The following is a 57306-nucleotide window of genomic DNA, read 5'->3' as shown; positions in this document are numbered from 1 at the left end:
TCGGCCTTGGTGGCGTCCGTGATGATCCGCGGGCCGGTGACGTAGTCGCCCCACTCGGCGGTCTCCGAGATCGACCAGCGCATCTTCTCCAGGCCGCCCTCGTACATCAGGTCGACGATGAGCTTCAGCTCGTGGAGGCACTCGAAGTAGGCAATCTCCGGCTGGTAGCCGGCCTCGGTCAGGGTCTCGAAACCGGCCTTGACCAGAGCGGCGGTGCCGCCGCAGAGGACGGCCTGCTCGCCGAAGAGGTCGGTCTCGGTCTCCTCGGTGAAGGTCGTCTTGATGACGCCGGCACGGGTGCCGCCGATGCCCTTGGCGTACGACAGGGCCAGCGCCAGGCCGTTGCCCGAGGCGTCCTGCTCGACGGCCACGATGCACGGAACGCCGCGGCCCTCCTCGTACTGACGGCGGACGAGGTGGCCCGGGCCCTTCGGGGCGACCATGCAGACGTCGACGTTGGCCGGCGGCTTGATGAAGTCGAACCGGATGTTCAGGCCGTGGCCGAAGAACAGCGCGTCGCCGTCCTTGAGGTTGTCCTTGATGGACTCCTCGTAGACCTGGGCCTGGAGCGGGTCCGGGACGAGGATCATGATGACGTCGGCCTCGGCGGCGGCCTCCGCCGGAGTCACCACGCGCAGGCCCTGCTCCTCGGCCTTGGCCTTGGACTTGGAGCCCTCGTGCAGACCGACACGGACGTCGACACCCGAGTCACGCAGCGACAGCGCGTGGGCGTGGCCCTGGCTGCCGTATCCGATGACCGCGACCTTGCGGCCCTGGATGATGGACAGGTCGGCATCGTCGTCGTAGAACAGCTCGGCCACTGGGTCTCTCCTTGGTGTGCAGGTGTTGCGTCCCACCGTACGGCGGGGTGCGCCAGTTTCGTTTTCCGGTCTCGCCATACGAGCGGCGAGGGGGTGGTGCCTTAAGCCGTACGGTCGAGGGCGCGCAGCGAACGGTCGGTGATCGAGCGCGCGCCGCGCCCTATGGCGATGGTGCCGGACTGGACGAGCTCCTTGATGCCGTACTGCTCCAGCATCTTGAGCATGGCCTCCAGCTTGTCGGCGCCGCCGGTCGCCTCGATCGTGACGGCCTCGGGGGAGACGTCCACGGTCTTGGCGCGGAACAGCTGGACGATCTCGACGATCTGGGAGCGGGTCTCGTTGTCGGCGCGGACCTTCACCAGGACGAGCTCACGCTGGATCGCAGCGGACGGCTCGAGTTCGACGATCTTCAGTACGTTGACCAGCTTGTTGAGCTGCTTGGTCACCTGCTCCAGCGGCAGGTCCTCGACATTCACGACGATGGTGATGCGCGAGATGTCGGGGTGCTCGGTGGTACCGACGGCGAGGGAGTCGATGTTGAAGCCGCGTCGGGAGAACAGGGCCGTGATCCGGGCGAGGACACCGGGCTTGTTCTCGACCAGGACGGAGAGCGTGTGCTTGGTGGACATGGAGTCGGTCTCTCTCAGTCGTCTTCGTTGTCGCCGAAGTCGGGGCGGACACCGCGCGCGGCCATGACCTCGTCGTTGGAGGTGCCGGCGGCGACCATCGGCCACACCATGGCGTCCTCGTGGACGATGAAGTCGATGACGACCGGGCGGTCGTTGATCGCGTTGGCCTCGGCGATGACCTTGTCCAGATCGGCCGGGTCCTCGCAGCGGATCGCGTGGCAGCCCATGGCCTCGGACAGCTTGACGAAGTCCGGCACCCGGGTGCCCTTCGCCGGTGCGCCCTCGCTGTCGGCTCCGGAGTGCAGCACGGTGTTGGAGTACCGCTGGTTGTAGAAGAGGGTCTGCCACTGGCGGACCATCCCGAGCGCGCCGTTGTTGATGATCGCGACCTTGATCGGGATGTTGTTGAGGGCGCAGGTGGTCAGTTCCTGATTGGTCATCTGGAAGCAGCCGTCGCCGTCGATCGCCCAGACCGTACGGTCCGGCATGCCGGCCTTGGCGCCCATCGCGGCCGGGACCGCGTAGCCCATCGTTCCGGCGCCGCCGGAGTTCAGCCAGGTGGCGGGCTGCTCGTACTGGATGAAGTGCGAGGCCCACATCTGGTGCTGGCCGACGCCCGCCGCGAAGATCGTGCCTTCGGGGGCGAGCTCGCCGATGCGCTGGATGACCTGCTGCGGGGAGAGGCTGCCGTCCTCGGGGAGGTCGTAGCCGACCGGGTAGGTGTCGCGCCAGCGGTTGAGGTCCTTCCACCAGGCGGAGTAGTCGCCGGTGTGTCCCTCGGTGTGCTCGGCCTGGACCGCCTGGACGAGGTCGGCGATGACCTCGCGGGCGTCACCGACGATCGGCACGTCGGCGGCGCGGTTCTTGCCGATCTCCGCCGGGTCGATGTCGGCGTGGACGATCTTGGCGTACGGGGCGAAGCTGTCCAGCTTGCCGGTGACGCGGTCGTCGAAACGGGCTCCGAGGGCGACGATCAGGTCGGCCTTCTGCAGCGCGGTGACGGCGGTGACCGAACCGTGCATGCCCGGCATTCCCACGTGCAGCGGGTGGCTGTCGGGGAACGAACCGAGCGCCATCAGGGTGGTGGTGACGGGCGCTCCGGTGAGCTCGGCGAGGACCTTCAGCTCCGCGGTGGCCCCGGCCTTCATGACGCCGCCGCCGACGTACAGCACCGGGCGCTTGGCCTGGGTGATGAGCTTGGCGGCTTCGCGGATCTGCTTGGCGTGCGGCTTGGTGACCGGACGGTAGCCGGGCAGGTCCTGGGTCGGCGGCCAGCTGAACGTGGTCTTCGCCTGCAGGGCGTCCTTGGCGATGTCGACGAGGACGGGGCCCGGGCGGCCGGTGGAGGCGATGTGGAAGGCCTCTGCGATCGTGTGCGGGATGTCCTCGGCCCGGGTGACCAGGAAGTTGTGCTTGGTGACCGGCATCGTGATGCCGACGATGTCCGCCTCCTGGAAGGCGTCCGTGCCGATCGCCGCGGAGGCCACCTGGCCGGTGATCGCGACCAGCGGGACGGAGTCCATGTGCGCGTCGGCGATCGGCGTGACCAGGTTGGTGGCGCCCGGACCGGAGGTCGCCATGCAGACGCCGACCTTGCCGGTGGCCTGCGCATAGCCGGTGGCGGCGTGTCCGGCACCCTGCTCGTGACGGACCAGCACATGACGGACCCGGGTGGAGTCCATCATCGGGTCGTACGCCGGAAGGATGGCGCCGCCGGGAATGCCGAATACCGTCTCGGCCCCCACCTCCTCGAGGGAGCGGATGAGGGACTGCGCACCCGTGACGTGCTCAATGGCGGCGGGGGACGATCCGCCCGTACGGGCCCGCGGCTGGGGATGATGGGCCCCGGAGGCCTGCTCGGTCATCGGCATCTCTTCTCGAAAGCTGAGGGTTTTTGCGGGGTTTTGAGGTGTGTCAGTACAACAAAAAACCCCTCGTGCCGTGAGGCAAGCGAGGGGAGCGCGTCGGTGCGGTCTGCAGAGTGTCCGTGAGGGACTCCGCTTTCAGCCGACGCGCTTTCCAAGTACGAGAATTCGGGTGCGCATGGCATTGACCCTCTCTCCGACGCGCACGGCATGTCAAGTGGGTGGGATGCGCGTCTCAGAATGTGAGCTGGTGAGAAGCGGGGCCGAACCACCCGTCAGGACCGGCTGGTCGACGGAACCGCCGGGCACCGGGAACTCCCCGCGCACCAGGGTCCGACGGAGCCGGTACTCGTCCAGCGGCCCGGAGAAGGCCATCCCCTGACCATGCGTGCAGCCCATGGCGCGCAGCGCGAGGACCTGCTCCGGTACGTCGACCCCGTCCGCCACGGACTGCAGACCGAGGTCGCAGGCGATCCTCAGCAGCCCGCTGGTGATCTTGTGCAGCCGGGCCGACTCGACGACGCCCTCGACGAGCCCGCGGTCCAGCTTCAGGACGTCGATGGGGAGTCGGCGCAGCGCGTTGATCGCTGCGTAGCCGCTGCCGAATCCGTCGAGAGCGATCCGTACGCCCAGTCGGCGCAGCGCGACGAGGCGCTGTTCGAGCTCGTCGAAGGAGACCCGGGGGTCGTTGTCGGAGACCTCGATCATCAGCGCCCCCGAGGGCAGGCCGTGCCGGGTCAGGAGCGCCTCGACGGAGCCGAACGGCATCGCCTTGTCCAGCAGCCGCCGGGCGGAGAGCCGGACGGCCACGGAGACCTGGTGCCCGGCCCTGGCCCGGTCGGCGGCCTGCTCGACGGCCTCTTCGAGGAGCCAGCGGCCGAGCTCGGCGGTGCGGTCGCTGTCCTCGGCGACGCGGAGGAACTCGGCGGGGGTGAACAGGATGCCCTGGGCGGACCGCCAGCGGGCCTGTGCCGCCACCGCGGCGACGGTGCCGGTGGCGAGATGGACCACGGGCTGGTGGAGCAGGGCGAACTCGCCCTCCCGCAGGGCGGTGTGCAGCCGGGCCGCGAGTTCGGAGCGCCGTACGACGTCGGCCTGCATCTGCGGGGCGTACAGCTCGACACGGTCCTTGCCGGCCGCCTTGGCGCGATACATGGCGAGGTCGGCGTTGCGCATGAGGTCGGTCGGGGTGATGGCGGGCTCGGCGAAGGCGACACCGATGGACGCGGCGACGCGGACCTCGCCGCCGCCGATCCGGTACGGCTGCGAGAGCATGAGGCGCAGCCGGTCGGCGATCTCGTGGACCTGGTAGTCCCGGGCCCCCTGGTCGCGCGTGCCGTCGCCGATGATGAGCGCCGCGAATTCGTCGCCGCCGAGGCGGGCGGCGGTGTCCCCCGCCCGTACGGACTCCTGGAGGCGGCGGGCGGCCTGGACGAGCAGCTCATCGCCCGCCTGATGGCCGAGACGGTCGTTGACCGCCTTGAATCCGTCGAGGTCGATGAAGAGCACCGCGGTACCCGGGTCGCCGGCGCGGCGGCCGCCCAGGGCCTGGCGGACCCGCTGGGTGAACAGGGCCCGGTTGGGCAGGTCGGTGAGCGGGTCGTGCTCGGCGTTGTGCTGCAACTGGGCCTGCAGCCGCACCCGTTCGGTCACATCCCGGCTGTTGAAGATCAGCCCGCCCTGATGACGGTTGACGGTGGACTCCACGTTGAGCCAGTCACCGGTGCCCGACCTGAACCGGCACTCGATCCGTGTGGTGGGTTCCTCGCTGGGCGGCGCGGCCAGAAACCGCCGCACCTCGTGGACCACGCGCCCCAGGTCCTCGGGATGAATGATCGAGGCGAGCTCCGAGCCGACGAGATCGTCGGCCTCACGTCCGTAGACACCGGAGGCTGCGGGGCTGACGTACCGGAGTATGCCGGTGGGGGCGGCGATCATGATGACGTCGCTGGAGCCCTGGACCAGCGAGCGGAAGTGGTTCTCCTTCTGCGCCAGTTCCTGCGTGAGCGCGATGTTGTCGACGAGCATGATGCCCTGCCGGACGACCAGGGCGAGCACCACCAGACAGCCGGTGAGGACCACGACGTGGTCCACCCGGCGGCCCTCGATGACGTTGTAGAGGATGCCGAGGGTGCAGACGGCAGCGGCGAGATACGGCGTGAGGGCGGCCAGAGATCCGGCGATCGGCCGGCTGGTGGCGCGCGCGGAGGGGTGCGGCTGGACAGCGTTGCCGCGCGTCCGGTTCGCGCCCCAGGGGGCGTACGCGAGAAGCAGCGAACCGGCGAACCACCCGGCGTCCAGCAGCTGGCCGGAGTGATAGGTCTGGCGCAGCAGCGGCGAGGTGAACAGCGCGTCCGAGAGCACGGTCAGGGCGAGCGCGGCGACGGCGGTGTTCACCGCGGAGCGGTTGACGTTGGCCCGCCGGAAGTGCAGGGCGAGCACCATGGAGACCAGCACGATGTCGAGCAGCGGATAGGCCAGCGAGAGCGCCGCGTGGGGCACGCTCGCCCCCTCGCTGTCCGCGAGATGCGCGGTGTGGGCGAGGGCGAGGCTCCAGGAGAGCGTGAGGAGCGATCCGCCGATCAGCCAGGAGTCCAGCATCAGACAGACCCAACCGGCCTTGGTGACCGGACGTTTGGCGAGCACGAGCAGACCGACGATGGCGGGCGGCGCGAAGCAGAGGAAGAAGACGTCGGCGAGGGACGGACTGGGGACCGGGAGGCCGAGCACGACCTCGTAGTAGCCCCAGACGGCGTTTCCCCCGGCCGCCATCAGCGAGGAGAACGAGAACAGCAGCCAGGCGGGCCGAAACCGGTTGCACGCCGTGTGCGCGTAGACGAAGCAGGAGACTGCGGCGATCAGGGCCGCGGCACTGAGGCCGAAGTCACCCATGACGAGAGCCAGTTCGGGCGAGCCCCAGCCGAAGGCCGCCCCCACGGCGTAACCCCCGCAGACCAGGCCGAGGAGGATCTGCGAGACCAGCCCGGACACTCCGCCGATGGCCGACTGCCGGGAACGGAACGCCCCGAGAGCGCTTTCCGGGGCGCTCACCGAGGTGTCCCCGAGGTCGTCGGATGGGTGCGGGCACGGCGAGATGGGCGTCCCGGCGGTCTCCGTCGACCGCCCTGCCGCGTCGGATCGTTCGTCCATCGGCCGTACATCGCCCGTCGCCCCCCTCGCGTTCCGCTGCCGCCCCCGCACCGTCTCTTCCACGGCGCAGCCCCATTCGGGACGATACACCAGACCCGTCACAGAGGGACATAGTTCCTCTACTCTCCGTGACCGATCAAGCCGTTGTCGGCACTGTGCGCAGCGAAACGGCTTCGCAGCGTGGTCAGTCGGTGGTGAGTACCACGTTGTGTACCGGCTCCCCCGCGGCGAACCGGGTGAGCTGGCCGGCCAGCAGCCGCCTGGCCCGCGGCAGGAACGCCGAGGTGCTGCCGCCCACATGTGGCGTGATCAGGACGTTCGGAGCATGCCAGAGGGGGTGGCCGGCGGGCAGCGGTTCCGGGTCGGTGACATCGAGGGCGGCCCGCAGCCGACCGGACTCGAGTTCGGACAGCAGGGCCTTGGTGTCCACGACGCCGCCCCGGGCGACGTTCACGAGCAGCGCGCCGTCCGGCATCGAAGCGAGGAAGTCTGCGCTCACCAGCCCTTGCGTGGAGGGGTTCAGCGGAGTGGACAGAATGACGATGGCGGCTTCGCGCAGCAGTACGGGCAGGTCGTCGAGTGTGTGTACGGGGCCGCGTGCGGTTGTCCGCGCGGAGCGCGCGACGCGCGCCACCCGCGCACACTCGAAGGGCGCGAGCCGGTCCTCGATGGCGGCGCCGATGGATCCGTACCCCACGATCAGCACGGATTTGTCGGCGAGCGCCGGGTAGAAACCGGCCCGCCACTCCTCCTTGTCCTGGCCGCGGACGAACCCGGGAAAGCCCCGCAGCGAGGCGAGCACCAGCGCGAGGGCGAGCTCCGCCGTCGAGGCCTCGTGAACCCCCTTGGCGTTGCACAGCCGCACCCCGGCGGGCAGTCGGCCGAGCGCCGGCTGGACATGGTCGATGCCCGCGGAGAGCGTCTGCACGACCTGGACCGCCCCCATTTCGGCGAGCGGGCGGGCCGCGATCTCCGGCCCCTTCATGTAGGGAACGACATAGAAGGCGCAGTCCGCGGGGTCGGCGGGGAAGTCCTGCGCGCCGTTCCAGAAGCGGTAGGTGAGGCCCTCGGGAAGTCCTTCGATCTCGTCGGCCGGAATCGGCAGCCATACATCGGGCGTCGTCATAGAAGTCATGGTCAGGAGGCTATGCGAAGCCCGGAGGACGGCAGAGGCTACTTTGGGATGCGGTGTGGTCCCGTGACGGCGGGGCCGAGGGAGGGTTCGGGGAGTTGGAGCGCAGGAGTCTCGGTGCGGCGGCGCTCGCCGTGGGTGCGGTCGGGCTCGGCTGCATGCCGATGAGCTGGGCGTACAGCACGTCGCAGCAGCGTGGTGACCGTGCGTTGCGAACGGTGCACGCGGCGCTCGATGCGGGCGTCCAACTGCTCGACACGGCCGACATGTACGGCCCCTTCACCAACGAACTCCTGATCGGGAGGGCTCTGAAGGGGCGCCGGGCCGATGCCTTCGTCTCCACCAAGTGCGGGCTGCTGGTGGGCGATCAGCACATCGTGGCCAACGGCCGCCCCGGCTATGTGCGCCGGGCCTGCGACGCATCGCTGCGGCGGCTGCAGACCGATGTGATCGACCTGTACCAGCTGCACCGGGCCGATCCCGAGGTGCCGGTGGAGGAGACCTGGGGCGCGATGGCGGAGCTGGTCACGGCGGGAAAGGTGCGGGCACTGGGGCTGAGCGCGGTCGGGGCGCGGGCGACCCGCAGGCCGGGGGCACGGATGCATGACGGAACGATCCGCCAGCTGGAGCGGGTGCAGCAGGTCTTTCCGGTGAGCGCGGTCCAGGCGGAGCTCTCGGTGTGGTCGCCGGAGGCCCTCGACACGCTGCTGCCGTGGTGCGAGGCGCGCGGCGTGGGGCTGCTGGCCGCGATGCCGCTGGGGAACGGCTATCTGACGGGCACGCTGACTCCGGGCCAGGGTTTCGAGCCGGACGATCTGCGGGCCAGGCACCCGCGGTTCACGGCCGAGATGATGGCGGCGAACCAGCCGGTGGTGGTAGGGCTGCGGCGGATCGCCGAGCGGCACGGGGCGACTCCGGCGCAGGTGGCGCTGGCGTGGGTACTGCGCCAGGGCCCGCATGTGGTGCCGGTGCCGGGCACGAAGCGGGAGCAGTGGGCGGTGGAGAACGCGGGGGCGGCCGGGCTGGAGCTGACCGCACAGGACCTGGCGGAGATCGCACGGCTGCCGCGGGCGCGCGGGTCGTGGGACTGAGCGCAGAAATTCCGCCGGCATGCGGAACCCGGGACGGGGCTGCGGTGTAAGAACAGTAGTCATGCAGCCGTCGAAGGGATCGGTGCCGTGCGCGTTTCTGTATGCGGATCCGTGAGAACCCGGGGGGAACGCCCGCGTGGGACGCCCGTTGCGCGCCGCGCGATGGTGACCGCGGTCGCCGTGGGCTCACTGCTGGTGTCGGGGTGCTCGTCGAGCGACGGTTCACGGAGCACGGGGAGCGACGCGGCAAGCACGACACACGCACCGCCCTCCTCGTCCTCCGCTCTGCCGCCCCCGTCCTCGCTGCCGCCCGCGAAGGGCTCGGTGAGGGTGGTGTCGACACTGACCGGGGGACTCGCCTCCCCCTGGGGTCTGGCGGAGCTGCCCGGCGGTGATCTGCTGGTGTCCTCACGCGACGAGAGAACGATCACACGGATCGACGGGAGGACCGGAAGCAAGACACTGCTGGGCACGGTGCCCGGGGTGTCGCCCGCAGGGGAGGGCGGATTGCTGGGGATCGCGATCTCGCCGGCCTATGCCTCGGACCAACTGGTGTACGCGTACTTCACGACGGATACCGACAACCGCATCGCCCGCATGCGGTACGACGAGCACGGCGGCACCGGCAGGCAGCTGGGGACGCCGCACACGATCCTGCGGGGCATCCCGAAGGGCGGCATCCACAACGGCGGCCGGATCGCCTTCGGCCCGGACCACATGCTGTATGCGGGGACGGGCGAGACGGGGTCCACCGGGCTCGCGCAGGACAAGAAGTCCCTGGCGGGCAAGATCCTTCGGATGACCCCGGACGGCAGGCCCGCACCGGGCAACCCGGAGCCCGGCTCGGTGATGTATTCGTACGGGCACCGCAATGTGCAGGGGCTGGCCTGGGACAGCCGGGGTCAGCTGTGGGCGTCCGAATTCGGGCAGGACACCTGGGACGAGCTGAATCAGATCGTGCCCGGTGGGAATTACGGCTGGCCGAAGTACGAGGGCAAGGCCGGCAAGGAGGGTTTCCTCGCCCCCGTGGCACAGTGGAGGACATCGGAGGCTTCCCCGAGCGGGATCGCCTTCGCCGCGGGCTCGATCTGGATGGCGGGCCTGCGCGGTGAGCGGCTCTGGCGGGTCCCGCTGTCCGAAATCCCGGACAAGGAACCTCTGGCGGCCCCGCAGTCGTTCCTCGAAGGAGAGTACGGCCGGCTGCGCACGGTGCTCGCGGCGGGCGGCAACAAACTGTGGCTGGTCACGAGCAACACGGACACCCGTGGCACACCGGAATCGGGAGACGACAGAATCCTGGTGCTGGAGGTGCGATAGCGGCGACAGCAGGTGAAAGGGTGCGAGCCGGTGTTCAACTTCTTCGAGGAACTCTTCGCCCCGGGCCGCAAGCACGCCGCGGAGGAGCAGAAACGGCTGGAGCTGACTCGGGTGGACCTGGGCGTGGGCGATCCCGGCCGTGGCCCGATAGACCTGGCCTCGGGCAAGGTGACGGTCCGCCTTCCGGAGGATCCGGCGCCTGACGCCGAAGACGGGGGCGAGGACGCGGACGGGGACGAGAACGCAGACGGGCCCTCGGGCCCGACCGGCGGGTGAGGACCGATCGGCCACCGGCCGTGACCGCCCTGTCACCCGCAGCCGCACTCCACTGGACAGCCGCGCCCCGTTAGGAGGAGCGGTACAGGCGGAGGCGGTGGGCGAGAGCCGCGGCCTCGCCGCGGCTGGCGACGCCGAGCTTGGCCAGAATGTTGGAGACGTGCACGCTCGCGGTCTTGGGTGAGATGTAGAGCTCCTCGGCGATCCTCCGGTTGGTGTGCCCGGCGGCGACAAGCCGGTGCACATCCTGTTCGCGCCGCGTCAGCCCGAACGACTCCACCGCCGCGGCCGCCGCTTCCCGGCGCCGCTCCTCGGCGCGCTCCCGCTCCGCGGCCCCGTCCATGGCGGTGCCCTCGGCCGCGACGGTGACCGCGGCAGGGATCTCGCCGGCGGGGGCGGTGAGCGTGATCCGGGCGCGGCCGGCCATCAGCTCGATGGTCTCCGCCAGCGGACGCGCACCGAGCCGTTCGGCGGTGCTGTGAGCAGTGCGCAGGAGGCCGGTGGCCTCGGCGCGGTCGCCGGAGGCGATGAGGAGGGCCTCGGCCCAGCGGTGGTGGACCTGGGCCAGTTCATAGGGGCGGTGCAGAGGAGCGAAGGCGGCGGCCGCGCGGGCCCAGTGGCCAGGCGTGTCGGCACCCTCGGCGCGGGCCAGCTCTGCGGTGATCAGCAGGCCGTACGCGGCCCAGACCGGAACCACCATCGGCAGGTGCTTCATGTGCGTGCGTATCAGGGCAAGGACCGCGGGCCGGCCGGGGTCCGCGGCGGGCAGGCCCCGGGCGTCCGCCTCGGCTGCGGCGGCGACATGGAGCAGCGGCAGCGCGTACCGCTGGGTGCCGGTCGGGAAGCCCTGCTCCGCCAGGGCTTCGAAGGTCACCCGCGCCTCGGGGAGCCGGCCCTGCTGCACGGCCAGGGTCATGGCATGGCGGGCAAGGGCGATGAAGTGCTGCGGCTGGGGGTCGCTGGAGCCGAAGTGGCGTCGGCTCAGCGCCAGTTGCACCTCGGCCTCGGCGATGTCACCGCGGGCGAGAGCCAGTTCGGCGTGGCGCAGGGCGACGAGACCCTGCGCCTTGCGGGACTGGGCGACGCGGGCCGCCACCTCGACGGTGGCCCGGCTCTCGTCCCAGCGGCCGAGGGAGAAGTACGACGTCGCCTGGTTGGAGCGGACCCAGGCCTCCGAGTCGGAGAGGCCGTGACGGTGACAGACCTCGATGCCGTGGTCCGCTGCGGCCACGGCCTCCAGGGAGCGGCCCATCGCTTCGAGCGTGGAGGGGAGGTTGATGCTGGCGCGGTCCATGATGCCGACCAGGTGGAGTTCGTCGGCGCGGTCGCGGACGGCGTACATCTCGGCGATGCCCTCGTCGACGGCGCCCGCGTCGGCGGTGAGCCAGCCACGGGTGAGCCTGGCGTGCAGCTCGATGTACTCGTCGCCGACGAGCTGGGCGTACTCCACGGCCCGGTCGGCGGCGGCGAGCGTCTCGGCGCCGGGACGGTGCAGGGCGCCCCAGCCGGCCACGCTCATGAGGACGTCGGCGTGCACGGCGGACGGTGGCAGGCCGCGGACCAGGTCCTGGGCGATGGCCAGTTCCTGCCATCCGTCGCCGCGGGTGAGGCCCTGCACCAGGTGGGAGCGCTGGACCCAGAACCATGCGGCGCGCAGGGGATCCGCTTCGCCGTCCAGGAGCCGTACGGCCTTCTTGGAGATGGCCAGGGCCCGTTCGCGGTCGCCGCCGAAGCGGGCGGCGACGGTGGCTTCGGCCATCAGATCGAGGTAGCGCAGCGGAGTGGCGTCCGGGTCGCAGCCACAGGCCGGGTACACCTCGGCGTAGTCGATGGGGCGCAGGGTGCGGCGCACCTCGTCGGGAACGTCGTCCCACAGCTCCATGGCCCGTTCCAGCAGCCGCAGTTGCTCGGAGAAGGCGTAGCGGCGGCGGGCCTCGACGGAGGCCTTGAGTACAGCGGGGAGGGCCTTGGCCGCATCGTGTGCGCCGTACCAGTAGCTGGCGAGGCGGGTGGCACGTTCACCGGCGCGGACGAGGGCGGGATCGGCTTCCAGCGCCTCGGCGTAGCGGCGGTTGAGGCGGGAGCGTTCGCCCGGCAGCAGGTCGTCGCTGACGGCCTCGCGGACCAGCGAGTGCCGGAAGCGGTAGCCGTTGCCCTCCGGGGTGGCGAGCAGCAGGTTGGCGCCGACGGCTCCGCGCAGCGCCCCGATGAGGTCGTCCTCGGCAAGCCCGGAGACCGCGGCCAGCAGTCCGTACTCGACGGTGGAACCGCCCTCGGCGATGATCCGGGCGATCCTCTGTGCGTCCTCGGAGAGCGTTTCGACGCGGACGAGGAGGAGGTCGCGCAGCGAGTCGGAGAGGCCGGCGCTGTCGCAGGACTCCAGGCTGCAGGCGAGCTCTTCGACGAAGAAGGCGTTGCCGTCGGACCGTTCGAATATCTCGTCGACGAGGGCGGGTTCGGGGGTGGCCGCGAGGATGCCGGTGAGCTGGCGGCCGACCTCGGCGCGGTTGAAGCGGGCGAGTTCGATCCGGCGGACGGTGCGGAGCCGGTCCAGTTCCGCGAGGAGGGGGCGCAGGGGGTGGCGGCGGTGGATGTCGTCGGCCCGGTAGGTGCCGACCACGACGAGACGGCCGCTGCGCAGGGTGCGGAAGAGATAGGCGAGGAGGTGCCGGGTGGAGGCATCGGCCCAGTGCAGGTCCTCCAGCACGAGGACGACGGGACGGTCCGCGGATATGCGTTCGAGCAGTCGTGCGGTGAGTTCGAAGAGCCGGGCGGTGCCGTGCTCGTCGGTGGCGTCACGGTCGGCTTCGCCGAGTTCGGGCAGCAGCCGGGCCAGTTCGCCCTCCTGCCCGGCGCATGCCGCGGCCATCTCGTCGGGCAGGGTGTGGCGCAGGGCGCGCAGGGCCGTGGAGAACGGGGCGTACGGCAGCCCGTCGGCACCGATCTCGACGCAACCGCCGACCGCGACGACGGCATCGCGCCGGACGGCCGCCGTCAGGAATTCCTCGACCAGCCGCGTCTTGCCGACGCCCGCCTCGCCACCGATGAGCAGCGCCTGCGGCTCCCCGCCAAAGGCCCCGGTACGGCCGGGTGGTCCTGCGGTGGCGCGGGCGAGCGCATCGGTGAGCGAGGTGAGTTCGGCGGCGCGACCGACGAACACGGGACTGACGGACCTGGTCTCCACGCCGCCGAGCATCGCACATGGGTCCGACGCCGTGGCGGCTGAAGGGGAACCGGCTGTCATCGCCTGCGCTCAGGCGGCGTGGACGAAGCGGTCCCGGATCGTACTCACCACTCCTTCGTCCTCGTTGCGTCCGGAGCGGCGCTCGACGCGGCGGGCCCGGCGGGCCTGCCGGACGACGCGCGCCTGCTCGGCCCTGCGGAGGAGTTCGGCTTCGTGGGCCTTGTGGAGCTCATACGCGAACATGTGCTTCTCCCTGATGACGACGGCCCGTTGAGGGCCTGGCGGACGGGCAGTCGGTGTGCGGGCCGGGAATCCGCCCCGCTCGTTTCTGCCGTGCCTCCACTGTCGTCTCCCAGGGGGTGCCGCCACATCGGGCGAGTTCCGCATCTCCGCGCGGTGGGGGGCCTTAGGCGCATGCGGTGGGTACCGCATGCGGACCGAGGCCCCCCACGTGGATGCCTTAGGGCATCGCCGGCCGGTGCGTACCGGTCGTTCTCCGCTTCCGGGTCAGCCCTTAGCCGGCGGCGGCGCTCGCGGCCGGCAGGGCGACGATGAGGTCGAAGTACATGCCGACCGAGATCAGCACGCCGAGGACACCCAGTGCGATACCGGCGGTCGCGAAGGCGCGGACCCAGCCGGGCTGCGGGTCCCCCGGGGCGCCGAAGGCCGGGCGGACCAGCGCGAAGACGCCGACGAGCAGGGCCAGCAGGGCGAAGAGGCCGTTGACGAGGGCGGTGGAGTGCCAGGCGTCGCCGTAGATCTCGGAGATCTGCTGGGCCACCGAGCCACCGGAGGCGGTCTTCATCTGGCCGAGCAGGGTCTCGCGCTCGGCGACGACCCGGCCTGTCCAGGCGCCGGTCAGTCCGACGACGCCGAGGCCGGCGGCGACGACGGCCGCCGAGGCGGCGACGAGCCCGGACGGCGCCCGGTGGGAGTCGTCGTCCTCCAGGTCGTGGTCCGGATCGTCGTCGAGGCCGTCGTCGGGGCCGGAACCCGGACCCGAGTCCCGGTCGGGGTCGGAATCCGCATCGGCGCCGGGGCCACTGCCCTCGCGCACCGCGCGCTCGCCCTCGGCTTCGGTCGCCGCCTCGTCGAGGCTGTCCGCCGGCCGCTCCCCGTGGTCGCTTTCGGCGGTGGGAGCTTGCGGGGTCTGGGAAGTCGTGGGGTTCATGGCCGCAGGCTAGGCCGCCCGGATGAGAACCCTCTTAACGCCCGCCCCGGGCCCGCCTCAGCCCCGCTGGGAGGCGCGCCATTCGGGGGCCAGCACGGACCAGATCTCCGAGTCGTGCCGCACACCGAGGTACAGATAGTTCTGACGCAGCACGCCGTCGCGCGTCATGCCGAGGCGCTTGGCCACGGCAACACTGCGCGTGTTGGCCGCGGACGCGTGCCACTCCACCCGGTGCATGCCGCGCTCCTCGATCGCCCAGTCGATCAGCTTGCGCGCCGCCCGGGTCACCAGGCCGCGCCCCTCCCCCGCGGGCTCCAGCCAGCAGCCGATCTCGCAGTTCCCGGACTCGGTGTCGAAGATCCGGAAGAGGACGCCGCCGACCAGGGTGCCGTCCAGCCATATGCCGTACAGCCGGCCGGTGTCCGCCGCCTGCTTCTCGGCGTACCGCTGCAGCAGGGCGCGCGCCGATTCGAGGTCGGTGGCGAAGCCGGCGAAGGGGATCCATGGGTCGACGAGCCCGCGTGCCCGGTCCATGTGGACGAGGAACTCCTCCGCCTGCCAGATCTCCAGCGGGCGCAGTTCCGCACCGTCGTCACCCAGGGGTGCCGCGAACATCATGCTCCTTCAACGTGGTCCGGTGATTCCGGGGTGATCGCACACGATCTCAGTGGACGCGCAGTACGACCGGTTCGTCGCCCTTCCTGCCATCTGCCCCGGAAATCCTCGCACGCGGCGCCCGGCACTCGGGCGGTTCGATGCTGATGCGCGGCAGCCACCGGTCCAGCCGGCGCGGCAGCCACCAGTTCGCGTCGCCCAGCATGTGCATCAGGGCGGGGACCAGCAGGGTGCGCAGGACGAAGGCGTCGAGCGCGACCGCAGCCGCGAGCGCGATGCCGAACATCGCGATGACCCGGTCCCCGCTGAGCACGAAGGCGAGGAAGACCGAAATCATGATCACCGCGGCGGAGTTGATCACCCTGCTCGTCTCGGCGAGGCCGACCCGGACCGCCCGCCGGTTGTCGCCGGTCTCCAGCCACTCCTCGTACATCCGGCCGACCAGGAACACCTGGTAGTCCATGGAGAGCCCGAAGAGAACGGACACCATGATCACCGGAAGGAAGGGCTCGATGGGTCCGGCGCCGCCGAGCCCGAGCAGCTCGCTCCCCCACCCCCACTGAAAGATCGCGACAACGACTCCGAACGAGGAGGCGACGGCGGCCACATTCATCGCGGCCGCCTTCAACGGAATACCGATCGACCGGAAGGCCAGCAGCAGAAGCAGGCAGCCGAGCCCTATGACGACCCCGACGAAGAGCGGGAGTTTACCGACGATGACCTGCGCGAAGTCGTCGTAGCCTGCGGTCACGCCGCCCACATGGGCCTGGAGCGAGGTGTTCGCCTCGGCCTGGGGCAGGACGTCCGTGCGCAGCCGGTCGACGAGGGCGCTCGTCTGCCGGGCCTGCGGCGACGACGTCGGGACGACAGTGACGAACGCCGTGTCGCCGCTGCTGTTGTACATGACGGGGCCGGCCGATGCCACGCCTTCCGTGGCCCTCAGTGTGGCGGGCAGTGCGTCCATCGCCAGCCGGTCGTCGGCACCGTCGAGCTGCGCGGCGATCGTCAGGGGACCGTTGATGCCGGGCCCGAAGCCGTCGGCCAGCAGGTCGTACGCCTGCCGGGTGGTGGACGACGAGGCGTCGTTGCCCTGGTCGGAGGTGCCCAGATGCAGCGAGAGCGTGGGCAGTGCAAGGACCAGCATCACCACGGCGGCTGCGCCGCCGAGCAGCTTGGGGTGGCGTTCGACGAAGGCCGACCAGCGCGCCGCGAAGCCGGTGGGGAGTTCGGGCTGCGGTCCGTGCTCGGCGAGCTGCCTGCGTTCACGCCGGCTCAGCGCCCGCATCCCGATGAACGACAGCAGCGCGGGCAACAGGGTCACCGAGGCGGCGACGGTCAGCACGACGGTGAGGGAGGCGGCGATCGCGACGCCGTTGAGGAAGCCGAGCCGCAGGATCAGCATGCCGAGCAGGGCGATGCAGACGGTGGCCCCGGCGAAGACGACGGCACGCCCGGTCGTCGCGACGGCGTTCCGTGCCGCCTCGGCGACCGTCAGACCGCGCCGCAGCCCGCGGCGGTGCCGGGTGACGATGAAGAGCGCGTAGTCGATGCCGACGCCCAGGCCGATCAGCATGCCCAGCATGGGGGCGAAGTCGGCGACGGTCATCAGGTGCCCGAGCAGGACGATGCCCGCGTACGCCGTTCCGACCGAGACGAGGGCGGTGGCGATGGGCAGCACGCTGGCAGCGAGCGATCCGAAGGCCAGGAAGAGGACGACCGCGGCGACGACCACCCCGATGGCCTCGCTGAGGTGCGCGGACGGCGCTTCGGTGAGGGCGGCGACGGAGCCACCCAGTTCCACCTGGAGTCCGTCACCGGCGGCCGCCTTCGCGGTGTCGACGACGGTCCGGGCCCGCTCGACCGGGATGTCGTCGGCCTGGTGGTCGAAGGTGATCGTGGCGTAGGCGGTGTGTCCGTCCGCGCTGATCTGCCCGGCGCCGGAGGCCCCGTAGGGCCCGGTCACGTCTCCGACGCCCGGCAGTTCCTCGATCGCGTGCAGGGTCCGGGTCATCGTCTGTACGACGTCGGCGGCCCGGACGGTGGAACCGGTGGTGTGCCAGACGATGGTGTCGGTGTCACCGCCGAGATCCGTGAAACCGCCCTTGAGCAGCTGGGTGGCCCTGCCCGACTCCGTACCGGGCACCTCGTAGTCGTTGGAGTACGCGGAACCCGCCAAGCCCGCCGCGGTGGCCGCGCCGACGAGGGTGAACAGCCAGATGAGGACGGCAAGGAGACGGTGCGTGACGCACCAGCGGGCGATGGCAGCCAACGAATGTGCTCCCTGGTGGTTCGTCTTCTTCGGGAGATCTGATGAACAGCCCGTAAAGAACGCTTGACCTGAGAACCGTCACTCTGGCAGCCACCAGTGATCATTTGCCCGTTTCGTGGCGATGCTCACAGTGTCTGATTATTCCCTTACATGCCCGATATCCGGCTTACCTCACGCCCTCGGACGCACGCCCCGTGTCGGGCGGGTCCGGCCTTCGGACCCGCCCGCACGCTTCGCGGCGGCGGCGTGCGCCACTGATCAGCCGGAGACGCTCGCCCGGCCGTTCTCGATGTGCCCCATCAGCCGGCGGCGGAAGGCGTCGTCGCCGTCGACCGTGACGGCCAGGTCGTACCAGCCGTGCGCGTCGGCCGCCGCGTGGACGACCGTACGGCTCCGCCCCGGCTTCACCTTGATCGTCCGGGTCCGGCCCCGCAGCTCCGCCTCGTCGACGTAGCCCAGCGGCCGAACGGTGAAGGTGAGCGTCCGCCGCCCGGTGTTGCGCAGAGTGAGGTGCAGATCGCGCTCGTGGCCGTCGACCCACGTGGCGACCTCGGGTCCGCTCTCGGCGACCCCCGCGAACTCGCGCCGGAAACCGTTCGGCCCGGTCACGGTGAACCGGTACGCCTCACCGGTGAGGGGCACGGTCCAGTGCGCCGCGCCCCGCACATCCTGGTGCTGCGGTACGGGGAACTCGCCCGCGTACGGGTAGAGCGCGAAGTGCGCCGAGGAACGCCCCGTGTTGCTGACGGCGACCTGCACCACCCCGTTCACGAACCTCGCCCGGGCGTCCGGCTGGTAGGGCAGCGGCCGGGCGGGACGGACGCCGGGCTCCTGCACGGGCATCTGCTGCACGGCAGGCGGCTTCGGCGACCAGCGTCCGGTGAACGGCGGAATGACGCCCGGCTGCTCCGTCTCGGGCCGGCGCCGTCCGCGGGTGAAATCGAAAGCCGACGTCAGATCGCCGGTGACGGTGCGCCGCCAGTCGCTGATGTTCGGTTCCTGCACGCCCGTCCAGCGCTCCAGGAAGCGGATCACGGAGGTGTGGTCGAAGACCTCGGAGCAGACGTAGCCGCCCACGCTCCACGGCGACACGACGAGCAGCGGCACGCGCACGCCGAGGCCGGTGGGCTTGGACTCCCACTGCTCGTCGGTCACCTCGGGCGGCGGGACCGGCGGCGGGACGTGGTCGAAGAAGCCGTCGTTCTCGTCGTAGTTGATGAGGACGACGGTGTGCTGCCACACGTCGGGGTGCTGGCCGAGCGCGTCCAGGACCTTGTAGACGATCGTGGCGCTGTGGATCGGGGAGGAGACGCTCGGGTGCTCGGAGTCGACCGCCGACGGCACCAGGTAGGAGACCTCGGGCAGCGTGCCCGCTGCGACGTCCTGGGCGAACGCCTCGGCCAGCGTGCCGGTCTCGACCCGGCGCAGCGCCCGCTCGAAGAGGCTGCGCTCGGCCGTCGTGAGCGTGGCGACCCCGTCCTCCAGCAGACCGAGCAGACGCTCGCGCTCCGCCGCGTCGTCCGTGTCGCGGACGGCCGCGTAGAAGGACTCCATGTACGTGTGACCGCCGGTCTTCGCCAGCGCCTTGCGGGCGACCGCCTTGAAGGTGGCGAAGAACTCGATCTGGTTGTCGGTGAAGTTCTCCCACTCGGTGTACGTCTTCCAGCTGTGCCCGGCCTCCTCCAGCCGTTCCGCGTACGTGCTCCAGCCGTACCCCGGATGGGTGCCCTCGCTGTACGCGTCGTTGCCGACCGCCCGCTTGCCGTTCGCCTCGAAGCCCGTCTTTCCGCTCCACAGGTGGTTGCGGTTGGGGCTGGTGGAGCTGTGGATGGACGAGTGGTAGGCGTCGCAGATCGTGAAGGTGTCGGCCAGTTCGTAGTGCAGCGGTATGTCGCGGCGGTCGTAGTACGCCATGGTGGCGGCCGTCTTCGCGGTCACCCAGCCGTTCATCCACCCACCGGCCCACGCCTTGCCGCCGCCGCTCCAGGAGTGGTCGAGGGCGCCGATGTACTGAAGGTCCTTCTGCTGCGCGGCGGCGGCGTCCCGGACCGGGAACGGCAACACAGTGGTGCCCGATGCCCCCGGCTGCTCGAAGACCGGCTTTCCGGAGGGCAGCTCGATCGCGTTGCGGTCGCCGAAGCCGCGCACACCGCGCAGGGTGCCGAAGTAGTGATCGAACGAACGGTTCTCCTGCATCAGGATCACCACGTGCCTGATGTCCTGGAGCCCGCCGGACCCTGCCGGGCGCGTCGGCTGCGCGGCCATCGCGGCCTGCAGAGACGGCGGCAGCAGCGACCCGGCCGCCGCCGCCCCGAGCGCTCCGCCGCCGAGCGCGAAGAGGCGCCGCCGTGAGATGTCCGTGGTCAAGTTGAGCCTCCCGAGTCCGGTCCTACAGCCGGGAAGCTAAGCGGGTCAGGTGACTGCGGGAAGACCGCCGTACGGCCCGGCGGTGAACGTCCAACAGGTCCTCGCGGAAGTCCAATCCGCCTGCGACGGAGGTACGCGACGCGAAGGGGCGGTGCACCCGCCGACCGGGTGCACCGCCCCTTCACACACGTCTGCGGCCGGAGCCGCGAGGGGATCAGCCCTCGACGCCGAGCTTCTCCAGGATCAGCTCGCGCACCCGGGCCGCGTCCGCCTGGCCGCGCGTGGCCTTCATGACCGCGCCGACGAGCGCGCCCGCCGCCGCGATCTTGCCACCGCGGATCTTGTCCGCGACGGCCGCGTTGGCGGCGATCGCCTCGTCCACGGCCGCGCCCAGCGCGCCCTCGTCCGAGACGACCTTCAGGCCGCGCTTCTCGACGACGGTGTCCGGGTCGCCCTCGCCCGCGAGGACGCCCTCGATGACCTGGCGCGCCAGCTTGTCGTTGAGGTCGCCCGAGGCGACGAGCTCGGTCACCCGGGCGACCTGCGCCGGCGTGATCGCGAGCTCCTCCAGGGCGACACCGGTCTCGTTGGACTGCCGGGCCAGCTCGCCCATCCACCACTTGCGGGCCTGGTCGGACGCGGCGCCCGCCGCGGTCGTGGCGACGATCAGGTCGACCGCGCCCGCGTTGAGGATCGACTGCATGTCGAACTCGGAAACACCCCACTCCTCGCGCAGCCGGTTGCGGCGCACGCGCGGCAGCTCGGGAAGCCCCTTGCGCAGCTCCTCGACCCACTCCCGGGCCGGGGCGACGGGCACCAGGTCCGGCTCCGGGAAGTAGCGGTAGTCCTCGGCGTTGTCCTTGATGCGGCCGGCCGTGGTGGAGCCGTCCTCCTCGTGGAAGTGCCGGGTCTCCTGCACGACCTTGGCGCCGGAGTTCAGCACCGCGGCGTGGCGCTGGATCTCGTAGCGGGCGGCACGCTCGACGGAACGCAGCGAGTTCACGTTCTTCGTCTCGGAGCGCGTACCGAACGTCTCGGTGCCGTTCGGACGCAGCGAGAGGTTCACGTCGCAGCGCATCTGGCCCTGCTCCATGCGGGCCTCGGAGACGCCCAGCGCCTTGATGAGCTCGCGCAGCTCCGCGACGTACGCCTTGGCGACCTCGGGGGCGCGTGCGCCCGCTCCCTCGATCGGCTTGGTGACGATCTCGATGAGCGGGATGCCCGCGCGGTTGTAGTCGAGCAGGGAGTGGGACGCGCCGTGGATACGGCCGGTGGCACCGCCGACGTGCAGCGACTTGCCGGTGTCCTCCTCCATGTGGGCGCGCTCGATCTGCACCCGGAAGATCTCCCCGTCCTCCAGCTGGACGTCCAGATAGCCGTTGTAGGCGATCGGCTCGTCGTACTGCGAGGTCTGGAAGTTCTTCGGCATGTCCGGATAGAAGTAGTTCTTCCGGGCGAAGCGGCACCACTCGGCGATCTCGCAGTTCAGCGCGAGACCGATCTTGATGGCGGACTCGACGCCGATCGCGTTGACGACCGGGAGCGAACCGGGCATGCCGAGGCAGGTCGGGCAGGTCTGCGCGTTCGGCTCCGCGCCCAGCTCGGCCGAGCAGCCGCAGAACATCTTGGTCTTGGTGCCGAGCTCGACATGGACCTCAAGGCCCATGACGGGGTCGTACGTCGCGAGGGCGTCCTCGTACGGCACCAGGTCAGTGACAGTCACGGTGAAACTTTCCCTCTCAACCCAGCAGTACGTCGTCGTCGCCCAGGCGCTTCAGCTCGCGGTAGAGCAGAGCGATGCCGGTGGCGATGGCGGCAGCGGAGACGACGGCATCGATCAGCCGGAGCGTGTCGTGTTCCTGGCGTGCCTTCTTGGCCCGCTTGTACACGCCGACCGCGCCGAAGGCGGTGGTGCCGATGGACAGGTACGTACCGGTCTTGGACTTCTTGAAGCCCTTGGCCTTGGTCAGTGCGCTCATAGCGACGGAGCCTCCTCCAGCAGCGGGTGCCCCCACCTTTCCACGAAGGCGGCCTCGACGGCGGCTCCGACCTTGTACAGACGGTCGTCCTTCATGGCCGGGGCGATGATCTGCAGGCCGACCGGGAGACCGTCCTCCGGAGCCAGACCGCAGGGCAGCGACATCGCGGAGTTGCCGGCCAGGTTGGTCGGGATGGTGCAGAGGTCGGCCAGGTACATCGCCATCGGGTCGTCGGCGCGCTCGCCGATCGGGAAGGCGGTGGTCGGCGTCGTCGGGGAGACGATCACGTCGACCTGCTCGAAGGCCTTCTCGAAGTCCCGGGTGATGAGGGTGCGGACCTTCTGCGCCGAGCCGTAGTACGCGTCGTAGTAGCCAGAGCTGAGTGCGTACGTACCGAGGATGATGCGGCGCTTGACCTCGTCGCCGAAGCCGGCCTCACGGGTGAGGGCGGTGACCTCCTCGGCGGACTTCGTGCCGTCGTCGCCGACCCGCAGGCCGTACCGCATGGCGTCGAAGCGGGCCAGGTTGGAGGAGCACTCGGACGGCGCGATCAGGTAGTACGCCGACAGGCCCAGGTCGAAGGACGGGCAGTCCAGCTCGACGATCGTGGCACCCAGCGACTTCAGCAGCTCGACCGACTCGTTGAAGCGCTGGACGACACCGGCCTGGTAGCCCTCGCCGGAGAACTGCTTGACGACGCCGATGCGCATGCCGTCGACGCTGCCGTTGCGGGCCGCCTCGACGACCGGCGGGACCGGCGCGTCGATGGACGTCGAGTCCAGCGGGTCGTGTCCGGCGATCGCCTCGTGGAGCAGGGCCGCGTCCAGGACCGTACGGGCGCAGGGGCCGCCCTGGTCGAGGGAGGACGAGAAGGCGACCATGCCGTAGCGGGAGACCGCACCGTAGGTGGGCTTGACGCCGACGGTGCCGGTGACGGCGGCGGGCTGGCGGATGGAACCGCCGGTGTCCGTGCCGATGGCGAGCGGGGCCTCGTACGACGCGAGGGCCGCCGAGGAGCCGCCGCCGGAGCCGCCCGGGATACGGGTGAGGTCCCACGGGTTGCCGGTCGGACCGAAGGCGCTGTTCTCGGTGGAGGACCCCATGGCGAACTCGTCCATGTTGGTCTTGCCGAGGATGACGACGTCGGCGGCCTTCAGCCTCTTGGTCAGGGTCGCGTCGTACGGCGGAACCCAGCCCTCGAGGATCTTCGAGCCGACGGTGGTGGGCATGTCCTGCGTGGTGAAGATGTCCTTCAGCGCAAGCGGGACGCCGGCCAGCGGGCCGAGCTTCTCGCCCGCGGCCTTCTTCGCGTCGACGGCGCGGGCCTGCGCGAGCGCGCCGTCACGGTCGATGTGCAGGAAGGCGTGGACCTTCTCGTCGACCGCGTCGATCCGGGCCAGGTGCGCCTCGGTGACCTCGACGGCCGTCAGCTCGCCGGAAGCGATCTTCGCGGCGATCTCGGCGGCGGTGAGCTTGATGATGGAGCTGTTGTCCGTCATGGCTGTTAGTCCTCCCCCAGGATCTGCGGCACCTTGAAACGCTGCTGCTCCTGGGCCGGGGCGCCGGAGAGCGCCTGCTCGGGGGTGAGCGACGGACGGACCTCGTCCGCGCGCATGACATTGGTCAGCGGCAGCGGGTGGGAGGTCGGCGGTACGTCTTGGTCGGCGACCTCGGAGACGCGGGCGACCGCGCCGATGATGTCGTCGAGCTGACCGGCGAAGTGATCAAGCTCTTCGCCCTTCAGCTCCAGACGCGCCAGCCGGGCGAGGTGGGCGACCTCCTCGCGCGTGATGCCAGGCATGCAGCGATCCTCAGGGGTGAGTGTTGTGGTTTTGGCCCCAATCCTATGGGGTCCGCCGCGGGCGGGGCCGCCACCCACGGCGCAGCCGCCTCCGTCCGGCCTCCGCCGGGGCGCGATCGGGGTCCGATCGGGGCCGGTCCGTTTCGATTCCGCCGCCGGGATCCGGCCGCCTCGCCCGCTCAGGTCGTCGCCGGACGCGACCGCACCGCCCGGCCCGGCTTCCGCTGCTCCAGCTCGGCCACGCCCGTCTTCACTCCGGCAGCGGCGGCGGCCGCCGCCGCGGCTGCCGCCAGCTCCGACGGCCTCCGCCATCCGTGCTCGCCGCGGGCCCGCAGCCACGCCGTGGTCTCCTGCGGCGGCATCGCGGCCGCGACCAGCCATCCCTGCACCGCATCGCAGCGCAGGTCCCGCAGCCGTTCCCACGTCTCGTCGTCCTCGACGCCCTCGGCGACGACCAGCAGACCGAGCGAGTGGGCCAGGTCGATGGTGCAACGGACGATCTCCGCGTCCTCGTTGTCGACGGCCAGCCGGGCCACGAACGACCGGTCGATCTTCAGTTCGCTGACCGGCAGGCGGCGCAGATGGACGAGCGAGGAGTACCCCGTACCGAAGTCGTCGAGGGACATCTTCACGCCGTGGCCGGTCAGACCGGCCAGCGTGTCGGCGGCGCGCTGCGGGTCCTCCAGCAGGACGTGTTCCGTTATCTCCAGCTGGAGGGAGCCGGCCGGGACACCGTGCCGGGCGAGCCGGGCCGCGACGCCGCCGGCGAAACCGGGGGTGTGGACGTCACGCGGGGAGACGTTGACCGCGACCGGGACGAACAGCCCCTGCGCCCGCCACCTGGCGACCTGGGCCAGTGCCGTCTCCAGCACGTACTCGGTGAGGTGCGGCATCAGGCCCGACGATTCGGCGATGGCGATGAACTCGTCCGGAGGGACCCTGCCGCGCTCCGGATGCACCCACCGCACCAGCGCCTCGAGCCCGGCCACCTGGCCGTCGAAGCGGACCTTCGGCTGGTAGTGGAGCTCCACCTCGCCGGCGTCCAGCGCGCGCCGCAGATCCCCGAGGAGCCCGAGCCTGTCCGGGGTGTTGCTGTCCCTCTTCGACTCGTACACCTCGACGCCCGTACGGTCCCGCTTCGCCTGGTACATCGCCACGTCCGCCCGTCTGAGCAGCCCTTCCGCGTCCAGCGCGTGGTCGGGGTAGACGGCGACCCCGGCGCTGGCCTCCAGCACCAGCGTGAGACCGTCGAGGTCCAGCGGCGAGGAGAGCTCGGCGACCAGATGCCGGGCGACGCGCTGGGCGCTGGTGGTGGAGTCCGCGGTCGGGAGCAGTACGGCGAACTCGTCGCCGCCGAGCCGCGCGGCCTCCGCCCCGCGCGGCAGGGCCAGCCGGAGCCGCTCCGCTATCTGCAGCAGCAGCCGGTCCCCCGCCAGATGGCCGAGGGTGTCGTTGACCGCCCGGAACCGGTCGAGGTCTATCAGGACGAGTGCCGATCTGGCGCCGATGTGCTCGGCGTCCTCGAGCGCCGTCCAGATGCGCTCCAGCAGCCACTGCCGGTTCGGCAGCCCGGTGAGCGGGTCCCGCAGCTGCTCCTCGGCTCTGGCCCGGGCGATCCAGAGGGTGGAGTCCAGGGCGATCAGCGGGACGGCGAACAGCGGCAGCAGTACGGGGGTGGTCGTCGCGACCGTACATATCAGAGGGGCGATCCCGAGCAGCGCGACCGCGACGAGCCCCTGGCGCAGCACGGCCGTGCGGGCGATGGTCGGCAGCCCGCTGCCCTGGGGGGCTTGGGCGTACCAGAGGAGGATCCGGGTGACGACGAGATACGTGGAGGCGGCGAGCACGACCTCCGGGACGGCCTCGATGCCCCATTCGAGGGGCCGCCAGGGCGACTCCACCGTCTGCGCCTCACCGAACGCGGCGAGGACCAGGGCCGCCGCGCCCACCCCCAGGATGTCCACCGCGCCGTGCAGCAGCCCCTGCCACCAGCGGTGTCTGCGGGCCACACCGACGAGCACGACGACGACCAGGCTGACCAGGCCGGCGGCCACCCAGCCGTAGAGCATCAGGACGGCCAGGGTGAGCGCGGCGCCGGATCCGGTCCCGCCCCACCAGCGGTCGCGCCCGAGCGCGACGAGATGACCGACGATGATTCCGGTGAGGACGGCGAGCGACCAGCCGACCGCGCCGCCCGGGAAGAGTGCGTGACTGCCGCTCAAGGTCCGGTAGAAGCCCGTCGCGAGCTGAATGGTGGCGACCAGTACAACGGCGGCGCCCACTTTGGGCGTGGGGCCGAGGAAACCCTGCAGCCGCGACACCGGCGCGGCGCTCTCAATCGGTTTCATTCCGTCCCTCTCACAGCCGGCGGTGCCGATGTCACCTGTTCGTCCCGCTCCCATGCCACCACGACCCCACGGCCGTCACGCAGCCGGGAACACCGTCGCGCAGCCGCGCACGGCAGGCGCACGTCTCAACAGTAGGCCGCCGAACGCCCCGAGGGGCAGCGCTCTACAGCTCTTGCCCGAATGCGAACCGGCCCCCGTCCCGCATGCGGTGGCCGCCGCACAGCCGAACGGGGGCTCCGGGCAGCTGCCTTCCCCCGTCCCGGCCGGCCGCGGCCCGCTACTCCCCGGCCGCCCCGGCGACCGGCACGGCCGCCTCGCGTGCCGCATCCGGACCCTGTTCGAGCAGGACGGCGAAACCCGCACCGTCGAGAACCGGAACCTTCAGCTGCATCGCCTTGTCGTACTTCGAGCCCGGGTTGTCGCCGACCACCACGAAGGAGGTCTTCTTCGAGACGGAACCCGTGACCTTCGCCCCCCGGCTCTGCAGGGCCTCTTTCGCGCCATCCCTGGTGTGGTCGGCCAAGGTGCCCGTCACGACGACGGTGAGGCCTTCGAGCGGGCGCGGCCCCTCGTCCTCGTCCGCCCCCTCGTCCGCCATCCGGACCCCGGCCTCCCGCCATTTGCGCAGGATCTCCCGGTGCCAGTCCTCCGCGAACCACCGGGTGACGGACGCGGCGATGATCGGTCCGACACCGTCGGCGGCGGCCAGCTCCTCCTCGGTGGCCGCCTCGATGCGTTCCATCGAACGGAACTGACGGGCCAGCTCCTCGGCCGCGACCGGCCCCACATGACGGATCGACAGCCCGGTGAGGATCCGGGCCAGCGGGGCCCGTTTGGCGGCCTCGATGGCTTCCAGCATCGCCACGGCGTTCTTCTTCGGCTCGCCCTGCTGGTTGGCGAAGACCAGCGCGGTCTTCTCCTCACCGGTCCTCGGGTCGTGCTTGGGCAGGCCGCTGTCCATGTCCAGGACATAGGCCCGGATCGGCAGCAGCTGCTCGATGGTCAGCCCGAAGAGATCGCTCTCGTCGCGCAGCGGCGGCTCGGCGGGCTCCAGCGGCTTGGTCAGAGCGGCTGCGGCGACATAGCCGAAGTGGTCGATGTCCAGGCACTTGCGCCCGGCGAGATAGGCGACGCGCTCGCGCAACTGCGCCGGACAGAAACGCGCGTTGGGGCAGCGGACGTCGATGTCGGCCTCCTTCATGGGCCGCAGCTCCGTCCCGCACTCGGGGCAGTGGGTCGGCATCACGAACGCCCGCTCGGTGCCGTCCCGCAGATCGACGACCGGGCCGAGGATCTCCGGGATCACGTCGCCCGCCTTGCGGATGACCACCGTGTCCCCGATGAGCACGCCCTTCGCCTTCACCACGTTCTGGTTGTGCAGGGTGGCGAACTCGACCTCGGAGCCCGCCACTTCGACGGGTTCGACCTGGGCGTACGGAGTGACCCGGCCGGTGCGTCCGACGCCGACCCGGATGTTCACCAGCTTGGTGTTCACCTCCTCCGGCGGGTACTTCCAGGCGATCGCCCAGCGTGGGGCGCGGGAGGTGGAGCCCAGCCGGCCCTGGAGCGCGATCTCGTCGAGTTTGACGACGACGCCGTCGATCTCGTGCTCCACGGAGTGCCGGTTCTCGCCGAAGTAGGCGATGAACTCCCGCACGTCGTAGAGGGAGTCGACGACCTTGTTGTACTTCGCGGTGGGCAGGCCCGATTCGTGCAGCAGCTCGTAGGCGTGCGAGAGGCGGTCGATCTCGAGGCCCTCACGGGCGCCGATGCCGTGCACCACCATGTGCAGCGGGCGGCCCGCGGTGACCTTCGGGTCCTTCTGGCGCAGCGAACCGGCCGCGGCGTTGCGCGGGTTGGCGAACGGCTTGTCGTCGGCCTCCACCAGCCGGGCGTTGAGCTCCTCGAAGGCCTCCATCGGGAAGAAGACCTCGCCGCGGATCTCGACCAGCGCGGGGATCCGGTCGCCCTTCAGCCGGTGCGGGATCTCGGCGATCGTGCGGACGTTGGGGGTGATGTCCTCGCCGGTGCGGCCGTCACCGCGGGTCGCCGCGCGGGTCAGCACCCCCCGCTCATAGGTGAGGTTGACCGCGAGGCCGTCCACCTTGAGCTCGCACAGGAAGTGGTAGTCGGCCGTGCCGACGTCCCTGGCGACCCGCTCGGCCCAGACCGCCAGCCCCTCGTCGTCGAAGGCGTTGTCCAGGGAGAGCATCCGCTCGCGGTGCTCGACCGAGGTGAACTCCGTGCGGTACGGGCCCGCGACCTTCTGGGTCGGCGACTCCGGCGTACGCAGCTGCGGATACCGGTCCTCCAGCTCCTGCAGTGTGCGCATCAGCCGGTCGAACTCGGCGTCGCTGACGACCGGCTGGTCGTTCACGTAGTACCGGAAGCGGTGCTCCTCGATCTGCTCCGCGAGGAGCGCATGCTGCGCCTGTGCCTCCGCGGGCACCTCCGAATGCTGTCCGCCGGCCATCGTCTCGTCCTCCCGTTACCCGATACCCGTCACTCAGGGTTGTCTGCGAGCGATCTCGCGGCCCGGGCGCAGTGGGCGAGCGCGGCGCGCGCGTACGCGGGCGACGCACCCGCGAGCCCGCACGACGGGGTGATGACCAAGGACTCGGCGAGAGTACCCGGATTCAGCCCCAGCCTGCGCCACAGCGTCCTGACACCCATGACGCTACCGCCCGGGTCCGACAATGCACCCGAGGCCGGGTCGGTGCCGGGCACGACCCCGAGCAGGAGCTGGGTGCCGCCCTCGACCGCTTCCCCGATCGCCTCCTCCTCACGCTCGGTGAGGAGGGAGAAGTCGAACGAAATACCATCGGCCCCGGCGCGCCGGAGCAGTGCGAACGGGACGTCGGGCGCGCAGGTGTGAACCACCGTGGCACCGTCCCCGTTGGCCTCCAGGACATCGCGGAGGGCGCCCTCCACCACCTGCCGGTCCACGGCCCGGTAGGTGCGGTAGCCGCTCGCCGTCCGGATCTGCCCGCGGAGCACGCCGGTCAGCGACGGCTCGTCGAGCTGGAGGATCACCCTCGCGCCGGGCACCCTGCGCCGTACGTCCGCGAGATGGGCCCGCAGCCCCTCCGCCAGGGAGCCCGCCAGATCGCGGCAGGCGCCCGGGTCGCCGAGCGCGGCCTCCCCGCCCCGCCGCTCCAGCGCGGCGGCCAGCGTCCAGGGGCCCACCGCCTGGACCTTGAGCGGTCCTTCGTACCCCTGGGTGAACTCCTCCACGGCGTCGAGGTCCTCGCCGAGCCAGGAGTGGGCCCGGCGGGTGTCGCGGCCCGGCCGGTCGCCGACCCGCCAGCCGCTGGGCTCGACATGGCCGTACAGGTCGACGAGCAGTCCGAGGGTCCGCCCGATCATGTCGGCGCCGGGCCCGCGTGCGGGCAGCTCCGGCAGATACGGCAGGCCCTCGCCGTCCCCGAAGGTCCCGGTGACGGTCTTCGCCGCCTCCCGCGCGTCTCCCCCGGGCATGGACCCGATCCCGGTGGCACCGCACCCGCTGAACTTGCTTTTCTCGCTCACGCAGGAAGCCTACGGTCCGGGACGCCGGGCGCGTCGCCCGCCCGGGCGCCCCTCGCGCGCCCGGGGCGCCCCGGACCGGACGGCCGGGTGCCGCCCCGGCGTCCGGTGGCTCAGCGCCCCGGCCGGACCGTCAGGTCGTTGACCTCGGCGTCGCGCGGCAGGTCGAGCGCCATCACGATCGTGGTCGCGACGGACTCGGGGTCGATGAACCGGGAGGCGTCGTACTCCTTGCCCTCCTGCCGGTGGACCTTGGCCTGCATCGGGCTGGCGGTACGGCCCGGGTAGACGGAGGTCACCCGGACACCGTTCTCGTGCTCCTCCTGGCGCAGCGAGTCGGCCAGCGCCTTCAGGCCGTGCTTGCTCGCGGCGTACGCGCTCCAGTCGGCGTGTGCGCTGAGCCCGGCGCCCGAGTTCACGAAGACGACATGCCCCTGGGCCACGCGCAGTTGCGGCAGGAAGAGCCGGGTGACCTCGGCGGGGGCCACCAGGTTCGTGTTGAGCTGGAAATGCCAGGCCTTGGGCGAGAGACCACCGACCGGGCCGAGCTCCACGACACCCGCGATGTGCAGCAGCGAGTCGATCCGGTCCGGCAGCGACTGCTGCGCGAACGCCCACGCGAGCCGGTCCGGGTTGCCGAGGTCACCGACGAGTGTGCGGGCACCGGGGTGGAGCCCGGCCAGCTCCTTGGCACGGCCCGCGTCACGGGCGAGCAGGACTACTTCGTCGCCGCGCTCCCGCAGACGGCGGGCGACAGCTTCTCCGATGCCGGAGCCTGCACCGGTGATGAGATGAATGGACATGCGCCCATCGTCGCATCCGGCCGCGTGCCTACTGGATGCCGGACCGCTCCTCCAGGTAGGCCAGCGCGCCGACCCCGTCCTTCGCGAAGAACACCAGCTCGGTGAGGGGAAGGGGCAGGAAGCCCTCGTCCTCCATGCGCTGGAACTGCAGACGCAGCCCGTCGTAGAAACCCGCCGTGTTCAGCAGGACGACCGGCTTGTCGTGCTTCCCGTGCTTCTTCAGCTCCAGGATCTCGGTGGCCTCGTCGAGCGTCCCCATGCCGCCCACCATGATCACGACGGCGTCGGCCTTCTCCAGGAGCAGCGCCTTGCGCTCGGCGAGATCGCGTGCGATCACCATCTCGTCGGCGTCGGTCCGGGCCTGGGCGGCCATGAAGTCCACCGACACCCCGACGAGCCGCCCGCCCGACTCCTGCACCCCGTCGGCGACGACCTTCATCAGCCCGCTCTCCGAACCGCCCCAGACCAGAGTGTGCCCGCCGCGCCCGAGCAGCTCGGCGAACTCACGGGCGGGGCGGGTGTAGCGGTCGTCGAGGTCGGCGGCGGAGAGAAAGACGCAGATGTTCATGCACCCACCGTAAGCAGCGGCACCGGCACTCCCCGAAGCGGGGGAAGAAATCGGCGTACGGGACAGCTGAAAGACATATGACCTCGACCACAGGACACGTCATCACCGTCGAGCCGGGCACCGAGCATGTGCGCGTGGTGCGCGACGGACAGCTGCTCGCCGAGAGCCGCCGCCCGCTCGTACTGCGCGAGACGGGCTGCCCGGTCCGCTACTACCTGCCACCCGAGGATGTCCGCACCGAACTGCTGACGGCGTCGGACACCCATACCCACTGCCCGTTCAAGGGAGATGCCTCCTACTGGTCGCTGCCGGACGCGGCCGATCTGGTGTGGGCCTATCCGGACCCGAAGCCCGAAGTGGCCGCGATCAAGGACCACTTCTGCTTCTACGACACCGAGACGGTCTCCGACTGACCGTCAATCACAGGTCCTGGCCTGCACCATTGAAGAATCTCAAAAATTTCTCGGCCGCGGCGATGAGTTCGGCGGTGCGCTGCAGTCCACCCTCGCATGGACAAGACTCTCTCCTGCGACGGCACCGCGATCGCCTACCGGTGCCAGGGGGACGGACCGCCGGTGATCCTGGTGGGCGGCGCGCTGAGCACGGCGACGACCGAGGCACCGCTCGCGGAGCTCCTGGCGTCGCGGTTCAGCGTCGTCACCTACGACCGGCGCGGCCGCGGCTCCAGCGGCGACGCCGCGCGGTACACGGTCGCACGTGAGGTCGAGGATCTGGCGGCGCTGATCGAGTGGGCCGGCAGCCGGGTCTCGGTGTTCGGGATGTCGTCCGGCGGCGCGCTGGCCCTGGAGGCGCAGGCGGCCGGGCTGCCCATCGACCTGCTCGCGGTGTACGAACCCCCGTTCGCCCCGGACGCCCCGGCCCTGCGCGCCAAGGCGCGCTACGCCAGCCGGCTGCACCGGCTGCTGTCCGCGGGTGACCGTGCAGGCGCCGTCGAGCTGTTCCTGTCGCTGACGGGGATCCCGGCCGACCTGGTCGCCCGCATGCGGCACGCCCCGCTGTGGCGCGGCCTCGAATCGCTGGCGCACACCCTCGCGTACGACGACGCGGTACTGGGCGACGGCACGGTCCCCGTCGAGCGTCTCCGGTCCGTCGACGCGCGCACGATGGTGATCACGGGCGGCTTCAGCCCCACCCCGATGCGCACCCTGACCCGCATCCTCGCGGACGCGATCCCCCGCGCCCGGCACCGCACCCTGACGGGCCAGACGCACGACCCGGCGCCGCAGGTGATCGCGCCGGTGCTGGTGGACTTCTTCGCCAAGGACCTGTACGTCGGTCAGGCGTCGTAGCCGCCGGGCCGACGGCGCCCTGTGCCTGCGCAGGCCCCAGGGCCTCCGGTCGGAACCATGCTGGGCTCGCCCTGATCCAAACGAAAGGCCCTAGTCCTGGCCCTGGCTCCGGCCGACCGCGGCCGCGGTACGGCGCACCGTCGTCGCGATCGTCGCCGAGCCGACCACCCGCGTCCCGTCGTACAGCACGACCGCCTGGCCGGGGGCCACACCCCGTACCGCCTCGGTGAACGTGACGTTCAGCGTGCCGTCCACGAGCTCGGCGGTCACCTCGGTCTCGCCGCCGTGGGCGCGGAGCTGGGCGGTGTACGTGCCGGGGCCCACCGGGGCCGCGCCGCACCAGCGGGGCTTGATGGCCGTCAGCGCGGTGACGTCGAGGGCCTCGGCCGGGCCCACCGTCACCGTGTTGTTCACCGGCGAGATGTCGAGGACGTAGCGCGGCTTGCCGTCGGCGGCGGGGTGGCCGATACGCAGGCCCTTGCGCTGCCCGATGGTGAAGCCGAAAGCGCCGTCGTGGCTGCCGAGCTTCGTACCGGACTCGTCGAGGATGTCGCCCTCCGCCTTGCCGCCCAGCCGGCTCGCGAGGAAGCCCTGGGTGTCGCCGTCGGCGATGAAGCAGATGTCGTGGCTGTCGGGCTTCTTCGCGACGGCCAGCCCGCGGGCCTGCGCCTCGGCGCGGATCTCGTCCTTGGTGGTGAGGGTGTCGCCGAGCGGGAACATCGCGTGGGCAAGCTGCTTCTCGTCCAGGACGCCGAGGACGTACGACTGGTCCTTGGCCATGTCCGAGGCACGGTGCAGCTCACGGCTGCCGTCCTCGTTCAGCACGACGGTGGCGTAGTGGCCGGTGCAGACGGCGTCGAATCCGAGCGCGAGGGCCTTGTCGAGCAGGGCCGCGAACTTGATCTTCTCGTTGCAGCGCAGACACGGGTTGGGGGTGCGGCCCGCCTCGTACTCCGCGATGAAGTCCTCCACGACGTCCTCGCGGAAGCGTTCCGCCAGGTCCCAGACGTAGAACGGGATGCCGATGACGTCCGCGGCACGGCGGGCGTCGCGGGAGTCCTCGATGGTGCAACAGCCGCGCGCTCCGGTACGGAACGACTGCGGGTTCGCGGAGAGGGCGAGGTGCACACCGGTCACGTCGTGGCCCGCCTCGGCGGCGCGGGCCGCGGCGACGGCGGAGTCGACTCCGCCCGACATGGCGGCGAGCACACGGAGGGGGGGCTGGGAAGTCTGAGTCATAGCTCCACCAGGGTACGGGGCGCCGGGAACCGAACGCTCACGGATATGCGTTGTCGATCACATGGGGACCAAGGGGACGGCGGGCGCCGGGCGCTCCGCGGGGAAGAAGGCCGAGCACGGCATCAGCCGGCGCGGGCTGCTGATCGGCGCCGCCGTCACGGCGGTCGGCACGGCGGCGCTGGCGCGGGAGAAGCTGGAGCACGCCTGGTGGCGGCTGCCGGGGGTGGAGAAGCCGCGGAAGCCGGGTGAGCTGGATTACGCGCGGGCGGAGTGGATAGCGGCCTCCCCGGCGAACTGGCGGCGCGCGGACCGCCCCGCCGACTACGCCATAGACCGGGTCGTCATCCATGTCACCCAGGGCAGCTTCCGCGGCGCGGTCAAGGTCTTCCAGAACCCCGGCCACGGCGCGGCGGCGCACTACGTGGTGCGCAAGGACGGCCATGTGGCACAGATGATCCGCGAGCTGGACGTGGCGTTCCATGCGGGGAACAGGACGTACAACGAGCGCAGCGTCGGCATCGAGCACGAGGGGTTCGTGGACCGGCCGCAGGACTTCACGGCGGCGATGTACGAGGCGTCGGCGCGGCTGACGGCGGCGGTATGCGGACGCTACGACATACCGGTGGACCGGACGCACATCATCGGGCATGTGGAAGTGCCCGGCACGGACCACACCGATCCGGGTCCGCACTGGGACTGGGACCGGTATCTGAAGCTGGTGCGGGCGACGACGGCGACCGGCCGGAAGGCCGACGTCTGAGGACCGTCCGGGATCCTGCCGGAACGGCCCTCAGCTGAGCCCGGCGGTCCGCGCCCGCTCCACCGCCGGGCCGATCGCCCGGGCGACGTCCTCGACGTCCTGCTTGGTCGAGGTGTGTCCGAGCGAGAACCGCAGCGTGCCGCGGGCCAGGTCCGGGTCGACGCCCGTGGCCAGCAGTACGTGGCTCGGCTGGGCGATGCCCGCCGTGCAGGCGGAGCCGGTGGAGCACTCGATGCCCTGGGCGTCCAGCAGCAGGAGGAGGGAGTCGCCCTCGCAGCCGGGGAAGGTGAAGTGGGCGTTCGCCGGGAGCCGCCCACCCGGGGCCGGGTCGCCGCCGAGGATGGCATCGGGCACGGCCGCCAGCACGGCCGCGACCAGGTCGTCGCGGAGCCCGCCGATCTCCCGGGCGAAGTCCTCGCGTCCGTCGGCGGCGAGCCGCCCGGCCACCGCGAATGCGGCGATGGCGGGCACATCGAGCGTGCCGGAGCGCACATGGCGCTCCTGGCCGCCGCCGTGCAGCACGGGTACGGGGGTGTGCTCACGGCCGAGCAGCAGGGCGCCGATGCCGAACGGGCCGCCGATCTTGTGCGCGCTGACCGTCATGGCGGCCAGTCCCGACTCGGCGAAGCCGACCTCCACCTGGCCGAAGGCCTGCACCGCGTCCGAGTGCATCGGCACGCCGAACTCGTTGGCCACGGCCGCCAGTTCACGTACCGGCATGACGGTGCCGATCTCGTTGTTGGCCCACATCACGGTGACCATCGCGACATCGTCGGGGTTGCGTGCGATCGCCCCGCGCAGCGCGTCCGGGTGGACGCGGCCGTAGGCGTCGACGGGGAGGTACTCGACGGTCGCGCCCTCGTGTTCGGCGAGCCAGTCGACGGCGTCCAGCACGGCGTGGTGCTCGACGGGACCGGCGAGCACCCGGGTGCGCCGGGGGTCGGCGTCGCGGCGGGCCCAGTAGAGGCCCTTCACGGCGAGGTTGTCCGCCTCGGTGCCGCCGGAGGTGAAGACCACCTCGCTGGGGCGTGCGCCGAGGGCGTCGGCGAGGGTCTCTCTCGACTCCTCGACGGTACGGCGGGCCCGGCGCCCGGCGGCGTGGAGTGAGGACGCGTTGCCGGTGACGGCGAGCTGCGCGGTCATCGCCGCGATCGCCTCCGGAAGCATCGGCGTGGTCGAGGCGTGGTCGAGGTAAGCCATGGTGGGCTCGATTCTACGAGCCCCCGGCGGGGCGTATGCCGGGCGCATCGCGGCCCGGTACCCGCGCACGGCGGACGGATGCCGTTCACACGCCGGATCCGCATCCCGGTCCGGAGCCCGATCCGGCCGGGAACGGGGCGCGAGAGCGCCGTGCCTCAGCTGCCGAGGCTCCAGGAGACGGTGCCGTTTCCGGTGACCAGGAAGGCCAGGACGACGAGATCGGCGACGCCGAGGGCGAGTCCGAGCAGGGCGCGGCCGCGGCGGGCGGTGGACCGGGCGAGGGCGATGATCGCCATCACGATGGCGATCGGGCCGAGCAGGATGTTCATCACGAGCAGACCGGTCAGCCCGAGCACGAAGGAGGCGACGGCCAGGCCGTCGGCGTCCCGGGTGCGGGTCCTGCGGCCGACGGGCCGGCGGACGTCATCCTCGGGGGCGTCGGCCGCCGTACCGGCGCCGGCCCGGCGGGCGAATGCGGTGAGTGTCATGGTGCGGACTCCTTCGTCTGTGTCGTCGGCTCGGATCGGTGGTCAGTGGGACCGGCGGTGCGCGCCCACCCGCTCGCGGACGGCGAAGATCAGCAGCCAGCAGCCGATCGCGGCGGCGAGGGCGAGGGTCAGCGGGAACGGAAGCTGGGCCACCGCTCCGAGGACGACCCCCAGCAGGAGCAGGGCGGCAACGAGGACGATCATGTTCGGCCTTTCTGCGCTTCTCGGGGCACTCGGACCCCCGTGCCCTTACCGGCACTTGAGAGTACGAGTGTTCACTGACTTGCCAGTCTAGACCCGCCCTCCCCTTCCCCACTCCAGAGAACAGTTGTTTACTGAATGGCATGAGTCACACCGTCGGCATCCGCCAGACCCAGAAGTTGAAAACGCGTCAGGCGCTCCTGGACGCCGCGCTCCGACTGCTGGAGCACCAGAGCCTGAGCAGCCTGGGGCTGCGCGAGGTGACGCGGGCGGTGGGCGTCGCACCAACCGCCTTCTACCGGCACTTCGACGACACCGCCGCGCTCGGTGTGGCGCTCGTCGACGAGGCCCTCGGCAGCCTGCACGGGATGATCGGCGAGATCCTCGCCGAGACGGGCGACAGCGAGATCCGGGGGGCCCGCAGCATCGAACTGATCACCCGTCATGTACGGGAACAGCCTGCCCACTTCCGCTTCATCGCACGCGAACAGCACGGCGGCGTCGGCCCGGTCCGCGAGGCCATAGCGGCCCAACTGCGGCGATTCGCCGAGGAGGTGGCAGGGGCGCTCGCCGCGGAGCCGGAGTCACGGGGCTGGAGCAACGAGGATCTGCTGATGCTGGGCGGCCTCTACGTCGACCACATGGTGATCACCGCCTCGGCGATGCTGGACGCGGACCCGACCGGCGAGGCCCTGGTCGCCGAGGTCGCGCGCCGGCGACTGCGGCTCGTCACCCTCGGCAGACTCCACTGGCTGGACACCCCCCGGAGCGCCGGGGAGGCACGACCGGCCGCCGGAGCGGACGGGCCGCCGCCGGCTCGATGACGGCCGGCCGCGCACGGTCGGCCGCATCCGCACGGAACGGGGCAGCCGCGTCACGCCGCTGCCGGATGTGCGCAGTGCCCGACGTTCCCGCGTCGGGCACTGCGCACATCCGGGAAGGCCTTGCTCAGCTGCGCGGGGCGCGGGCCAGTTGGCGGGACTGGGCGACCAGCCGGTCGGCGCTGTCCCAGACGTCCGCGTCCTCCTCCAGGAAGCCGCCCGCGAGATTGCGCGTGGTGATGGAGACACGCAGCGGGCCCGGGGCCGGCCGGCAGCGGATATGGGTGGTGAGCTCGATGGTCGGCGTCCAGCCCTTGAGCCCCAGCTCGAACGAGGTCGGCGGCAGCGCGTCGACGGCGAGCAGCAGAGAGTACGGGTCGGCGTCACGGCCGTCCGCGAGGCCGAACCAGCCGCGCATCTCACCCTTGCCGGACGGTGCGCCGATGGCCCAGCCGACGGTCGACGGGTCGAGCTTGATGCTGAGCCGCTCGGTGATCGCGGAGCTGCCGGGGATGGGTGCCGGGCCGTCGGCCGGGCCGAAGCACTGCTCGATGGGCGCCATGACCGGCGGCGTCGCCGACGTACGGATGTCGTCGGAGAGGGCGTCCAGGTCGCCATAGGTGCCGAGTACCCGGATGCGCTCGACCTCGGTGCCGTCCTCGGCGAACTGGAAGAGCGAGGCCTGGCCGGTGGAGAGCGTCCGGCCGGTGCGGACGACCTGGGTCCGGATCACGGCGGGGCCGGGGACGGATGCGGTGAGGTAGTGCGCGGAGACCGAGAACGGGTCCGCATGCGGCAGGGCGTCGCCGAGCGCACGGCCGAGCATCGCCAGGAGATACCCGCCGTTGACGGCGTGGATGATCGTCCAGCCCGCAGAGAGTTCGGCGTCGTAGACGCCTTCTTCACGGAGGGTGACGGCGGTGTCCCGATCGAACTCGCTGTCGCCGATGAGTGCCTGAGCTGCCTGTGCCATGCGATGCACCGTACACCGATTGCATTACTGAGCGGTAGCTTTTTCGCGTCACCGAGATGTCGCAGCGACGGGTCAGGTGGCGGCGGAGCCCCCTTCGGCCGCAGCCGAGGAACGGTTGTAGGCGCGGGGCGCCCGCCAGTGGAAACGCATCGCCAGCAGCCGCAGGACGAACGCGGTGATCACCGCGGTGCCACTGGTGAAGGCGTTGAGCGCGCCGAAGCGGATGCACAGCACGACCATCGCCGCGCCGACCATCGCGGGCACGGCGTACAGGTCGCGGTCCCAGCGCAGCAGCGACGGCGTCTCGTTGGCCAGCACGTCACGCAGCACACCGCCGCCGACCCCGGTGGCCAGCCCCAGGGCCGCCGATGCGGTGAGGCCGAGACCGTAGTCGTACGCCTTGACGGTGCCGGTCACGCAGAACAGGCCGAGGCCGGCCGCGTCGAAGACATTGACCGCGACCTGGATCCGCTCCACATGCGGATGCATGAAGAAGACCAGCCCCGCGGCGATCAGCGGGGTGAGGAAGTAACCGAGATCGGTGAAGGCGGCAGGAGGCACCGCCCCGATGATCAGGTCACGGATCAGCCCTCCGCCCAGCGCTGTCACCTCGGCGAGTACCGCGATGCCGAAGACATCGAAGTTCTTGCGTACGGCGAGCAGTGCGCCGGAGATCGCGAAGACAAAAATTCCGACGAGGTCGAGCGCATGCTGGACGGAGGGCGTGAACAGTTCGTTGAGCACCGGGCAATTGTGCCGGTCCTACTCCTTGGGGCTGTCCCCCGAGGTCCCGGAGGGCGTCGCGGCGTCGTCCGGGGCCGGTGCCGCGGTGTCGTCGCCGTCGGCCGTTTCGCCGGACGCCGGTGCCTCAGCAGCCTCGGCGGACTCCGCGACCCCGGCCTCGGTGGCCTCCGAAGGCCCGGCGGCCTCAGCAGGCTCCGTGACCTCGGCCGGCGCGATGTCCTCCGAGGGCTCCTCGGCCTCGGCCGCCACCGCCTTCGTCACGGAAACCACCGTGACCGCCTCCCGCGCCTCGGCCGACACCGTCTCGCCCGGCACCTGGTCCGGTGCGTTCTCCGGGTGGTGGCAGGCCACCTGGTGGCCGGTCCTCAACGCGATCAACGGGGGTTCCTGCGTCTTGCAGACGTCCGTCGCCTTCCAGCACCTCGTGTGGAAGCGGCAGCCGCTCGGCGGCGAGATCGGCGACGGCACATCGCCCTTGAGCAGGATGCGCCCGCTCGCCGCGCCGCGCCGGCGCGGGTCCGGCACCGGCACCGCGGACATCAGGGCCTTCGTGTACGGGTGCATGGGCGCCTCGTACAGCGACTTGCGGTCCGTGAGCTCGACGATCTTGCCCAGGTACATGACGGCGATGCGGTCCGAGACATGGCGGATGACCGAGAGGTCGTGCGCGATGATCACGTAGGTGAGCCCGAGCTCGTCCTGGAGGTCATCGAGCAGGTTGACGACCTGCGCCTGGATCGACACGTCCAGCGCCGAGACCGGCTCGTCCGCCACCACCAGCTTCGGCTTGAGCGCGAGCGCGCGGGCGATGCCGATGCGCTGGCGCTGCCCGCCGGAGAACTCGTGCGGATAGCGGTTGTAGTGCTCGGGGTTGAGGCCCACGAGCGAGAGCAGATCCTGGACCGCCTTCTTGACCCCGCCCTCGGGCGTGACGCCCTGGAGCTTGAAGGGCGCACTGACGATCGTGCCGACCGTGTGCCGCGGGTTCAGCGAGGAGTACGGGTCCTGGAAGATCATCTGCACATCGCGGCGCATCGGCCGCATGGCCGAGACGCCCAGGTGCGTGATGTCCTTGCCCTCGAACTCGATCGCGCCACCGGTCGGTTCGAGCAGCCGGGTGATCAGCCGGCCCATCGTCGACTTGCCGCAGCCGGACTCACCCACGACACCCAGGGTCTCCCCCGGTCGCACGTCGAAGGAGATGCCGTCGACGGCCTTCACCGCGGCGACCTGACGCTGCAGCAGCCCCTTCTTGATGGGGAAGTGCTTGACCAGGTTGTCGACCTTGAGCAGCGGCTCGGGCGAGCTCGTCGCCTGCGTCGGAATCGCCGCCGCGGCGGCGCTCTTCTCGGTGTTCTCGCTCACAGCTTCGGCGCAATCTCTTCGGTCCAGATCCGGGTCCGGTCCTCCGGCGACATGTGGCAGGCCGCGAAGTGGTTGCCCTCGACCTGCTGCAGCTCCGGGCGCGTGGTCCGGGTGATGCCGCCCTTGGGCACATCCGCGTAGGGGCAGCGCGGGTTGAAGGCGCAGCCGGACGGGATGTTGATGAGGCTGGGCGGGGAACCCTTGACCGGGACGAGCCGGTCGGTCTCCTCCTTGTCGATGCGCGGCATCGACGTGAGCAGACCCCAGGTGTACGGGTGCCTGGGCTCGTAGAAGACCTGCTCGGCGGTGCCGTGCTCGACGCAGCGGCCGCCGTACATGACCAGGATGTCGTCGGCCATCTCGGCGACGACGCCCAGGTCGTGGGTGATCATGATGACCGCGGAGCCGAACTCCTTCTGCAGATCGCGGATCAGGTCGAGGATCTGCGCCTGGACGGTGACGTCCAGCGCGGTCGTCGGCTCGTCGGCGATGAGCAGTTCGGGGTTGTTGACCAGCGACATCGCGATCATCGCGCGCTGACGCATACCGCCGGAGAACTCGTGCGGGTAGGAGTCGACACGCTTGGCGGGCTCGGGAATGCCGACCCGGTCGAGCATCTCGACCGCCCGCGCACGGGCCGCCTTCTTGGTGACGTCGTTGTGGTTGCGGTACGCCTCGACGATCTGCGCGCCCACCGTGTAGTACGGGTGCATCGCCGACAGCGGGTCCTGGAAGATCATGGACATCTGCCGGCCGCGCAGCCTGCGCACGTGATCGTCGCCGGCGCCGATCAGCTCCTCGCCGTCCAGCCAGATCTCACCGCTGATGTCGGGGCGGCTGCGCGCCTGCCCGGAGCGGTGCAGACCCATGATGGCCAGCGAGGTGACCGACTTGCCGGAGCCGGACTCGCCCACGATGCCGAGGGTCTTGCCCTTCTCCAGCTGGAAGGAGAGCCCGTCGACGGACTTGACGATGCCGTCGTCGGTCGGGAAGTGCACCTTCAGGTCGCGCACGGAGAGGAAGGCCTCGGGCCGTGCGCCGCCCTGCTCGGGAACACCGGCCGGACCGGCCGACTGCTCGTCCTGGGTGGAGATGTTGTCGGTCACGTCAGCCTCACACGCGGGTCGACGACCGCGTACAGCAGGTCGACAATCAAGTTGGCCATGACTACGAAGAACGCCGCGATGATGGTGACGCCCATGATGACCGGCAGGTCACCGGAGTTGATCGCGTCGACCGCGGCCTTTCCCATACCGGGCAGACTGAAGGTCGACTCGGTCAGCACCGCGCCGCCGAGCAGGGCGCCCAGGTCCAGACCGAAGACCGTGATGATCGGAGTCAGGGTGGACCGCAGCGCGTGCTTGCGGATGACCACCTGCTCCTTGAGGCCCTTGGCGCGGGCCGTACGGATGTAGTCCTCGCCCAGGATCTCCAGCATGGTGGCGCGGGTGAGCCGGGCGTAGGTGGCCGCGAAGAGGAAGGCCAGCGTGACCCAAGGAAGGATCATGCTGTTCAGCCAGGCCCCGGGATCATCCGTGAGCGGCGCGTAGTTGATCGTCTCCATCCATTCCAGGCTGTAGATGAAGACGGCCGAACACACCAGTCCGGTGAAGTAGATCGGCAGGGAGACCCCTGCCAGCGCGGTGATCATCGTGGCCCGGTCGAGCACAGTGCGTCTGCGCAGTGCGGAGATCACTCCGGTGGCGACACCGCCGATCAGCCAGAGCACCGAAGCTCCCGCGGCCAGCGACAGGGTGACCGGGATACGCTGCTTCAGGTCCGGCCACACCGGCTGCTCGTTCTTGAACGAGTAGCCGAAGCAAGGGGCCGGACAGTGGGTGATCTGGGAGCCCTGGTCGTAGTCGCGGCCGGCCACGATGCCCTTGAGGAAGAGGCCGTACTGCGTGGTGATGGGCTTGTCGAGGCCCATCTTCGTACGGATGCCCTCGATGGCCGTCTTGTTGGTCTCACGGCCGGCATAGAGGAGTGCGGGATCGCTTCCGGTGATCTTCGGCACCATGAAGAAGATGCCGAAGGTGACCATGGAGACGATCACCAGCATGACGGCGACGTTGACGAGTCGCCGGAAGAGGTAGACGAGCACTGCAGTCGGCCTGATCGGCGGGTGGCTGCCGTCCCTTGTGGGGACGACAGCCGCCCGCCCGCGGCCTTCACCTGCCCTTCGAACTAGCGCATGCGAGGTGAAGGACCCGCATGTCCAACTGCTACTTGACGACGCCCATGACCGCGAGGTCGAGACGGCCCATGGACTCGTTGTAGAAGACGTTGGTCAGCCGCGGGTTGCGGTAGACGAGCGCCTTGTCGAAGTTGATCGGGAGATAGAGGGCCTTCTCCATGATCGCCTTGTTGATCTGGGTGTAGAACGGCGCGGCGGCTTCCGGCGACGTTGCGGAGGCGGCCTGGTCGAAGAGACCGTTGACCGTCTTGTCGTTCAGCATCGTGTAGTTGTTGTTGCCGTTCTTCAGGATGAAGGAGCCGTCAACCAGCGGCTGCAGGAAGCCTGCACCCGAGTTGTAGTCGGCGCCCCAGCCCATCACGATGATGCCGTAGCCCTTCTTCTTCACGTTGTCGGGAGCACCGATCACGGAAGCAGAGTTCTTGCCGTCGTACTGGTCGATGGAGGCCTCGATACCGACGGCCTTCAGCGAAGCCTGCAGCGACTCGGCGGTGGCCACCTCGGGCTTGCGGTTGTTGCGGACCGCGATGGTGGTCTTGAAGCCGTTCGGCTTGCCACAGGCCTTCAGGGCCTCCTTGGCCTTGTCGACCTGCGGCTTGCCCTGGGTCAGGCCGAACGGGTCGTAGGACTTGTCCGAGCCCGGGATGCCCGGGGGCAGCATGTTGGCGCCGAGGTCACCGCTGGTCGGGCCGCCACGGGCGGTCTGCAGCGACTTCGGGTCGGCTGCGTAGATGACCGCCTTGCGGCACTCGATGTTGTCGAACGGCGCGACCGTCTGCGGGAACGCGAAGTACCGGATGTAGCCGCTGAACGGGTCGTCGGCGTTGGCCTTGTACTTGGCGTTCTGCAGGATCTTGATCTTGGCGGCCTGCTGGACACCGGTGCCGTCGACCGCGTAGTCGACGTCGCCCGAGAGCAGACGGGCGTCCATGTCGTCCGGGTTCGAGGTCACGGTGAAGGTGACCTTGTCCGGCAGACCCTTGCGGATCGGGTCGGTCTTCTGGTCCCAGTTGGTGTTCCGTACGAAGATGGTCTCCTTGCCCGGCTTGAAGGACTGGACCTTGTACGGGCCGGTGGCGACCGGGTGGTTCGTGTACTTCGCGCCGTCGTCCTTGGCCGCCGGCACCGGCGAGGAGTCGGCCATCGCCATCAGGTACGAGAAGTCCGAGTTCGGCTTCGCCAGGTTGAAGACGATCGTCTGGTCGTCCGGCGTCTGGACCGACTTCAGACCCAACTTGTTCGGGTCCTTGTCCTTGTAGGGGCCGGGGTACTTCTGGCCCTGGTCGAGGAGGTCGATCAGGTAGGTCGGACCGCCGGAGAGGACGTCCTGCGCGAAGACGCGCTCGACGCCGTACTTGATGTCCTTCGAGGTGATCGGCGTGCCGTCCTCGAACTTGACGCCGGCCTTCAGCTTGAAGGTGTACGTCTTGCCGCCGTTGCTCAGCGTCGGCAGGGACTCCGCGAGGTCGGGGACCAGCTTGGTGCCGGCCTCACCGGGCTTCGAGTCGTACGCGAGCAGCTGGCGGATGTACAGCCGCTGCATGTTCCAGACGAAGCCGTAGTAGGCACGGGCCGGGTCAAGGAAGTCGACGTCCTGAGGGGACATCAGCTTCAGCGTGCCGCCCTTCTTGTCGGACGCGTTGATGACCTTGCCCTTGGTGGCTGCGTCGTAACCGGCACCCTGCGACGAGGAGGACTTGTTGTCGCTGTCCCCTCCGCCACAAGCGGTGGCGGTCAGCGCAACCGCGGCCGCGAGGGCCGTGAGCGCAACTGCCTTCCGTGAGCGATTCACTGTCTTGCAACCTCCGTGATGTGGTGTGGCCCGTGGTACGCAGTCCGCGCCCGACGGTCAATCGAGTGCCAACCGGCTCGCGCCGGAGACCTTTTGGGGGTCGACTCAGCTGCCCTTCGGGTCGAGGGCGTCACGCAGCCCGTCGCCGAAGAGGTTGAATGCCAGAACGGTGATGAAGATCGCGAGTCCGGGGACCACCATGTAGGTCGGGTCCGCCTGGTAGGTGTTGATCGCGTCGGAGAGCATCTTGCCCCACGAGGCGGTCGGCGGCTTCACACCCGCACCCAGGAAGCTGAGCGCGGCCTCGCTGAGGATGTTGGTGGGAATGATCAGCGTCGAGTAGACGAGGATCGGCGCGACCAGGTTGGGCAGCAGCTCCTTGAAGAGGATGTAGCCCCGCCCGGCGCCCAGGCTGCGTGCCGCCTCGACGTACTCCCGCTCGCGCAGGGACATCGTCTGCCCCCGGACGATACGGCCGATGTAGGGCCAGCCGAAGAAGCCGATCACCACGATCAGCACGCCCATCCTCACGCCCGTGCCGGTGAGTCCCCAGAGGGAGTCGGGCACGACGGTGACGAGGGCGATGGTGAACAGCAGCTGCGGGAAGGCGAGCAGCAGGTCCATCAGCCGGCTGATGAGTGCGTCGACCCAGCCGCCGAAGAAACCGGCCACCGAGCCGAGGATGCTGCCGATGACCACGGAGACCACCGCGGCGAGGAAGGCCACCAGGAGCGAGATACGCGCTCCGTAGACGATGCGGCTGAACACATCGCGGCCGTTGGTGGGTTCGACACCCAGCAGGTAATCCGAGTTGATCCCGCCGAAGGAGCCCTTGGGGATGCCGAGGTCCGGGTCGAGCAGATCCTCGTGGAAGTCGTTCGGCGGGTGGCCGAGGAGACTCACGATCATCGGTGCGAACACCGCGATCAGGATCAGCAGGAGGACGACCACACCACCGGCGAGCGCCACTTTGTCGCGCTTCAGCCGTGTCCAGGCGATACGTCCTGGCGAACGGCCTTCGATGTCCTTGGCCGAAACATCGGCCGTGACATCGACGGTCGCAGTCTCGGCCGCGCTGTCGTGCAGTGGTGCCGTCATCGTTGTGGGGGACCCCTCTCGGCTCGACCGACTGTGGCCGGCCCGTGCCCGCCGCTGTAGCGGCTTGTTCACATCACAGGTGCAAGTCGCACGATTGGTGCGGGTGGTACGGAAGAAGCAGGTGGTGCGGGTGGAGCAGATCAACCGGTCCAACCGGAAGCCGCAGGTCGCGCAGGGGACCGAACGCCTTTCGTTCCGGGGAGTCTTCAACGCGTCGCGGATCACCCGCCAGCCCTGGCGGGGAATGGATGCGCAACCGTGATGTGGCCTGCCGGATCCGTTATCCGGACGCCGTGATCGTGCCAGCGGACCAAGTCGGCACTCTTCGCCCAGATCGGACAGGTGCCCCAACGGGGTTCATCCCGGCGTCAATTGACGAACGGCGGCCTGACGGGTCAGCCGTGGGCCTGGGGGTAGCCGTAACCGGCGGCGGGAGCGGGCGCGGCGTGGGCCTCGCGGTCGTAGAACGGGCGGGCGTTGGCGCGCAGCCACATCGCGACCGGGTCGTACTCGTCGGACATCGCGACGGTCGAGACGGGAAGCCCGTCCGGGACCGCGCCGATCGACTGCTGCATCATCGCGCGCACCGCGTCGACGGAGGGCTGACTCGTGTCGTAGAGATCGAGACCGATGGCGAGATAGGGGACGCCCAGCGCGGGCTGCACCCAGGCGCGGCGCAGGGAGCGGACCGCGGGGGTGTGATGGGCGTTCTGCGAGAGCAGTGCGTAGAACTGCGGGATCTCGATGGCCGGTTCGGTGAGCCGGAGCGGTCCGGCGGGCATCCGGTCGAGTCCGGTGGCGATCCGTCGCAGGTCCAGCCAGGGGATGCCGACACCGCCCCCGGGGGCGTGCGGGTTGAGCCAGATGCCCCAGCGGTCGGGGAAGAGGGCGCGGGCGATGTCGACGCCGCCGACCACTTCATGGGCCCGGTTCCAGCCGCTGGCCGAGAGTTCCTGGGCGGAGGTCACACAGGGGGCGTAGCCGAGCCCGTCGACCTCCATGTTCCCGTACTGGGCGTCGGGCGATCCGGCCCGGCCGTGCCAGAGCAGCATCCAGACCCGGCCCTGGGCGAGGGCCTGCAGCAGCGCCTCGTACGCGTCGTAGCGCCCGGGCGTCACTTGGCGCAGCATGTGCTCGACCTGTCCGGCCGCCGCGGTGCCTGACGCACTCACCCTGGGTCCCGCCCCTCTTCGATCCACTGTGTCGGCCCGCCGCTCCCGGGGCACGCGGGTGCGCCTCGGTGGCCTGGGCCCTGGCCATCAAACCAGCTTAAGCGGCGTCCTTGACACCGACTTGACGCGACGGATTGCCGGTGTCGCGCCCCGGCCGCCCGGGTGCGACGGCCATCGGCAGACCCTGAGGGCTCCCCCGTAATCCCTGGCGGGACAGCCCTCAGTGGCCCGCACGCTCGTAGAACGGCCGGATCCTGTCCCGCATCCAGTCGGCGACCGGGTCCTGTGCCACGTCGAGCAGGACCAGGTTGACCGGCCAGGGCGTCTCGACACGGCCGAGGGCGCGGCCCAGGGCGTCCATCGGGGCGTTGCGGCCGGCGCCGTCCCAGGTCGAGAACTCGACTCCTATGAAGAGGACGGGGTCGCCGCCCTCGATGCTGGCCAGCGCCCGGCGGGCGGTGCGCACGACGCCGCTCTCCTGGAATTCGCCGGCCGCGGCGGCGAGGAAGTCGACGGGCTCCTCCTGCCAGTCCGGCTCGTACAGCCGGACCCGGCCGCCGCTGGCCGGTCCGTCCAGCGAGGTGCGTCCGGCGCGGCAGAGCTCGGCGACGGCGGGCGGCGGCAGCGGCATGCCGACGGCGCCGCCCGGGTTCACCGCGATACCGAGCTGCGGGGGCAGTCCACGGGCGAATTCACGGGCGGGCGCCACGGTGAAGGGCATAGGGGTACCGACACAGCTCAGGAACTGCTGTTCGGAGCTGAAGACGGGGACGTACGCGGCGCCCTCGATCTCCACCGTCGGCAGGTCGAGCGACGGGGCGTCGGGGCCGCCGCCGTTGGGGAGCGGCACCCAGAGGTGGCTGCGGCCGAGCACTTCGAGGAGCCGGCCGCCCGCCTCGGGGCTGCCGAGCGAGGCCCCGAGCACCTCTTCGAGCTCATTGGCGGGCCATCCACCCTGCGGATGGGCCTGGCCCTGTGCCGGAATGTCCACTGCTTCCCCTTCTCACCCCATACCTTGCCGCAGAACAGTAACTCCGGTGCGCCCCCGCGCGCCGGAAGCCCCTACATCTGCGCGAATGTGATCCGGGTCAGCATCCCGGCCGCCTCCCGGTCCAGCAGCACCGCCGAGCAGCAGCCGGGCGGCAGGTCGCCGGCCTCGGTGTCCCGCAGCAGACGGCCGACGGCCCTGCGGTGCCGGGCGAAGGCGTAACCGGAGACTCCGCGGCCGCGCTCGCGCTGGCCCTCCCTCGCCACCTGCGCGGTGACGTCGAGCAGCACAAGGTGCAGGACGCGGCCGCGGCGCCGTGCATGACGGGCGAGCCACCTCCGTACCCACGCCTGGGTCCCGCAGTCGTGGACCACCACCGAGTCACCTGAGCGCAGCGCGCGCCACAGTCCTCCGTAGTGGGCGACGCGGACCAGCGGGCGGTAGAGGGCGTACGGGAGTAAGCGGGGCACCCGCCCTTCCCAGCGGTCCCGGGTGTCCTGGGAGTCGATGGCCCGGACGGCCACCGTCTGCCGGATGAGTGTCGACTTGCCGCTGCCGGGCAGCCCGGAGACCACCACCACATCGCCCGCGGCGAAGTGCAGGCCGCGCGGGCTGCGCCCGCCGCGCTCGCGCAGATCGCGCACGACGGGTGCGTGCGTACCGAGCCGTTCCCGGACAGGTGTGCCCGCCTGCGCGGGCATCGCGCCGTGCGCGACCCCCGCGGTCGTCGCGTACCGCTGCACTGTCATCGCCCTCCCCCTGTCGGTCAAGCACACTGCTCACGAAGTGTAAAGAAAAGGCAATGCGAGACAACCGTGCCACCGCTCGTTTCCCCCATCGGGTACCGACGCTCCACTCTTCCGCAATGCGTGCGATGATGACCCCGCCAACTGCATAAAGGCCGCTTGAATCCGCGCGGGAGAGTTCCGGTGACTGTCCGTGCCGGGCGCCGAAGGAGCAAGATCCTCCCTTGAATCTCTCAGGCCCCGTACCGCGTGGATGAGGCAGATCTGAAAAGCGAGCCGCCGTGCGCGTCTCCACCCAAGGTGCAAGCCGTTACCCCTCAGGGGTCTCTCGGCGAACCTCTCAGGTTCCGATGACAGATGGGGAGGGATCGTCCTCGCCGTCATGCCCTGGGAGCCACACCTCATGAGCAACGCCCCCCGTCTCACCGCCCTCGACGCCCTGCACCGCTCGCTGGGCGCGACCATGACCGACTTCGCGGGCTGGGACATGCCGCTGCGGTACGCCAGTGAGCGCGAAGAGCACAACGCGGTGCGCACGAAGGCCGGTCTTTTCGACCTGTCTCACATGGGCGAGATCACGGTCACCGGCCCGCAGGCCGCGGAGTTCCTGAACTACGCACTGGTCGGCAACATCGCCACCGTCGCCGTCGGCCGCGCCCGGTACACGATGATCTGCGCCGAGGACGGCGGGATCCTGGACGACCTGATCGTCTACCGCCTGGGTGAGACCGAGTACATGGTCGTCGCCAACGCCGGCAACGCCCAGATCGTGCTGGACGCGCTGACCGACCGCGCCGGCGCGTTCGACACCGAGGTGCGCGACGACCGCGACGCGTACGCCCTGCTCGCCGTCCAGGGCCCCGAGTCCCCTGCCATCCTGGCCTCGGTCACCGACGCCGACCTGGACGGTCTGAAGTACTACGCGGGCCTGCCCGGCACCGTCGCCGGTGTGCCCGCGCTGATCGCCCGTACCGGCTACACCGGCGAGGACGGCTTCGAGCTGTTCGTCGCTCCCGAGCACGCCGAGCAGCTCTGGCAGGCCCTCACCGTGGCAGGCGCCTCCCACGGCCTGGTCCCGTGCGGGCTGTCCTGCCGCGACACGCTGCGTCTGGAGGCGGGCATGCCGCTGTACGGGCACGAGCTGACCACCGAGCTGACCCCGTTCGACGCCGGTCTGGGGCGGGTCGTGAAGTTCGAGAAGGAGGGCGACTTCGTCGGCCGCAAGGCGCTGGAGGCCGCGGCCGAGCGCGCCGAGACCGCCCCGCCGCGCAAGCTGGTCGGCCTGATCGCCGAGGGCCGCCGGGTGCCGCGCGCCGGCTTCTCCGTCGTCGCCGGGGGCCAGGTCATCGGCGAGGTCACCTCCGGTGCCCCGTCCCCCACCCTCGGCAAGCCGATCGCCATCGCGTACGTGGACGCCGCACACGCCGCGCCCGGCGCCCCGGGCGTCGGAGTGGACATCCGCGGCAGCCACGAGCCGTACGAGGTCGTGTCGCTGCCGTTCTACAAGCGTCAGAAGTGACGTAATCGCGTCTCAGCCCATAAGACCACCGTTCACCAGCACTCCCCCGCGTACAGGAGAATTCAGACCATGAGCAACCCCCAGCAGCTGCGTTACAGCAAGGAGCACGAGTGGCTGTCGGCCGTCGAGGACGGTGTCGCCACGATCGGCATCACCGAGTTCGCGGCCAACGCGCTCGGCGACGTCGTCTACGCCCAGCTCCCCGAGGTCGGTGACACGGTGACCGAGGGCGAGACCTGCGGCGAGCTGGAGTCGACCAAGTCCGTCAGCGACCTGTACTCGCCGGTGACCGGCGAGGTCGTCGCCTCCAACCAGGACGTGGTGGACGACCCGGCGCTGGTGAACTCCGCTCCCTTCGAGGGCGGCTGGCTGTTCAAGGTACGCATCACGGAGGAGCCGAAGGACCTGCTCTCCGCTGACGAGTACACCGAGTTCTCCGGCAACTAAAGACCCCAAGGGACCACCAGATGTCGCTTCTCAACTCCTCCCTCCACGAGCTGGACCCGGACGTCGCCGCCGCCGTCGACGCCGAGCTCCACCGTCAGCAGTCCACCCTCGAGATGATCGCCTCGGAGAACTTCGCTCCGGTCGCGGTCATGGAGGCCCAGGGCTCCGTCCTCACCAACAAGTACGCCGAGGGCTACCCGGGCCGCCGCTACTACGGCGGCTGCGAGCACGTCGACGTGGTCGAGCAGATCGCCATCGACCGGATCAAGGCACTGTTCGGCGCCGAGGCCGCGAACGTCCAGCCGCACTCGGGTGCGCAGGCCAACGCCGCCGCGATGTTCGCACTGCTGAAGCCCGGCGACACGATCATGGGTCTGAACCTGGCCCACGGCGGTCACCTGACCCACGGCATGAAGATCAACTTCTCCGGCAAGCTCTACAACGTGGTTCCTTACCACGTGGACGAGACCGGCGTCGTGGACATGGCCGAGGTCGAGCGTCTCGCCAAGGAGTCCAAGCCGAAGCTGATCGTCGCCGGCTGGTCGGCGTACCCCCGCCAGCTGGACTTCGCCGCCTTCCGCCGCATCGCGGACGAGGTCGGCGCGTACCTGATGGTCGACATGGCGCACTTCGCCGGCCTGGTGGCCGCGGGACTGCACCCCAACCCGGTGCCGCACGCCCACGTCGTCACGACCACCACGCACAAGACCCTCGGCGGTCCGCGCGGTGGCGTCATCCTGTCGACGCAGGAGCTCGCCAAGAAGATCAACTCCGCCGTCTTCCCCGGTCAGCAGGGTGGTCCGCTGGAGCACGTGATCGCGGCCAAGGCGGTCTCGTTCAAGGTCGCGGCGACCGACGAGTTCAAGGAGCGCCAGCAGCGCACCCTGGACGGCGCCCGCATCCTCGCCGAGCGTCTGGTGCAGCCGGACGTCACCGAGGTCGGCGTCTCCGTCCTCTCCGGCGGTACGGACGTCCACCTGGTCCTCGTCGACCTGCGCAACTCCGAGCTGGACGGCCAGCAGGCCGAGGACCGGCTCCACGAGCTCGGCATCACGGTCAACCGGAACGCCATCCCGAACGACCCGCGGCCGCCGATGGTCACCTCGGGGCTGCGGATCGGTACGCCGGCCCTGGCCACCCGCGGCTTCCAGGCCGAGGACTTCACCGAGGTCGCCGAGATCATCGCGTCGGCACTGAAGCCGTCGTACGACGCCGGCGACCTCAAGGCCCGCGTCATCGCGCTGGCCGAGAAGTTCCCGCTGTACCCCGGCCTGAAGTAGTCCGGGTCACTTTTCGTACGTTTGGGGCGGGGCACCGCGCACACTGGACAGTGAGCGCGGTGCCCCATCCCTTGTCCCGCTGCTCTTCGGGCCGACCGGTCCGTACCGCACCACCCGGCAGACAACGACGTCTACCAACCTTTAGGAGTCATCCGTGGCCATCTCGGTCTTCGACCTGTTCTCGATCGGCATCGGCCCGTCCAGCTCCCATACGGTCGGCCCGATGCGCGCGGCCCGTATGTTTGCGCGCCGGCTGAAGAACGAGGGCCTGCTCGCCCACACCGCCTCGATACGCGCCGAGCTGTACGGCTCGCTCGGTGCCACCGGACACGGCCACGGCACGCCGAAGGCCGTCCTGCTCGGCCTGGAGGGCGAGTCCCCCCGTACCGTCGACGTCGAGTCCGCCGACGACCGGGTCGCCGAGATCCGCTCCTCCGGACGGATCAACCTCCTCGGCGTGCACGAGATCGACTTCGACGCCGACGAGCAGCTGGTCCTGCACCGCCGCAAGGCGCTGCCGTACCACGCCAACGGCATGACGATCTTCGCGTACGACCACGAGGGCGCCCTGCTCCTGGAGAAGACGTACTACTCCGTCGGCGGCGGCTTCGTCGTCGACGAGGACGCGGTCGGCGAGGACCGGATCGTCCTCGACGACACCGTCCTCAAGCACCCCTTCCGCACCGGCGACGAACTGCTGCGGCTCTCCCGCGAGACCGGCCTGTCGATCTCCTCGCTGATGCTGGAGAACGAGCGCGCCTGGCGCTCCGAGGACGAGATCCGCTCCGGTCTGCTCGACATCTGGCGCGTGATGCAGGCGTGCGTGTCGCGCGGCATGTCCCGCGAGGGCATCCTGCCCGGCGGCCTCAAGGTCCGCCGCCGCGCCGCGAACACCGCACGCCAGCTGCGCGCCGAGGGCGACCCGCAGGCCCACGCGATGGAGTGGATCACCCTGTACGCGATGGCGGTCAACGAGGAGAACGCCGCGGGCGGCCGCGTCGTCACCGCCCCGACCAACGGCGCCGCGGGCATCATCCCTGCCGTGCTGCACTACTACATGAACTTCGCGGCAGGCGGCGCCACCGAGGCCGAGAAGGAGGACGGCGTCGTCCGCTTCCTCCTCGCCGCGGGCGCCATCGGCATGCTGTTCAAGGAGAACGCCTCGATCTCCGGCGCCGAGGTCGGCTGCCAGGGCGAGGTCGGCTCCGCCTGCTCGATGGCCGCCGGCGCCCTCGCCGAGGTCCTCGGCGGCTCCGCCGAGCAGGTCGAGAACGCCGCCGAGATCGGCATGGAGCACAACCTCGGCCTGACCTGCGACCCGGTCGGCGGCCTCGTCCAGATCCCGTGCATCGAGCGCAACGGCATGGCGGCGGTGAAGGCCGTCACCGCGGCGAAGATGGCACTGCGCGGCGACGGCACCCACAAGGTCTCCCTCGACAAGGTCATCAAGACCATGAAGGAGACGGGCGCGGACATGAGCGTGAAGTACAAGGAGACCGCGCGCGGCGGCCTCGCGGTGAACATCATCGAGTGCTGAGGAAGTAGGCCCCGGTCAGCGTCTTCGTGTCGCACGGCGCCGGTCGGGGCTCCCGCACCCGCACATGCAGCAGCCCCCGGTCCTTCGTGCCGATCCGGAATCTTCAGTCGTCGCCGACGGTCCCGATACCGATACGTGCCTTGCCGGGGGCCTGGCCAGTTGCCGAGCTGGGGGTCACTCGTCCGATGAACGTCTCCATCGGTGGTGCGGCTCTCAACGGTGCCTGGTGTACTTGCTAGTTTCCTCCCTATTTGTCCGTAGTCAAGAGGGAAGCAGGAAAGATTCCCGACGCGGGAGCGGGCGGCTGATCAAGGGGGTGCATCCCCTTACGAACAGGCCAGTCCCGGCGCGCCGACCAGCAAAGTCACTCAACCCATGAGTTCACCAACTGCTCATAAGCGAGCAGGCGTTCGCGGCGATCAAGCAGTTTCAGTCAGAAATTGCTTCCATCCGCTGCGCTCTGGGGGTTCACTGGACGCGACGAGTGGCGGCGCGATCGCTGTACGTATGCGGCCCGCCGCCCGGGCGACCGGCCCGGCTCCGGTGTCCCGGCCCGGCGGAGGAAAGGACAGCGATGAGCTCCCCGTGAATCGATGGCACGCGCACCCGCACTGATTCGTAAGAGCGACTCATTCCCATTCCCTGTTCGCAACGTTCAGACGAGGGGTAACATGAGCAAAATTGCGCTTCCAGCATTCCATATGCCGTTCGAGAGCACGGGCTGCAATCCAGGTATTCAGACCACGAAACAGGCCGCCTGGGAATGGGCGGCGGACAATGATCTCGTCCTGTCCCCGGTGGCCCGCAAGAAAATGATCCGGACGCGTCCCGAGCTCTGGATATCCCTGATATTCCCGGGCGCCTCGCAGGAACATCTCGACCTCTTCTGCCAGTGGCTCTTCTGGGCGTTCCTGGTCGACGACGAGTTCGACGACGGCCCGGCCGGCCGCAATCCGCGCATGTGCGAGGAGGCCATCGCCCGACTGGTGGACGTACTCGACGGAGCCGGCGCACCGAGCGGCCCCATGGAGCACGCGCTCGACGGTCTGATGCTGCGGACCTGCGAGGGACGGTCGCCGCGCTGGGTCCGGCAGTTCCGCAGGGACACGGTCACCTGGCTGTGGACGTACTACGCGGAGGCCGTCGACCGGGCCGCGGGCCACGTGCCGAGCACCGTCGACTTCGTGAAGCACCGTCGTGACTCGGTGGCCATGCAGCCGTTCCTCGACCTGCACGAAATCACCGCCGGAATAGATCTCCCGGAATCCGCCCGCTCCCTTCCCGCATATATCGCACTGCGCAATTCGGTGGCCGATCACTCGGGGCTCTGCAACGACATCTGCTCGTTCGAGAAGGAAGCCATGCTCGGCTACGAGCACAATACCGTCCGGCTCATTCAACGGGACCGCGGCTGCTCACTCCAGCAAGCCGTCGACGAGGCCGGGGTATGGCTGGCGTGGATCGCCGACCGGGTCCAGCGAGCGGAAAAGGAACTGGTCGAGGAAATAGAGGCCGCACGGATCGAAGGACCTGCACGCGCGGCGCTCGAGCGTTGCGTCCAGGACTACCGGGGACTCGTCCGCGGGGACTTCGACTACCACGCCCGGGCGGAGCGGTACACCCGCCCCGACCTGATGGAAATCGACGAACAGGCCTCTCTGTCCCGGAACTTCGCCGCCTGACCCGCCGGCCGGGGGGCGGATCCGGCCTGGTTCCGCCTGATCCGGGAAGGCCCCCCGGCCGGCCACGGCCGGTGGGCCTTCCGTAGATCAGCCCTTGTTCTGGGCGGTCCAGAACTCGTCGAAGGTGAGCAGGCCGTCGCCGTTCCCGTCGTGGGAGTTGATGACGGCCTGGGCCACCGGCTCGGTGACGTAGGGGTCACCGAGCTGCGCCATCACGCTCTTGTACTCGGCGGCCGAGATCAGCCCGTCGCCGTTCAGGTCGAACCGCTCGAATGCCTTGCGCGCCGACTCGATGTCCGCCACTGTTCCGCCCCTTCATGATGCCTAACTGACGGGGCCAGATTAACGGGCGCGACCGGTGCCGATCGCGGCGGCCATCACTGATCATGGGTGGGGTGTCCGCGGACGGCGGACGGGGCCCGGGACCGGGGAGTGGACCGCTTCATGACCGACGCACTGACGCAGATCCTGACCGCTGCGGCGCACGGGCGCTTCCCGCCGCCCGACGGGGGTACGACGGTGGTGGCCCAGCCGAACGCGCGGGACGCCGGGGTGCTGGCCCTCACCGCCCACTCGGTGGTGTTCACCGACGAGGATCCGGCGTGGGTACGGGCCGCGCTGGCCGCCACCCCCGGCGATCCGCTGGCCGCGACGATGAACCCGCACTTCCTGGGGGCACTGCTGGCCCGCACCGGCCGGCACATGAACACCATCGACCTGCTGACGGTCGCGGGCGCGCTGCCGGGCACCCCTGAGATCGGGCTGCGGGAGATCGAGGACCCGGAACATCCCCGGGTCGCCCGGGCGATGAAGTACCGCGACGAGGTGCGGGTCTGGGCGGCCGACGGCGGGGTGCTGATCCTCGGCCGTGGGGTCGCCGGGCGCTGGGAGGCGGCGGTCGAGGTGGCCGAGGAGGCACGTGGCCGACGGCTCGGGGAGCGCCTGGCGCGGGCGGCCCGGCAGTTGGTACCGGACGAGGTGGTGTGGGCGCAGCAGTCGCCGGGGAACGCCCGCAGCGTGCGGACGTTCCAGGCGGCGGGCTACCGGCCGGTGGGCTCGGAGGCCCTGCTGATCGCGGGCTGAGCGGCGGGCCCGCGACGGGTCAGCGGAAGACTCCGGTGTGGCCGAGCGAGTAGCGGCCCGGCTGCGGGTAGACGGCGAGTCCGTGCGGGCCGCTGCCCACCGGGATCCGGGCGAGCTGCTTGCCGGTGGCCGTGTCGATCGCGTACACCTCGGCGTTGTAGCGCCCGGACAGCCAGAGCACCTTGCCGTCCGCCGAGACGCCGCCCATGTCGGGGCTGCCGCCGTGCGGCAGGCGCCACTTCTTCGTCAGCTTGTTCCTGGCGAAGTCGAAGACGGAGACGGAGCCTTCACCGCGGTTGGTGATGTACATCTCCCCGGAGTCCCGGCTGACGTACAGCCCGTGGGCCCCTTTGCCGGTGGGCATCAGCTCGGGCGTGGTGAACTTCTGCCCGTTCAGCACCCACATGCCGTTCGCGACCATGTCCGCGATGTAGAACGTCCGGCCGTCCGGCGACACCTTCACGTCCTGCGGCATCGCGCCCTTGAGCGGCAGCTTCTGCTGAGCGACGACCTTCATCCTCACGGTGTCGACCTTGAGGAGTTCGCCGGAGAACTCGCAGGAGACGATGAAGTACCGGCCGTCCATGGAGAAGTCGGCGTGGTTGACGCCCGCGCAGTGGACCGGAACCGTCTTGGCCGTCTTCATCGTGTGCGCGTCACGGAAGACCAGCTGCCGGTCCATCGAGGCCATCACGATGGCGTATGTGCCGTTCGGCGTGAAGTAGAGGTTGTACGGGTCGGAGACCGCGACCGTCCTGCCGGCCTTCCCGGTCGCCGGATCGATGGCCGTGAGGCTGTCGCCCAGGTCGTTGTTGACCCAGAGCGTCTTCAGGTCCCAGGACGGGACGACGTGCTGCGGCTGGTGGCCGACCGGGATGGTTTCGATGACCTTGTAGGTCCTGGGGTCGATCACCGACACGGTGTCGGATTTGGTGTTGGGCACGTACACCCGCGCCGGGAAGTTCCTGACGACCGGTGAGAGCTTTCCTGGCCGGTCGGCCGCGTACACGTCCGTGGGGTCGAGCACCGGCGGCATCCCGGCGAGTCCGGGCGGCACGGGCGGGGCGACGTGCTGCGGGGTGGCGTTCGCACGGGCGGCGACCTTGGGCACGACCGGCGGCGCGGACGCCTCGTTCCCCTTCCCGGTCGGGGCGCCGCAGCCCGCGAGTGCGGCGATGAGGACGCCCGCGAGCAGGGCTGCGGTGCGCTTGGTGGAGGGAGGCATCAGGTCAGCAGCTCCGTGGTCGTCACCGCGCGCAGACGGCGGCGGTCGATTTCGGTGAGGAGGAGAGGCAGCGCGGCGACCGTGTCCGCATAGCCGAAGTGCAGGCTCACCACCGACCCGTTGCGGATCTCCCCGGCGACCTTGCGGGTGACGGCCGCGGCGCCGGGAGACGTGAAGTCGAGGGAGTCCACGTCGTACGAGAGGACGTGCGGGTAGCCCGCGCGGCGCGCGAGGCGCTGGACGAGCGGGGTGGCGGACCGGGTGCGCGAGGGGCGGAACCAGGTGCCGATGGAGCCGGTGAGCCGGCGCAGCCGCTGCGCGCAGCCGGTGATCTCCGCGTACGCCGCCGCCTCGTCCATCGCCGAGATGTCGATGTGCCGCTGGGTGTGGTTGCCGAGGTCGTGGCCCCCGTCGAGGATCCGGCGGGCCATCTCGGGGTGCTCGTCGAGCCAGCTGCCGACGGCGAGAACGGTGATCCGGGCGTGGGCGCGCTCCACCTCGCTGAGCACGCTCCGGGCGATGGCGGGG

Annotated in this window: 51 protein-coding genes and 1 riboswitch (2 of these 52 only partly in view); of the genes, 14 read left to right on the top strand and 37 right to left on the bottom strand. The window is 70.3% G+C overall.

Annotated features, from left to right (window positions below; translation table 11 throughout):
• The 5 genes from ilvC to LRD69_RS23335 all read right to left on the bottom strand — a co-directional run.
• Positions 1–821, bottom strand: the 5' portion of a protein-coding gene (gene ilvC / locus LRD69_RS23355; RefSeq protein ID WP_277328499.1) for a ketol-acid reductoisomerase. Its footprint begins 181 nt before the window's first position; 821 of the gene's 1002 nt are visible here — the first part of the coding sequence; its start codon is at positions 819–821; its stop codon lies beyond the left edge, outside the window.
• Between the two features lie 101 nt (positions 822–922).
• Complete coding sequence (gene ilvN / locus LRD69_RS23350; RefSeq protein WP_018553223.1) at positions 923–1450, bottom strand: acetolactate synthase small subunit; 528 nt, start codon at positions 1448–1450, stop codon at positions 923–925.
• A 14-nt stretch (positions 1451–1464) separates the two neighbouring features.
• Positions 1465–3321 carry an acetolactate synthase large subunit gene (locus tag LRD69_RS23345; RefSeq protein WP_277328498.1) on the bottom strand — a complete coding sequence of 619 codons (1857 nt, stop codon included), beginning with the start codon at positions 3319–3321 and terminating at the stop codon, positions 1465–1467.
• Between the two features lie 207 nt (positions 3322–3528).
• The gene (locus tag LRD69_RS23340) at positions 3529–6366 is read right to left on the bottom strand and encodes an EAL domain-containing protein (protein ID WP_277328497.1); all 2838 of its coding nucleotides are present in this window, start codon (positions 6364–6366) and stop codon (positions 3529–3531) included.
• A gap of 283 nt (positions 6367–6649) precedes the next feature.
• On the bottom strand, positions 6650–7600 hold the full coding sequence (locus tag LRD69_RS23335) for a 2-hydroxyacid dehydrogenase (RefSeq protein ID WP_277328496.1): 951 nt from the start codon (positions 7598–7600) through the stop codon (positions 6650–6652).
• A 131-nt stretch (positions 7601–7731) separates the two neighbouring features.
• Here LRD69_RS23335 and LRD69_RS23330 point away from each other — a divergent pair, with 131 nt between their 5' ends.
• From LRD69_RS23330 to LRD69_RS23320, 3 genes are all read left to right on the top strand, one after another.
• Positions 7732–8688 (top strand): aldo/keto reductase, encoded by a 957-nt coding sequence (locus LRD69_RS23330; protein ID WP_277329851.1) that lies wholly within the window; start codon positions 7732–7734, stop codon positions 8686–8688.
• 162 nt (positions 8689–8850) lie between these two features.
• On the top strand, positions 8851–10005 hold the full coding sequence (locus tag LRD69_RS23325) for a PQQ-dependent sugar dehydrogenase (protein WP_277328495.1): 1155 nt from the start codon (positions 8851–8853) through the stop codon (positions 10003–10005).
• Between the two features lie 30 nt (positions 10006–10035).
• The gene (locus LRD69_RS23320; RefSeq protein WP_277328494.1) at positions 10036–10281 is read left to right on the top strand and encodes a DUF6191 domain-containing protein; all 246 of its coding nucleotides are present in this window, start codon (positions 10036–10038) and stop codon (positions 10279–10281) included.
• Positions 10282–10351: 70 nt separating this feature from the next.
• On the opposite strand, the gene LRD69_RS23315 is transcribed toward LRD69_RS23320, so the two are convergent.
• The 15 genes from LRD69_RS23315 to LRD69_RS23245 form a co-directional block, all read right to left on the bottom strand.
• Positions 10352–13477, bottom strand: coding sequence for a helix-turn-helix transcriptional regulator (locus LRD69_RS23315; RefSeq protein ID WP_277328493.1), 3126 nt, complete (start codon positions 13475–13477; stop codon positions 10352–10354).
• 57 nt (positions 13478–13534) lie between these two features.
• Positions 13535–13708 carry a hypothetical protein gene (locus LRD69_RS23310; RefSeq protein ID WP_277328492.1) on the bottom strand — a complete coding sequence of 58 codons (174 nt, stop codon included), beginning with the start codon at positions 13706–13708 and terminating at the stop codon, positions 13535–13537.
• Between the two features lie 271 nt (positions 13709–13979).
• Entirely contained in the window at positions 13980–14636 is a 657-nt protein-coding gene (locus tag LRD69_RS23305) for a hypothetical protein (RefSeq protein ID WP_277328491.1), read from the bottom strand.
• 57 nt (positions 14637–14693) lie between these two features.
• On the bottom strand, positions 14694–15251 hold the full coding sequence (locus tag LRD69_RS23300) for a GNAT family protein (protein ID WP_277328490.1): 558 nt from the start codon (positions 15249–15251) through the stop codon (positions 14694–14696).
• Positions 15252–15300: 49 nt separating this feature from the next.
• Positions 15301–17520, bottom strand: coding sequence for an MMPL family transporter (locus LRD69_RS23295; RefSeq protein WP_277328489.1), 2220 nt, complete (start codon positions 17518–17520; stop codon positions 15301–15303).
• 258 nt (positions 17521–17778) lie between these two features.
• Positions 17779–19887, bottom strand: coding sequence for a phospholipase C, phosphocholine-specific (locus LRD69_RS23290; RefSeq protein WP_277328488.1), 2109 nt, complete (start codon positions 19885–19887; stop codon positions 17779–17781).
• 214 nt (positions 19888–20101) lie between these two features.
• Positions 20102–21610, bottom strand: a complete 1509-nt coding sequence (gene gatB / locus LRD69_RS23285) for an Asp-tRNA(Asn)/Glu-tRNA(Gln) amidotransferase subunit GatB (RefSeq protein ID WP_277328487.1) — start codon at positions 21608–21610, stop codon at positions 20102–20104.
• 16 nt (positions 21611–21626) lie between these two features.
• Positions 21627–21866 (bottom strand): hypothetical protein, encoded by a 240-nt coding sequence (locus LRD69_RS23280; protein WP_277328486.1) that lies wholly within the window; start codon positions 21864–21866, stop codon positions 21627–21629.
• Positions 21863–23365 carry an Asp-tRNA(Asn)/Glu-tRNA(Gln) amidotransferase subunit GatA gene (gatA, locus tag LRD69_RS23275; protein ID WP_277328485.1) on the bottom strand — a complete coding sequence of 501 codons (1503 nt, stop codon included), beginning with the start codon at positions 23363–23365 and terminating at the stop codon, positions 21863–21865. Before gatA ends, LRD69_RS23280 begins: the two co-directional genes overlap by 4 nt.
• Before the next feature lie 5 nt (positions 23366–23370).
• Entirely contained in the window at positions 23371–23667 is a 297-nt protein-coding gene (gatC, locus tag LRD69_RS23270) for an Asp-tRNA(Asn)/Glu-tRNA(Gln) amidotransferase subunit GatC (RefSeq protein ID WP_015036350.1), read from the bottom strand.
• 179 nt (positions 23668–23846) lie between these two features.
• Positions 23847–26015 carry a bifunctional diguanylate cyclase/phosphodiesterase gene (locus LRD69_RS23265; RefSeq protein ID WP_277328484.1) on the bottom strand — a complete coding sequence of 723 codons (2169 nt, stop codon included), beginning with the start codon at positions 26013–26015 and terminating at the stop codon, positions 23847–23849.
• Positions 26016–26292: 277 nt separating this feature from the next.
• Positions 26293–28488, bottom strand: coding sequence for an NAD-dependent DNA ligase LigA (ligA, locus tag LRD69_RS23260; RefSeq protein WP_277328483.1), 2196 nt, complete (start codon positions 28486–28488; stop codon positions 26293–26295).
• A 29-nt stretch (positions 28489–28517) separates the two neighbouring features.
• Positions 28518–29543: a methionine synthase gene (locus LRD69_RS23255; RefSeq protein WP_277328482.1), complete on the bottom strand. Its 1026-nt coding sequence runs from the start codon at positions 29541–29543 to the stop codon at positions 28518–28520.
• Between the two features lie 110 nt (positions 29544–29653).
• Entirely contained in the window at positions 29654–30343 is a 690-nt protein-coding gene (locus tag LRD69_RS23250; RefSeq protein WP_277328481.1) for an SDR family oxidoreductase, read from the bottom strand.
• Between the two features lie 28 nt (positions 30344–30371).
• Positions 30372–30911: a TIGR00730 family Rossman fold protein gene (locus LRD69_RS23245; protein ID WP_277328480.1), complete on the bottom strand. Its 540-nt coding sequence runs from the start codon at positions 30909–30911 to the stop codon at positions 30372–30374.
• Positions 30912–30988: 77 nt separating this feature from the next.
• Between LRD69_RS23245 and LRD69_RS23240 the strand changes: the two genes are divergently transcribed.
• Entirely contained in the window at positions 30989–31324 is a 336-nt protein-coding gene (locus LRD69_RS23240) for a DUF427 domain-containing protein (RefSeq protein WP_277328479.1), read from the top strand.
• Between the two features lie 96 nt (positions 31325–31420).
• Positions 31421–32221, top strand: a complete 801-nt coding sequence (locus LRD69_RS23235) for an alpha/beta hydrolase (RefSeq protein WP_277328478.1) — start codon at positions 31421–31423, stop codon at positions 32219–32221.
• A gap of 90 nt (positions 32222–32311) precedes the next feature.
• Here LRD69_RS23235 and mnmA read toward each other — a convergent pair whose 3' ends face one another.
• The gene (gene mnmA, locus LRD69_RS23230) at positions 32312–33460 is read right to left on the bottom strand and encodes a tRNA 2-thiouridine(34) synthase MnmA (RefSeq protein WP_277328477.1); all 1149 of its coding nucleotides are present in this window, start codon (positions 33458–33460) and stop codon (positions 32312–32314) included.
• Between the two features lie 61 nt (positions 33461–33521).
• Between mnmA and LRD69_RS23225 the strand changes: the two genes are divergently transcribed.
• Positions 33522–34220, top strand: a complete 699-nt coding sequence (locus LRD69_RS23225; protein ID WP_277328476.1) for an N-acetylmuramoyl-L-alanine amidase — start codon at positions 33522–33524, stop codon at positions 34218–34220.
• Between the two features lie 30 nt (positions 34221–34250).
• Here the strand turns inward: LRD69_RS23225 and LRD69_RS23220 are convergent, their stop codons facing one another.
• The 3 genes from LRD69_RS23220 to LRD69_RS23210 form a co-directional block, all read right to left on the bottom strand.
• Positions 34251–35420, bottom strand: a complete 1170-nt coding sequence (locus LRD69_RS23220) for a cysteine desulfurase family protein (RefSeq protein WP_277328475.1) — start codon at positions 35418–35420, stop codon at positions 34251–34253.
• 155 nt (positions 35421–35575) lie between these two features.
• On the bottom strand, positions 35576–35908 hold the full coding sequence (locus LRD69_RS23215) for a DUF4190 domain-containing protein (RefSeq protein ID WP_277328474.1): 333 nt from the start codon (positions 35906–35908) through the stop codon (positions 35576–35578).
• Between the two features lie 42 nt (positions 35909–35950).
• A complete protein-coding gene (locus tag LRD69_RS23210; protein WP_277328473.1) occupies positions 35951–36112 on the bottom strand; it encodes a hypothetical protein in 162 nt (53 codons plus the stop codon).
• Between the two features lie 140 nt (positions 36113–36252).
• On the opposite strand from LRD69_RS23210, the gene LRD69_RS23205 reads away from it, so the two are divergent.
• Positions 36253–36933 (top strand): TetR family transcriptional regulator, encoded by a 681-nt coding sequence (locus tag LRD69_RS23205; protein WP_277328472.1) that lies wholly within the window; start codon positions 36253–36255, stop codon positions 36931–36933.
• A gap of 124 nt (positions 36934–37057) precedes the next feature.
• Here LRD69_RS23205 and LRD69_RS23200 read toward each other — a convergent pair whose 3' ends face one another.
• The 7 genes from LRD69_RS23200 to LRD69_RS23170 form a co-directional block, all read right to left on the bottom strand.
• Complete coding sequence (locus LRD69_RS23200; protein WP_277328471.1) at positions 37058–37903, bottom strand: thioesterase family protein; 846 nt, start codon at positions 37901–37903, stop codon at positions 37058–37060.
• 72 nt (positions 37904–37975) lie between these two features.
• Positions 37976–38647, bottom strand: a complete 672-nt coding sequence (locus LRD69_RS23195; protein ID WP_277328470.1) for a trimeric intracellular cation channel family protein — start codon at positions 38645–38647, stop codon at positions 37976–37978.
• 18 nt (positions 38648–38665) lie between these two features.
• Complete coding sequence (locus tag LRD69_RS23190; RefSeq protein WP_277328469.1) at positions 38666–40012, bottom strand: dipeptide ABC transporter ATP-binding protein; 1347 nt, start codon at positions 40010–40012, stop codon at positions 38666–38668.
• Positions 40009–41025 carry an ABC transporter ATP-binding protein gene (locus LRD69_RS23185; protein WP_277329850.1) on the bottom strand — a complete coding sequence of 339 codons (1017 nt, stop codon included), beginning with the start codon at positions 41023–41025 and terminating at the stop codon, positions 40009–40011. The genes LRD69_RS23190 and LRD69_RS23185 overlap by 4 nt, the downstream gene beginning before the upstream one ends.
• Before the next feature lie 89 nt (positions 41026–41114).
• Positions 41115–42116 carry an ABC transporter permease gene (locus LRD69_RS23180; RefSeq protein ID WP_277328468.1) on the bottom strand — a complete coding sequence of 334 codons (1002 nt, stop codon included), beginning with the start codon at positions 42114–42116 and terminating at the stop codon, positions 41115–41117.
• Positions 42117–42237: 121 nt separating this feature from the next.
• Entirely contained in the window at positions 42238–44001 is a 1764-nt protein-coding gene (locus tag LRD69_RS23175; protein WP_277328467.1) for an ABC transporter substrate-binding protein, read from the bottom strand.
• Positions 44002–44106: 105 nt separating this feature from the next.
• Positions 44107–45099, bottom strand: coding sequence for an ABC transporter permease (locus LRD69_RS23170; protein WP_277328466.1), 993 nt, complete (start codon positions 45097–45099; stop codon positions 44107–44109).
• A gap of 130 nt (positions 45100–45229) precedes the next feature.
• On the opposite strand from LRD69_RS23170, the gene LRD69_RS23165 reads away from it, so the two are divergent.
• Positions 45230–45361 carry a hypothetical protein gene (locus LRD69_RS23165; RefSeq protein WP_277328465.1) on the top strand — a complete coding sequence of 44 codons (132 nt, stop codon included), beginning with the start codon at positions 45230–45232 and terminating at the stop codon, positions 45359–45361.
• A gap of 133 nt (positions 45362–45494) precedes the next feature.
• Here LRD69_RS23165 and LRD69_RS23160 read toward each other — a convergent pair whose 3' ends face one another.
• The 3 genes from LRD69_RS23160 to LRD69_RS23150 form a co-directional block, all read right to left on the bottom strand.
• Positions 45495–46271: an enhanced serine sensitivity protein SseB C-terminal domain-containing protein gene (locus tag LRD69_RS23160; RefSeq protein ID WP_277328464.1), complete on the bottom strand. Its 777-nt coding sequence runs from the start codon at positions 46269–46271 to the stop codon at positions 45495–45497.
• Positions 46272–46491: 220 nt separating this feature from the next.
• Complete coding sequence (locus tag LRD69_RS23155; protein WP_277328463.1) at positions 46492–47262, bottom strand: enhanced serine sensitivity protein SseB; 771 nt, start codon at positions 47260–47262, stop codon at positions 46492–46494.
• A gap of 71 nt (positions 47263–47333) precedes the next feature.
• Complete coding sequence (locus tag LRD69_RS23150; protein WP_277328462.1) at positions 47334–48008, bottom strand: AAA family ATPase; 675 nt, start codon at positions 48006–48008, stop codon at positions 47334–47336.
• 157 nt (positions 48009–48165) lie between these two features.
• Positions 48166–48263, top strand: a riboswitch (glycine riboswitch).
• Positions 48264–48408: 145 nt separating this feature from the next.
• On the opposite strand from LRD69_RS23150, the gene gcvT reads away from it, so the two are divergent.
• The 5 genes from gcvT to LRD69_RS23125 all read left to right on the top strand — a co-directional run bounded on the left by gcvT (position 48409) and on the right by LRD69_RS23125 (position 54470).
• Positions 48409–49524, top strand: coding sequence for a glycine cleavage system aminomethyltransferase GcvT (gcvT, locus tag LRD69_RS23145; protein WP_277328461.1), 1116 nt, complete (start codon positions 48409–48411; stop codon positions 49522–49524).
• Between the two features lie 69 nt (positions 49525–49593).
• Positions 49594–49971 (top strand): glycine cleavage system protein GcvH, encoded by a 378-nt coding sequence (gene gcvH / locus LRD69_RS23140; RefSeq protein ID WP_277328460.1) that lies wholly within the window; start codon positions 49594–49596, stop codon positions 49969–49971.
• Between the two features lie 20 nt (positions 49972–49991).
• A complete protein-coding gene (gene glyA / locus LRD69_RS23135) occupies positions 49992–51251 on the top strand; it encodes a serine hydroxymethyltransferase (protein WP_277328459.1) in 1260 nt (419 codons plus the stop codon).
• Between the two features lie 154 nt (positions 51252–51405).
• Positions 51406–52788, top strand: a complete 1383-nt coding sequence (locus tag LRD69_RS23130; protein ID WP_277328458.1) for an L-serine ammonia-lyase — start codon at positions 51406–51408, stop codon at positions 52786–52788.
• Positions 52789–53489: 701 nt separating this feature from the next.
• Positions 53490–54470, top strand: coding sequence for a terpene synthase family protein (locus LRD69_RS23125; RefSeq protein ID WP_277329849.1), 981 nt, complete (start codon positions 53490–53492; stop codon positions 54468–54470).
• A gap of 87 nt (positions 54471–54557) precedes the next feature.
• On the opposite strand, the gene LRD69_RS23120 is transcribed toward LRD69_RS23125, so the two are convergent.
• Complete coding sequence (locus LRD69_RS23120; RefSeq protein WP_277328457.1) at positions 54558–54773, bottom strand: EF-hand domain-containing protein; 216 nt, start codon at positions 54771–54773, stop codon at positions 54558–54560.
• A gap of 141 nt (positions 54774–54914) precedes the next feature.
• Between LRD69_RS23120 and LRD69_RS23115 the strand changes: the two genes are divergently transcribed.
• Positions 54915–55553 (top strand): GNAT family N-acetyltransferase, encoded by a 639-nt coding sequence (locus LRD69_RS23115; RefSeq protein WP_277328456.1) that lies wholly within the window; start codon positions 54915–54917, stop codon positions 55551–55553.
• Between the two features lie 19 nt (positions 55554–55572).
• Here the strand turns inward: LRD69_RS23115 and LRD69_RS23110 are convergent, their stop codons facing one another.
• Together LRD69_RS23110 and LRD69_RS23105 are read right to left on the bottom strand one after the other, a co-directional pair.
• Positions 55573–56778, bottom strand: coding sequence for a YncE family protein (locus tag LRD69_RS23110; protein WP_277328455.1), 1206 nt, complete (start codon positions 56776–56778; stop codon positions 55573–55575).
• On the bottom strand, positions 56778–57306 hold the 3' portion of the coding sequence (locus LRD69_RS23105; RefSeq protein WP_277328454.1) for a polysaccharide deacetylase family protein. Its footprint extends 308 nt past the window's final position; only the last 529 of its 837 coding nucleotides appear in the window; its start codon lies beyond the right edge, outside the window; it ends in the stop codon at positions 56778–56780. The genes LRD69_RS23110 and LRD69_RS23105 overlap by 1 nt, the downstream gene beginning before the upstream one ends.

The sequence above is a fragment of the Streptomyces sp. JH14 genome (assembly GCF_029428675.1).
In the GTDB taxonomy this organism is placed as follows: Bacteria; Actinomycetota; Actinomycetes; order Streptomycetales; family Streptomycetaceae; genus Streptomyces.
The sequence above is the reverse complement of the archived record's forward strand: the minus strand, read 5'-3'. Positions and strand labels throughout refer to the sequence as shown.

What these genes read in the sequence shown, in the direction of transcription:
- ilvN (WP_018553223.1), bottom strand. Translation starts at nt 1,450, where the DNA reads ATGTCCACCAAGCACACGCTCTCCGTCCTGGTCGAGAACAAGCCCGGT.
- LRD69_RS23345 (WP_277328498.1), bottom strand. Translation starts at nt 3,321, where the DNA reads ATGCCGATGACCGAGCAGGCCTCCGGGGCCCATCATCCCCAGCCGCGG.
- LRD69_RS23335 (WP_277328496.1), bottom strand. Translation starts at nt 7,600, where the DNA reads ATGACTTCTATGACGACGCCCGATGTATGGCTGCCGATTCCGGCCGAC.
- LRD69_RS23325 (WP_277328495.1), top strand. Translation starts at nt 8,851, where the DNA reads ATGGTGACCGCGGTCGCCGTGGGCTCACTGCTGGTGTCGGGGTGCTCG.
- LRD69_RS23315 (WP_277328493.1), bottom strand. Translation starts at nt 13,477, where the DNA reads ATGCTCGGCGGCGTGGAGACCAGGTCCGTCAGTCCCGTGTTCGTCGGT.
- LRD69_RS23310 (WP_277328492.1), bottom strand. Translation starts at nt 13,708, where the DNA reads ATGTTCGCGTATGAGCTCCACAAGGCCCACGAAGCCGAACTCCTCCGC.
- LRD69_RS23305 (WP_277328491.1), bottom strand. Translation starts at nt 14,636, where the DNA reads ATGAACCCCACGACTTCCCAGACCCCGCAAGCTCCCACCGCCGAAAGC.
- LRD69_RS23300 (WP_277328490.1), bottom strand. Translation starts at nt 15,251, where the DNA reads ATGTTCGCGGCACCCCTGGGTGACGACGGTGCGGAACTGCGCCCGCTG.
- LRD69_RS23280 (WP_277328486.1), bottom strand. Translation starts at nt 21,866, where the DNA reads ATGAGCGCACTGACCAAGGCCAAGGGCTTCAAGAAGTCCAAGACCGGT.
- gatA (WP_277328485.1), bottom strand. Translation starts at nt 23,365, where the DNA reads ATGACGGACAACAGCTCCATCATCAAGCTCACCGCCGCCGAGATCGCC.
- gatC (WP_015036350.1), bottom strand. Translation starts at nt 23,667, where the DNA reads ATGCCTGGCATCACGCGCGAGGAGGTCGCCCACCTCGCCCGGCTGGCG.
- LRD69_RS23265 (WP_277328484.1), bottom strand. Translation starts at nt 26,015, where the DNA reads ATGAAACCGATTGAGAGCGCCGCGCCGGTGTCGCGGCTGCAGGGTTTC.
- ligA (WP_277328483.1), bottom strand. Translation starts at nt 28,488, where the DNA reads ATGGCCGGCGGACAGCATTCGGAGGTGCCCGCGGAGGCACAGGCGCAG.
- LRD69_RS23250 (WP_277328481.1), bottom strand. Translation starts at nt 30,343, where the DNA reads ATGTCCATTCATCTCATCACCGGTGCAGGCTCCGGCATCGGAGAAGCT.
- LRD69_RS23245 (WP_277328480.1), bottom strand. Translation starts at nt 30,911, where the DNA reads ATGAACATCTGCGTCTTTCTCTCCGCCGCCGACCTCGACGACCGCTAC.
- LRD69_RS23240 (WP_277328479.1), top strand. Translation starts at nt 30,989, where the DNA reads ATGACCTCGACCACAGGACACGTCATCACCGTCGAGCCGGGCACCGAG.
- LRD69_RS23235 (WP_277328478.1), top strand. Translation starts at nt 31,421, where the DNA reads ATGGACAAGACTCTCTCCTGCGACGGCACCGCGATCGCCTACCGGTGC.
- mnmA (WP_277328477.1), bottom strand. Translation starts at nt 33,460, where the DNA reads ATGACTCAGACTTCCCAGCCCCCCCTCCGTGTGCTCGCCGCCATGTCG.
- LRD69_RS23225 (WP_277328476.1), top strand. Translation starts at nt 33,522, where the DNA reads ATGGGGACCAAGGGGACGGCGGGCGCCGGGCGCTCCGCGGGGAAGAAG.
- LRD69_RS23220 (WP_277328475.1), bottom strand. Translation starts at nt 35,420, where the DNA reads ATGGCTTACCTCGACCACGCCTCGACCACGCCGATGCTTCCGGAGGCG.
- LRD69_RS23215 (WP_277328474.1), bottom strand. Translation starts at nt 35,908, where the DNA reads ATGACACTCACCGCATTCGCCCGCCGGGCCGGCGCCGGTACGGCGGCC.
- LRD69_RS23210 (WP_277328473.1), bottom strand. Translation starts at nt 36,112, where the DNA reads ATGATCGTCCTCGTTGCCGCCCTGCTCCTGCTGGGGGTCGTCCTCGGA.
- LRD69_RS23205 (WP_277328472.1), top strand. Translation starts at nt 36,253, where the DNA reads ATGAGTCACACCGTCGGCATCCGCCAGACCCAGAAGTTGAAAACGCGT.
- LRD69_RS23200 (WP_277328471.1), bottom strand. Translation starts at nt 37,903, where the DNA reads ATGGCACAGGCAGCTCAGGCACTCATCGGCGACAGCGAGTTCGATCGG.
- LRD69_RS23170 (WP_277328466.1), bottom strand. Translation starts at nt 45,099, where the DNA reads ATGACGGCACCACTGCACGACAGCGCGGCCGAGACTGCGACCGTCGAT.
- LRD69_RS23150 (WP_277328462.1), bottom strand. Translation starts at nt 48,008, where the DNA reads ATGACAGTGCAGCGGTACGCGACGACCGCGGGGGTCGCGCACGGCGCG.
- gcvT (WP_277328461.1), top strand. Translation starts at nt 48,409, where the DNA reads ATGAGCAACGCCCCCCGTCTCACCGCCCTCGACGCCCTGCACCGCTCG.
- gcvH (WP_277328460.1), top strand. Translation starts at nt 49,594, where the DNA reads ATGAGCAACCCCCAGCAGCTGCGTTACAGCAAGGAGCACGAGTGGCTG.
- glyA (WP_277328459.1), top strand. Translation starts at nt 49,992, where the DNA reads ATGTCGCTTCTCAACTCCTCCCTCCACGAGCTGGACCCGGACGTCGCC.
- LRD69_RS23125 (WP_277329849.1), top strand. Translation starts at nt 53,490, where the DNA reads ATGCCGTTCGAGAGCACGGGCTGCAATCCAGGTATTCAGACCACGAAA.
- LRD69_RS23115 (WP_277328456.1), top strand. Translation starts at nt 54,915, where the DNA reads ATGACCGACGCACTGACGCAGATCCTGACCGCTGCGGCGCACGGGCGC.
- LRD69_RS23110 (WP_277328455.1), bottom strand. Translation starts at nt 56,778, where the DNA reads ATGCCTCCCTCCACCAAGCGCACCGCAGCCCTGCTCGCGGGCGTCCTC.